The organism is Parapedobacter deserti, assembly GCF_042646065.1.
Classification (GTDB): Bacteria; Bacteroidota; Bacteroidia; order Sphingobacteriales; family Sphingobacteriaceae; genus Parapedobacter; species Parapedobacter deserti.
In genome coordinates this window covers 173,014-230,684 of the sequence record NZ_JBHRTA010000062.1, presented here as the reverse complement: position 1 = coordinate 230,684, position 57,671 = coordinate 173,014, and the positions used below count along the sequence as shown (strand labels likewise).

Here is a 57,671-nt window from a genome sequence, read left to right as displayed (position 1 = left end):
AACTCGTCATGCTGAGTGGATACCACGATGGCATCGATACGTCGTGGCCTGTGATGGTCGTCGTACTCCAGCGTCACCTGTGCTTTTGAGTCCGGACGGAGATAGGTTATTTCATCGTTTTCACGCCTAAGCGCAGCGAGTTCTTGCAACAGCTTGTGTGCCAGATCGAGGGCCAAAGGCATTAGGTTTTCGGTTTCGTTGTTGGCATACCCGAACATGATGCCCTGATCACCAGCGCCTTGCTCTTGCTTATCCTTGCGGTCAACGCCTTGGTTGATATCCGGGGACTGCTCATGTATGGCCGAAAGAATACCACATGAATTGGCTTCAAACATGTACTCGGATTTGGTATACCCGATACGTTCGATGACAGACCGGGTGATTTTCGGTACATCGAGGTATATCTTTGATTTGACCTCACCGGCCAATACCACTTGTCCGGTGGTCACGAGCGTTTCGATGGCAACTCGGGAATCGGCGTCCCAAGCCAGAAAGTTATCGATCAGTGCATCAGAAATCTGATCAGCTATTTTGTCTGGGTGTCCTTCCGAAACGGATTCCGATGTAAATAAATAAGGCATCTAGTACAGTATTTTGCGTTGCAAAGCTACGATACTTTTATCGTTTTCAAAATCATGAGGCGTGTATAATATAGTCAGACCTACACCAAAATATCATATTTTGACAATAACATGCTGTAACGTTTGGTAAGTTTGGGCATCATGACAATAAACTGAAATAACACGTAAACATGATCCGTACGCTCAGGCCGACCTTAGTGCTTTTCTTGATCTGTGCCGCCGTTTTGACCGCGCAGGCGCAGTTCTATCAATTAACCGGGCGGATAACCGACGAACATGGCAACCCGGTCCCCTTCGCCAGCGTCTATAAGAAAGATGCCACCGCAGGCACCGCAGCGAACAATGAAGGGATATTCCGGCTCCGGTTGCCCCAGGGCGAGCATGAGCTGCTCATCCGGGCCGTAGGGTTCAAACAAGCCATCGAACGGGTAATGCTAAACCAAGACAGCCATCTCGACGTCGTCCTACACACCGAATCGTATCTGTTGCAGGAAGTGGTCATCGGCAAAGGTGAAGACCCCGCTTATGCGATTATTCGGCAGGCCATCAAGCACCGCCGGAAACACTTGTATGAAGCCGCGCCATACACTGCAAAGGTGTATATAAAGGGAGTGCAACGGCTGTTGCAGGCGCCTAAGAGATTCTTGGGTGTCGATGTTGATAAAATCGGCCGCGAAATCGGTCTTGATTCCAACCGCACCGGTATCGTTTACTTATCAGAATCTGAATCCCGTATTACCGTAAGGCCACCCGGTGAGTTTCGCGAAGAAATGATCAGCTCCAAGTTCTCAGGCAACAATCGCGCCTTCAGCTTCAACCGCGCCGCAGACCTGAAACTTAACTTCTACGAAAACCACCAACCCATCATTGACGGGTTGAGCCCCCGCCCGTTTGTCTCACCGATAGCAGATAACGCATTTGGATATTATCGGTACCGCCTGTTAGGCACGACACAGGAAGATGGGTTGACGGTAAATAAAATCGAGGTTATGCCACGGCGCAAAGCGGAGCCACTATACCAGGGCGATATCTACATCGTGGAAGACACCTGGCGGATATATGGTGTCAACCTGAGGCTTACCAAGGAATCAAGCCTTAATATCCTCGATACACTGGAGATCCGGCAGGAATTTATTCCGGTAGGTGGCGGTCAATGGCAACCGTCGAATATTCGGTTCGACTTTGTGGGCGGCCTATTGGGCTTTCGCATCGGTGGTTATTTTGCCGCGGTGTACAGCGAGTATGCGTTGAACCCCGAAATTGAAAAAGGACAGTTTAACGAAGTGCTGCGTATTGCCGAGGGTGTCAATAAACGGGATTCTGCCTATTGGACGGAGCACCGACCGCTGCTGCTCACAGAAGAGGAGCGGCTGGATTATATCCGCAAAGACAGCCTGCAGCAACGCCGTGAATCAAAAGCGTACCGCGATTCGCTTGACCAGGTGTCTAACCGGTTTAAGCCGCTGGGATTGCTGTCTACAGGGTACACCTACCGTAATCGAGACAAGCGCTCTTTTCTGTTCTTCGACGGACTGGTCACCTCCCTGCTCTTCAACAGTGTGGAGGGGCTGGCACTCAACTACGACATGCGGTATACCAAGCAGGTGGACACTGTGGCGCACCGCGACATGACGCTTTACGGAAATGCGCGATATGGATTTGCCAACTATCGGTTCAATGGCTATCTGGGTGCGGCTTTCCCTTTGGGGCAAAGCAATGTTCATATATACGGTGGGAGCACCATACAGGATCTCAATAGCCGCGGGTCCCTGCCGCCGCTGTTCAACACGATCAGCACCATCTTTTTCGGGCGCAACTACCAGAAGCTGTACGAACGTGCATTTGGCGGTGTGGAGTGGCGATATACATTGCCGGCGAACGTTAAAGTGGCCGCCACCGCAAATTGGGAAAACCGCTTATGGTTACCTAATGGTACCGCCTATACGTTTTGGAAACGGAATGAGCAATACCTGACCTCCAACAATCCCTTGGTGCCCGCCGAAGATATTCCGCTCTTCGAGGAAAACCGGGCGTTCAAGGTGGGCTTAGCGGTTAGCTACGACTTCGGTACCAAATATGAGACTTATCCCAACCGGAGGATATACCTGCCGTCGAAGTGGCCTACGTTTTCGATCAATTACAATAAGGGTATTTCCGGTGTCTTTGCTGCCGACGCGGATTACGACCTGCTGGTTGCAAGGTTGTATAAGACGGGAGTCCCACTGGGGCTATATGGCCAACTGTCGTTTGATATCAGCGCCGGCACGTTTTTGAGCGGAAAGCAGTTATACTACCCTGATTACCGACATTTCAATGGCACCCAGACGCTAATCAGCGATCAGCAGCTAAGCACATTCCTGCTGCTGGACTATTACCGCCACAGCACATCGGCGAATTTTTTAGAGGCCCACAGCGAATATAACCTCTCGTCCATTTTGACGAGCAAGGTTCCTTTACTCCGTAGACTCAAGCTTCAGGAGATCGTGGGGCTGCATTACCTGAACACCACGGAGGCATCCCATTATGGGGAGATTCACCTCGGGCTGCAATGGCAAAACCTCCGGGTAGTTTATGCAAGGGGATTCGGCACGGAACCGGGCTTACGCGGGAGAGATGCGATACGGATCGGGCTGCGGCTGTTTTGACCCTTTTTTAGTCTAGCGATGCCGTGATCAGCCGCAGAAACTCACTGCGCGTACGTTCGTGAGCAAACTCGCCGGTGAAGGCTGAGGTCGTCGTGACCGAATTTTGCTTTTGCACGCCGCGCATACACATGCAGAGGTGCTTGCATTCGATTACAACGGCTACCCCTGCGGGTTTTAATGTCTCGTGGATGCAGTCGCGAATTTCGTTGGTGAGACGCTCCTGCACTTGGAGGCGTCGGGCGAAAATGTCGACCACACGCGGAATCTTACTCAGGCCAACGATATGGCCGTTGGGAATATACGCTACATGGGCCTTGCCGAAAAAAGGAAGCATATGGTGCTCACACATCGAGTACACTTCAATATCCTTTACCACCACCATTTGGCTGTATTCTTCCTCAAACATGGCGCCGCGCAAGACCTCCGCCGCGTCGAGGTCATAACCGTGCGTAAGGTATTGAAGGGCCTTGGCTACCCGTTCGGGAGTTTTCAGCAGGCCTGCACGGGAAGGATCCTCACCTAATAACTCCAAAATATCGGCATAATGCGCAGCTATGCGGGCTATTTTTTCTGGATTGTAACGGTCGATTTTAACGTACCCCTCAATCTCTTCTTCATGGAGCGAGAAATGATCTTCCATAATTTTGTTCGTTCGTTCGTGTACGAAGTCTGCTACGTACCAAAATATTCTACAGAGTTGTTTTCAGTCTCAACCAACCGTACTGAATGCAACATTACACCCTGCGCTTCGACATGTGGCTTTAGCTGATGGAATATCTCCATGGCCAACACTTCGGTTGACGCCATTTTACCCCGCATGAAATCCACGTCGAGATTGATATTCCGGTGGTCCAGCTTATCGATCACATACTCCATGATAATGTTTTTCAGTTCTTTCAAATCGATTGCAAACCCTGTCTCCGGATTGACTTCGCCCTTTACAGTAACAAAGAGCTCATAATTGTGGCCATGCCAGTTCGGATTAGAACATTTGCCAAATACCGCTTCATTTTGTTCCAATGGCCACTCATCGCGGTATAATTTATGCGCCGCGTTGAACCGTTCGCGCCGTGTGAGAAATATCATAGGCTGCAAAGATACGTTAAATTGATCATTCGTAAATTTACTGTTTCTTTTTTTTACCGATTTACCGGGGCGACAAACTCGAGTCAATTACGTTATGCTGCAACGTTAAGCCCGTTGCCTATTGTTTTAAGCTGAAAGGCAAATGAATTTTATACTTTTGTGACTGTGAAAACCACGCACAGACGCTATTTCATGGAGATTGCTTTTGATGGCGGCGCATACCATGGCTGGCAGACCCAGCCCAATGCGGTGACCGTTCAGGAGCGGCTCGACAAGGTGTTAACTACATTGTTGCGCCAGCCGGTAGACACGGTAGGGTGCGGCCGTACCGATGCCGGCGTGCATGCTAAGCAGTTTTTTGCACATTTTGACGTCGAACATGAGGGTGGCATTGATAATGCTGAAGCTTTCCTTTACCGTGTCAATGCCTTGCTTCCGCGAGATATTGGTGCAAAAAAGCTTATCTTGCTGGAGCCAGGGGTTCATGCGCGGTTCGATGCGGTGATGCGTACCTATGAATATCATGTCCATTTTAGGAAAGATCCGTTTTTGAATGGCCGTTCTTGGCAATTGCGCAGTGTCCCTGACATCGCTGCCATGAACCACGCCGCTGCGATCTTGCTGCAGTATGAAGACTTCTCCTGCTTTAGCAAATCCAACACTCAGGTGCATACCAATATCTGCCGCATCGTAAGGGCCGAATGGCGGTGGACTGACGATGGACAGCAATTGGTGTTCTATATTTCCGCTAACCGTTTTCTCCGCAATATGGTACGCGCAATTGTGGGCACGTTGCTGGATATTGGACGTGGAGAACATGGCCCCGAACACATGCATGCCGTCATTCAGAGTAAAAATCGTTCCGTTGCAGGGACGTCCGTACCAGCGTGTGGCCTCTACCTCACCGAGGTGGTTTATCCCTATCTTTGACCCATGAAGTCTTTTTGCTATTTTTGAAGTAAATTCAGTGGTTATGAATGTGCGGTCACTTCGTCTTCTTCACCTTGTCGTGTTTTCGCTTTTAGCGTGGTCGTGTCAGTCGCCGTCGGGCAGTACTGATGGTAGCAGCCAAGAGGCGGCCCGATATTCGTATACTCCCGTTTTAAAAGATTTTACCATCGTGAGTAAAACGCCCAATTCGGAAATCATAGGAGCCAGACTCTTAAACGACAGGCAACGGGATACGTTGGCGATAACCACGGTGGCCAATGGCATATTCACGCTGGAGGCAAAGCAATTGGCGCTGAAAGAGGTATATTTTTTGGAGATCAAGGGTAAATCGACCCGAAGGGGTACCAGTGGGCTGGATTGGACCGAGTACGTACCTGTCTTCTTCGAGAAGCCCGGGGCAGCGTTGAGCCTCAGCCAACGCTCTTTTGACCATCCGGGTTCCATCAGTAAAACGGAATTTTCAATCGCGGGAGATAGCGATGAGCAACAGCTCCTGAACCGTTGGCAACATGCACTGAACCGCAGGCAGGCCGATATGGAAGAAAAGATGGTACACTACGTCTTGGGCATGTCGGGTTCGGAAAAAGTAGCTGCTGTTGCCGAAAAGGATACCGCTGTTGATGTAACACACCGGTTTATCCAGCAGAGAAAGCCATTGGTGGCCTCCCTGTTTTTAGCGTATGCGTCAAATACGCACCGGAAATACGTTGATGACTATGCGGCATTATATGATACGGTATCGGTGGCAGCTAAACGTACAAAATACGGGATTGATCTTCGCCAACGCCTGGATCGCATCAGTGCTCCTGTCGAGCAGCTCAAACCGACCCAGCTGGCCGCTGTTGATCCCGGATTGCAGCGCCTCGCATGGGACGACTTCGACACGTGCAAATACCTGTTGCTTTCTTTTTGGAACAGCATGGATAAACGTGCTCACACCGTTGTCAAGCAAGTGGAAGACAAGGCCTCCGAGCTCGCCCAGCGGGAGACCGCCGTGATCCACCTCTCGATGGACAGTAAGCTGAGCCAGTGGAAGAAAATGAGCCAGTCCCTGAACTTGCAGCACAATTATAAATTGCGCAACGAGGCACAGCAACCCCTGGTTGATAGGTTATATATGACGGAATTGCCGCGGATGGTATTAATTCAGCCGGGGGGGAAGGTGATTGACGCAGATGTGTCCTTAGATGGGCTTGTGAAACGGCTAGAACGTCTTTGACAAATCGGTGAGTGAAACATATTTGGCAAAGTCGTACTTTTGCAGCTATCCATGAGCGAATCCCAGGTAACAGGAAAGACGTATGACGCGCATCTGCTCCGCAGGATGATGCGCTACGTAAAACCCTATCGGGGTATTTTTATTATTTCGGTATTGCTCACCATTGTGATGGCAGGTGTGGCGCCGGCGTTGCCCATGGTCATTGAGTACACGCTCGACCGGTTTATCCTTCAAAGCGACGTCGCTGGCCTCCGGCTGATGCTGATGCTGATGCTCGGGCTGCTGGTGTTGCAGACCGTGGTCCGTTACTTCCATACCCTGATGACCAGTACGCTGGGTCAATCTGTGATCCGCGATCTGCGCGTAGATGTGTTTAATCATATCACCGGCCTTAGGCTCAAATATTTTGATCGTACGCCTATAGGACGGCTCATCACCCGTACGGTTTCAGATCTCGAAACTATTGCTAACATTTTTTCTGAGGGATTGATTCAAATCATCGGTGATATCCTTCAATTAGTGGTTATCCTCGGCGTGATGTTTTATACTGATTGGAGGTTGACGCTCATTGTGCTGATACCGATGCCGCTGATGCTTGGTGCTACGTATGTCTTCAAAGAGGCGATGAAATCGGCTTTTCAGGATGTGCGCAAATGGGTGGCTAACCTCAATACATTCCTGCAGGAGCATATTTCGGGCATCAGTGTCATTCAGTATTTTGCCCGGGAAGAACAGGAAATGCGCAAGTTCAAGGCGGCCAATGCCGAGCACCGCAACGCGCACATCCGCGCAAATTGGTATTTTTCCATTTTCTTTCCCGTCATCGAAATCATTATGGCCATTGCGCTTGGCCTATTGGTGTGGTACGGATCCAAGCAGGTGCTCGCGGAAGAATTGTCGCCCGGCGTCATCGTCTCCTTTATTATGTATATCAACATGATATTCCGTCCGATACGAGAATTGGTCGATAGGTTCAACACGCTTCAGATGGGTATGGTCAGCGCCGAACGTATTTTCTCCGTGTTGGATACCGAAGAGAAAACCCCGATCATTGGCACCAAGCAACCGGCTCACATCCGCGGCGAAATAGTCTTTGACAAGGTATGGTTTGCCTACGACGATGAAAAATGGGTGCTCAAAGATATCAGCTTCTCCGTCAAACCCGGAGAAACGCTGGCGCTGGTAGGTGCTACAGGGGCGGGCAAGTCATCTACCATCAATATTTTGAGCCGCTTTTATGAAATAAACAAGGGTGCCATACTGCTGGATGGCGTGGACATCCGCGAATACGAACTCAACTACCTGCGCCGCACCATAGCTACGGTATTGCAGGATGTGTTTCTGTTTTCAGATTCCGTGGCTAATAACATCAGCCTCAACGATCCGGCCATCACCCGCGAGCAGATCGTAACGGCGGCCAAGCAGGTCGGCGCACATGAGTTCATCATGCAGTTGCCGGGCGGATACGATTATAAGGTGCAGGAGCGTGGTGCGACATTGTCTTCCGGGCAGGCGCAGTTGATTTCGTTTATCCGTGCTTTCGTGCACGACCCAAGAATTTTGGTGCTGGATGAAGCTACCTCATCCGTTGACACCGAGACTGAAGAGCTTATCCAGCAGGCGATCGACACGCTGATGAAAGGCCGCACGTCCATTGTCATTGCCCATCGGCTTTCGACGATCCAGAAAGCGGACAAGATTATTGTGCTGGACAAAGGCGAACTCAAGGAAATGGGGTCTCACCAGGAGCTGCTGCGGTTCGACGGTTATTACCGGCGGCTATATGACCTCCAATTTCACTCGGCAGGAATATGAAAAAAACCACGGTATGCACCGTGGTTTTTTTCATTTGTAGGCAAATGAATCCGTTGCCTCATATATGCGAGCTCTCAGACTCCGCTGGGAATAAGGCTCGTCTAGTCCAATCCTCTTTTCCGCATCAAATGGATGGGGTCAGGATCTTGGCCTCGGAACCTGCGGTAGAGTTCAGCCGGCTTTTCGGTGCCGCCTTTCTCCAGAACATTCTCACGGAAAGATGCAGCGGTAGCCTGGTCATAAAGCCCCTTTTCCTTGAACGCGGCAAATGCGTCGGCGTCCAGCACTTCAGCCCAGATATAACTATAATATCCTGCGGAATATCCACCGCTAAAGATGTGTTGGAAGTAGGTGCTGCTATGTCGGGGAATAATTTCTTCAATTAGGCCAGCTTTCGCCATGGAAGTTTTCTCGAACTCCTGGGCGGATACCGTAATTGAGTCGGTGATGGTGTGGTAGTCATAATCCAGAATAGATGATGCTAAATACTCCACAGTGGCAAATCCCTGTCCGAACGTACCTGCATTTTCAAGTTTGGCAATCAGTTCATCTGAGATGGGTTCGCCGGTTTCGTAATGCTTAGCATATTCCTTTAGTACGGCTGGGTCTTCGGCCCAGTTCTCCATCACTTGGGAGGGAAGCTCCACAAAATCACGCGATACCGAGGTGCCTGCAAGGCTGCGGTAGTTCACGTTGGACAACAGGCCATGCAGCGCATGGCCGAACTCATGGAATAGCGTGTTGGCCTCATCGAAGGTAAGCAGGGAGGGCTGCTCGCCCACCGGCCGGGTGAAATTACAGACATTCACGATTATAGGAGCCACCCGTTGTCCATTTTCATTATACTGCATACGAAAGGAGCTCATCCACGCGCCTGAGCGTTTGGATTCACGCGGAAAGTAGTCTACATAGAACACACCGATATGGCTGCCATCGGCTTCTAATGCTTCGTATGCTTCAACCTCGGGGTGGTAAATCGGCATATCGTCCAGTTTTCTGAACGATATGCCAAATAGTTTGTTGGCCACGTCAAACGCTCCTTGGCGGACAGCGTCCAAGCTGAAGTAGGGCTGCAATTCCTCCTCGCTGAGGGAAAAACGTTCCTGCCGTATCTTTTCCGCGTAGTACCGCCAGTCATACGGTGCTGCTTTGAAAGATTCGCCCGAAGCTTCGATGGCCTTTTGGACATCGTAAGCCTCTTCCTTTGCTTTTTTAATTGCGGGAGCCCACAGGTCGTCTAGGAGCTTTTTCACATTGGCTGGGTTTTCGGCCATGGCCTCTTCTAGCACATAGTGGGCATGCGTAGGGTACCCCAGCAGGTTGGCTTTCTGCAAGCGAAGGTTCGCGATCTTTATCAAGATCTCACTGTTGTTATATTCGCCGCTACCAGCCCGGTTCTTGTAGGCTTCCCATATTTCCCGGCGGAGATCGCGGTTATCTGCATATTGTAAAAATGGCATCACGCTGGCATTCGATAGTGTAAACACCCATTTGCCATTGTGTCCTTTTGCCTTAGCGGTTTCTGCGGCGGCGGCTTTGACGTTTTCAGGAAGACCGGAAAGGTCCTCTTCCTTGTCAATGACCAGCTCATAGGCATTGACGGCTGCCAGTATATTCTGTCCAAACTGCGTCGTCAATTCAGCCAGTTGGGCATTGATGTCGCGTAGCGTTGCCTTGTCCTCGTCGGACAGGTTGGCGCCGTTGCGCACAAAATTCTTATAGGTACGCTCCAGAAGCATGGTCTGTTCACCATCCAGCCCGAGGCTTTCATGTTGGTCCCAAACAGCTTTAACGCGTTCAAAAAGCTGGGCATTGAGGGTGATGTTGTCCCGGTGTGCGGCCAGTCTGGGCGCTAATTCCTTATCTAGCGCCTGCAGCGTTGGATTGGTAGTTGAAGAGTTGAGGTTGGAAAAAACATAAGATACACGCGTGAGCAGTTCTCCGGCGTTCTCCAGCGCCACGATCGTGTTTTCAAATGTCGGAGCTTCGGCTATGGCCGCGATGGAATCCACTTCAGCCGAATGGCGTTTAAGCGCCTCTTCGTACGCCGGTTTGAAATGCTCATCCTTTATACGGTCAAATGGCGGTACTTCAAACGGTGTGTCATAGGATGCAAAGAACGGGTTATCCGCCGTGGCTTCATGATTCTCGCAGGAAGCAAGTGATCCGATTGAAATCATCAATACAGGTAAAATACGTTTCCGATTCATGGTGTGCTATGTAATGCTAATGGGTAAATAGTGGCAAAGTTAACCAAAAGTTTACGTTTGGACAACTTGCCGTTAGCTGCTTATTCGTTCGGTTTCACCAACGCTAACTGATCCAGTTGGGCCGTGACAAACGCCAGTTCATCCGGCGAAAGTGCTGCGTCGATGGCCTTTGCATTCTGCACGGCTTGTTCGGCATTACGGGCGCCTGCCAGCGCAACGGTGATGCCGGGTTGTGCCAGCGTCCACAGTAATGTTAGTTGGCTGAGAGAGATTTCTTTGCTGTCCGCAATCGGCTTGATCTTCTCTAAGAATATATTGATGCGGCGCAGGTTTTCGGCGCTGAAGAAATAGTTGTTTGCACGGTGATCACCAGCGGCAAACGTGTGTCCGGGCTTCATTTTTCCGGTGAGTAGTCCTCTTTCCATCGGGCTATAGGCCAATATTGACTTATCGTTCTCGATGCAGTACGGCACAAGCTCAGCCTCGATTCCCCGCTTGACCATGCTGTATGGCACCTGGTTGGAAATCACGTCCACATAGTTGGATGCTTCTGCAAGCTGTGCTGCGTTGTAGTTGCATACACCGGCATACCGCACCTTGCCTTGCTGTATGAGCTGAGCCACCGCTTCCATGGACTCCTGAATTGGGGTGGTGCTGTCAGGCCAGTGAATCTGATAGAGGTCGATATAATCGGTACGCAACCGACGCAGGCTATCTTCGCATTCCTTGACGATGCTCTCCCTGCCGGCGTATTTATAGATCTCGATGGCTCTGCCTGAATTGTCATTGCTGCGGAATGCAAAGTCGCCTTTAGCAAGGTCCCAACGCATGCCGTATTTGGTCAGGATGAATACCTTGTCGCGCGGAATACCGTCGACAGCCTCGCCAACGATTTCCTCACTGGTACCCTGCCCATAAATCGGTGCAGTGTCAATTGTGTTTACGCCTAAGTCGTAAGATGCCCTAATGGCATCGATGGCATCCTTCCGCTCTGTGCCGCCCCACATCCAGCCCCCGGCAGCCCATGCACCGAAGGTAATCACCGATAAGTCCAACTCGGTTCCTGCTAATTTTCTGTATTGCATAGTTATTTATTTTGTAAGCATAATGCTAATTTTCTCTTAGTCGTCCGCCGTCCCCTTGGCGGTGTAAATCTAGCCCCAGTGTGGCATCCGTACCTTCCCCCACGCCGAGGGCAGCGAATTTAATCTGATAGTGCCCTCACCCGGCTGACCTCCGCTGCCGAAATCGTATCGGCGCGGTTGCCGAAGCTTTTGCGGATGTAAGACAGGACGCCAGCGATTTCTTCGTCACTCAAAAACGCATTGGCGGGCATGGCATTGCTGTAAACCATGCCATTCACTTCTAATCCGTCATTGGAGCCATTGAGCACGATTCGGATTAGTCGTTCTTTGTCGCCCGTCACATAGTCCGTATGGGCAAGCGGAGGGTTTAAGTTGGGGACACCTAATCCGTTTGATTGGTGGCAGGTGGCGCAATATTGGTCATACACCAGCTTGCCAAGCTCCATGTTAGCCGTCATTGCGGTGGTGTCCGCTTGTCCTGCCGTCGCGGTCGGCTTTTGAGCCGTTGCCTTATCTTGTGATTTCTCATGATCGTCCTGTTGGCGCTGCCCGCAGCTGGCCGCTGACACCAGCCAAAGCCCCATCAACAGGCATCGGTTATTTGCCACCCGCATAGACAATCCGGAATATCGTGCCGTTGACGCTGTCCGAGACATAAAGAGAGCCGTCCGGTCCCTCGGCTAGCCCGCATGGGCGGTGCCTGGCGTCACCGGGACCAGCGACAGTATCCGCCCCCGCAAACCCATCGGCAAACACTTCCCAATCGCCGCTGGGCTGTCCATCTTTAAATGGGACAAATGCAACCATGTACCCTTGTTGTTCAGGAGCCCTGTTCCAAGAGCCATGAAATGCTATGAACGCACCGTTTTTGTACCGCTCGGGAAACTGATCCCCAGTATAGAAGAGTAGGGCATTGGGGGCAATGTGGCCGGGGAAGGCAACCACGGGATCCAGGACATCTTCGCCGCCCTCCTGTTTGCCATCACCCCCGTATTCGGGGTTGACAATGTTCTTCTTTTGGTGATGGTCATAGTACACATAAGGCCATCCGGCATCGGCGCCCCTGTTTAACCGGTACATTGCTTCAGATGGTAAATCGATTCCCACTTCGGGATCATACAGGTCTGGATAGAAGTCGTGAAGGTTGTCCCGACCATGCTGCATCACAAAAAGCGCTCCAGCTTCTTGGTTCCAGTCGAGGCCCACGACGTTGCGCAATCCGGTAGCATAGCGTTCGCCATCGCCGTAGCTTTGCCTCATCCCGTCTGCACGGAATTGCCAGATACCTCCAGCGGAATCGAGGATCGGGCAGGGTTGCATGCCCGGCGAACCAAATGTCCGGTCTTTCTCCTGGCACACGTTGGAGTAAGCTCCGATGTTGACGTAGATATTGCCGGCATCATCCAGCGTTATCGATTTTGAATTGTGCTGACGGCGGTCGATCAGGCCCGTGACAACGGTGTCAGGGGCATTGGGGTTAACCACCCGACCGTTGTCATCCAGTTCATAGCGAAAGACTTCACTGTTGGAAGACGCATACAGGTAACCATCTTTGATAAAAATGCCTGTGCCACCGTAATCTCCAAAACCGGTCTGCTCATCGGCTCTGCCATCCCCATCCGTATCAGAAAGCATAATGATGCCCTCGCCGTTTACCGGCCGCTGCAGTTTGACGAAAACGTCACCTTTTGCATTAACCACGAGATGCCGTGCCGAACCGATACTGTCTGCCACCTTCAAAGCACCGAAGCCATCTGGCAGTGCCAAGCCGGCGTTGTCTGCATCGGTTTCGATTGTATTGCCACCCGAATTGCAGGATACGATAGCCAGTCCCAGCGCACAAGCCAAGAACCAGCTTTTTTTTAGTTGATTTGCCATGTCGTTTATTTCGTTTGTAGTGAGCGAAAGCCCGCTTGTATTGACCTATGCCGCAACAAAAATGAAGGTTTTAACCAGCATTTTCAACGGCTCGGTTGTTAATGCGCTTCGAAAATAATAAACATTGCAGGATTGTTACGCATTGGTAAGGTAAATACAGGGCAATCTCATTTAAACAATGCCTAATGATAAACCGTTTAAGGCTGCATCGGTATGTCTGCACTAATTATATAATAGCGGGTGTGCCACTGTGTTTCGCCCGTTTTCTTGAAAAGAGCGCTGTGATTTGGATGCGTACGATGGCTTTCAGGTTATTGCACAAATTTCGTATTTTTGCAAAGGCTATCATCCGTCTGGAATGATACGCATTTTCGCCGTTTACAAGCCAAAAGCCCGTTAAAGTCCGTTTAACTCCGTTCGGATGCCGTTGTATCTATGGTGGCCCTACGCTGTACCTCCATCGACTCTACATGAGACCTACCCCCGATGCGCACTAACCATGCCATTCGTATGTGTGATGAGGATAGTTAAGGACATTCGGATAATAAATGCTTGTGGCGTGCATAGGGCCTGAATAAGATTAGCCTGGCACCTCCCGGATATCCTTCACAGTTAAGCGTGATGTTTGCCGGCACTCGGTGCTTCGTCCCACATTTTGCGGCTTTCGTCCCAATTTGTAAGGTACTTATCCCATCGCGCCTATTTTTGCGCCATGACGGCATTGACTGTAACAATTTGGTTCTCAATCCGTCCTAACTATGGATATCCGAATGTGATGGAGAAACTGACACGATTCTTTTGGTGGTGCTGCGGCGTACACCAAGCTACTTTGGCAAAATACCCAGCTGAGCATAGCAAATACGTAGGCATTGGTGCGACTATTTTTTTCACTGGGTTATTTGCGGCGCTGTCCGGCGGATATGCGTTGTATTTCGTATTCAGCGGTGGCGAGTTTGCGGCGTTGTTTGCGCTGTTATTCGGGCTATTATGGGGCTTGGCAATCTTTAATATGGATCGCTATATCGTATGCAGTATCAACAAGAATGCTACCGCTTCCCGGCAGTTCCTGCAAGCTACTCCACGTATCTTGCTGGCCGTGCTTATCGGCATCGTCATCGCGCGACCACTGGAACTGAAAGTGTTCGACAAAGAAATCCGTGATCAGCTGCGCGTCACTTATCTCGACCGCCAACGTGCCAGTATCGACACGCTTAACAAAGCGTTTGACAGCAAATATGCAATCGAGCTCGAAAAGCTGACCGAATTTAAAACGGAACGGGACTCCTTGGAAGCTTCCATCAAAGCCGACCGCCACAAATTGAAACTGGAAACATTCGGTGAAAAAACCGTAGAGACTTCCGGTATCGTAGGCTATGGCCCTTATGCCAAGCAACGGCAAGCTGATCTTGAAAAGCAGGAGCGATATCTAGATACACTTAGGGCATCTGTCCGGCAACAGGAAGCCTATATTGCGCAACGCAAACAATTTGAAGGCCTGCTGGATGAACAATTGCTAACCGGTGTCCAGCTTGACAGTGCGGTAAACATTGCCGGATTTGCCGACCGCAATGCCGCACTTGGTGACCTTAAATACCATGCCGATGGAAGCGTAAACAGCGCCAATTATTGGTCCATCACGTTTATCATGCTGCTGTTCATCTTCTTCGAGTGCCTACCGGTATTCGTGAAACTGATGAGTGCGCGGGACGCATACGACATTGCGCTACAGAGCCAGCTAACCATTGATAACCATCGTTCTGGCACAGACCGCGATGCCGAAATAGCCATCATAGACGGCGTGCATGACACACGGGTACAGCAAGCCATTGCAAAACGTAAAGCGCAATTGTGGGAAAATGAACCGGTATAGTTTTAGCCTTTCATCACATATCCCGTTATGTTCATCCCATTTTGTTGCCGCCCCTTCGTACATTGGCGTTCTTTGTTGAAAAACGCTCAGCTATGAAACTCAACCGTATTGAAATTATTTCGGCCACTGGTATTTACCTGTTCATCCTTATCCTTTTCTTTAGTAACCAAAACCAGCATGGTGGGCTTCGGATGGCCGCTTCGTGGATGGGGTATGCCAGTGTGGTTTATTGTGCTTATCTGGTTTTTACTCAATGGATCTCGCCCGTATTTTTCAGGAGAAAACGTATTGAGGCGGGCATCGCTATCACCTTGCTGCTGTTCTTTGGAGTGTGGATAGGACTGTCTACCTGTGCTTGGATGATGGCGCATTATGGTAGGCGTGACAACTTTTGGCAATATTTGCCTCAAGGGCTTTCTTTAGGCGGCGCTTTACTAGTATTACTGCTTCTTTTCGTCTATGAAGGCTTCAAACGATTGATACGTTATTCGCAAAACAAAAGAAAGACCGTCGCCACTCGTATTGCCCAAGAGAGCTTGGTTATCCTAGGTGGGGGAACCTTAATTTTCTTGATGCTTCTGACGCTTAAACAAGATCTTGCAGCCCTGTGGCTATCTGCTGTACCCTACGCGTACTTGCTTTACGCACTAAATATTTACTGGCTGTTGCCTTACTGCGAGCGAAAAGGATTAGTTTACATACCTCTGGCTATTGGGCTATCATTTGTGGTGTTTATTCCTTTCGGCTGCCTTTTCATCGCAATTGCGAACTTAAATAGCAATGTATACTTTGTAGAATGGTTCTGCCTCACATTAATTGTCTTACCCCTATCATATTACCTTTATCATCGGCAAAAAGGTCGCCTTGCCCAATTGTTCACCCTGCAGACGGAACTTGGTCAGGCATCTGCAGGGCTCCACTTTTTGCGCTCGCAGATTAATCCACACTTCCTATTTAATATTCTCAACACCTTGTATGGTACCGCATTGCAAGAAAAGGCCGAGCGCACTTCTTCAGGTATCCAAAAGTTGGGTGATATGATGCGCTTTATGTTGCATGAGAACAATCAAGACCGCATCTTGCTGGCGCGGGAAATAGAATATTTACGCAATTACATTGACCTCCAACAACTGCGTACGGCCAGCTCATCGGTCATCACGGTTGATAGTGACATCAAGGACGTGATAGAGGGCAGCTACATTGCGCCCATGTTGCTTATCCCGTTTGTAGAAAATGCATTTAAACACGGTATCAGCCTGCAAGATAAGTCATGGATAAAAATTAGTCTTTACGAATCCGATGACAAGCTCTATTTCGATGTATATAACAGCATTCACCGCAAAAAGGAAGACGATCCAGAACGTCGGCATACCGGCATCGGGCTGGAAAACGTGAAACAGCGGTTGGCTATGTTGTACGCAGGTACACATGAATTGATCGTTCGGGAGAGTAAGCAAGAATTTTTTGTGCATTTGACCGTTCACTTATCCTAACGCGATGATGGATTTTGTTTTATCTTTGATTCAAACAACGCCAAGCTGTGATTACCGCCATTGCCATAGACGACGAACCCATCGCGCTTGACGTGGTGGCGAACCATGCGGCCAAGGTGCCGTTTTTGGAGCTGCAAGCGTCCTTCACCAATGCCTTTGAAGCGATGGACCACCTTCGGCAATATCCGGTCGATCTATTATTTCTTGATATTAAGATGCCCGACATCTCAGGCATCGAATTTTTCCGGAGCCTCAGCAAGAAGCCGTTGGTCGTTTTCACTACAGCCTACTCTGAACACGCTGTGGCAGGCTTTGAGTTGGATGCGGTAGATTACCTGCTTAAGCCTTTTTCATTGGCCCGCTTCCTCAAGGCGTGCAATAAGGTGCAGGAGTGGCTGAAGTTACGTGGCACCAATGGCAACATTCCCGCCTACTTCTTTGTCAAGACCGGGTATGATCAGGTCAAGATTGCTTTTGAAGATATCGATTATTTGGAGGCTACTGGAAATTACGTCAATTTCGTCCTTAGAGACCGTCATATCCTTAGCCGCATGACGATCACCGAGTGTGAAGAGTTATTGCCCCAAGACCGATTCATACGCATTCACCGCTCGTTCATTGCATCCATTGCCCATGTACAGAAAATCGAACGTCATCAGTTGACGGTAAACGGAAGCATACTGCCGATAGGTGCTTCGTATATGACAGCCACCAAGCGGCTTTCCGAAAAATCATAATCCCGACTGTTCGTTTTCGTACATTCACTGCACGATATCGAACAAGCTCCGTTGGACCACCATTTGCAATCTCTTTGTTATCTTGAAGTTATAAGTTTGGCGTTGATTATGTATGCAACCATGCCAAAACGGCATAACAAAATGGTTGACAACATACGTTACTTACTTTATTGCTTAGGCATGGCGTTTGGACTGGCTGGCCAACCGGCTATTGCACAAGACACACTCACCCTCGAAAACTGTATACGATTGGCTTTGCAGCAGAACCTTGAGGTTCAGCAGAGCCGTATCCGCACGCAAAGTCAAGCCATTGAAATGAGGCAGGCAAGGCATAACTTACTGCCTGACTTGAATGCGAACTTGGGTCATTACTTTGAGGTGGGGCGTGCCATCGACCCGGAAACCAACCAGTACCTGAATAATGTGACCAACCGGTACGGGGGGCAGGGCATCAACAGCTCTTTAGTATTATTTGATGGACTGCGAATGTTTCACAACATCACCCAGCAAGCTTATGCTTATCGTGCCACGCAATATGACGAGCAATATGCCAAAGAGCAGGTGGCACTCAGTGTGACCACTGCCTATATCCAGGCGCTCGCCGCAAGGGATGTCGTCGCTCAGGTGGATAGCTTGGTTGCCGTGACCCGCCGCCAAGTGGAGCGCCGAACGCTACTTTTTGAGCAGGGAGCTGAGGCACCCGCCGACTACTATGACCTAAAAGGACAATATGCCAATGACCTGAACAATTTAAATCAAGCAAGAGTTAGCTTCAACGAACAGCTAACGACGCTTTTCCAACTGATCAATCGCCCTTATAACGGCAATGTCCGACTCGTTTCTCTTCAGGAGCTACCCCTGGCAAGCGGAAGTGTCCATTCGGGCGATGCGCTGTATCAAGCCGCTTCCGAACGTTTGAGCATCATCAAAGCCGCAGAACAATGGGCGGAGCAAGCGCGGTTCGGGCTGAAGGCGGCACGTTCGTCTTACTTTCCGTCGCTCGCCGTGCGCGCGGGGTTATCAAGCAGCTACATACACGGAAACGGGGCTTATATCGATCAGGTGAGAGACCGTATTGGACAAAACCTCGGGTTCACGCTCTCAATACCGATCTTCAACAGGCTCCAGGTGCGCAACAATGTCGCCCAGGCAAAGCTAAACTTGCTTGATGCCGAGAATGTGGCCCAGACGCGCCGAAACGAATTGCAGCAAACCACCAGTCAGGTGCTGTTCAACCTTGATGCGGCTAAGACGGAGTATAAAAACCTGCTGGAACAGGTGGAAAACTATGCCGAATCATTCCGTATCGCTGAAGTGCGCTTTAACGCCGGAGCAATTAATTCCGTGGAATACCTGATTGCCAAAAACAAGCTCGACAACGCTAGCGCAAACCTTGTGATTGCCCGCTACCGGTGGCATCTCCGCCAACGCGTGGTGGATTATTACAATGGCGAAATGGCGCTCGATCACTGAAAGGACCACCGTTCCCTGCCAATGTTGGGATTATAGGGCAGTTCTCCGGCGTTCCAATCCGGAGGTTCCGCCTTCAACAAGTGTCTGACGAAGAAATCACGCTTTTTCATCCGCCCGAAAGGGCCGCCGTCGCTATGGCCCATGCCCGGTATGGATAAGAAATCGAAAGTCTTGCCTGCCTTTATCAGTGCATCGGCAACGCGGTGGGATGATTCCGGCGGCACGTTGGTGTCTGCCTCGCCGACGATCAACAGCAGCTTGCCGTTCAGTTTGCGTGCGTTGGCCACCGTGGCGCACGACTGGGCTTCGTAATGTTTCCCCACGGGATAGCCCATCCACTGTTCATTCCACCACTGCTTATCTACGCGGTTGTCATAGCAACCGTTGGCCGCCACTCCGGCTTTGTAGAAATGCGGCTGGAACAGTAGTGCCGAAACGGTGTTTTGCCCACCTGCTGACGTACCGTATAGGCCAACCCGTGTGGTATCCACAAACGGATATTTTTCGGCCAATGCTTTAATCCACCGGATGCGGTCGGGATAGCCGGCATCAGCGATGTTTTGCCAACATACGTCGTGGAACGATTTGGAACGGTTGGCTGTACCCATACCGTCTATCATGACCACGATAAAGCCCAGTTCGGCGAGACTCTGCATTTCGCTGTACGGCACGAAGGATTTGGGTACAAATGAATCATGCGGCCCGGCATAGATGTTTTCAAGTACCGGGTATTTCTTGGATGGATCATAGTCAGATGGTTTGCTCACGATGCCCCAGATATCGGTGATGCCATCGCGCCCCTTAGCTACGAATACTTCCGGCGGCGTGGCACCGCTTTGTTGGTATGAATCGCTTAGCACGGCTTTTTCCAACACGGCTACTTCCTTCCCGTCTTTGCTACGACGGAGCTTAGTCACCGGAAGTTTGTTTACCGTCGAATATGTGTCGATAAAATACGCGCCGCTCGGCGAAAAAGTCACGCTGTGATGGCCCGGCTCCGGTGTCAACTCAGTGAGTTGATTCCCGTCAAAGCCAATGCGGTAATAATGGACATGATAAGGGTCCTCTCCGGCATTCATTCCACCCGCGGTAAACAAGATCTGTTTTTTTTCCGCGTCTACCTCAATGACATCCCGTACCACCCATTCCCCTCTGGTGATGGGCTTCTCTATGCCGGTGATCAGGTCTACCAAGTAAAGATGCCTCCACCCGTTCTTTTCGGAGGTACGGATCAGCAGGTTGCTCCCTTTGGGATAGTACGTGTACTGCCGGTCATGATAGATGAAGGTACTGCTCCGCTCGTCCACGACGGCACGTGTGTTCCCGGTATGCGCATCCACCTCGATGACCCGGAAACGCTGATGCCCTCGGTCGAACTTTTCATAGGTAAAGTGCCGGGCGTCCCCGTGTCGCCATCGAAGCAACGGCGCGGCGCTGGGAAAGTCTATGGTCTCTGTGGCTACCCTGATCGCGGTACGCTTATCAAGAGGAAATAGAAATAAATCGTAAGTAGTAAAGGGGTCGCCCGGCTGTTTATAGGGACGGGACACCAGTTGGCCCCGCGTCGTTTTCGGAACCGCCGATAAAACAAAATGGACTAATGAATCCTGCACTGGGTAGGTACGGTAACCCGCCAGGTATTTACTATCAGGACTCCACGCGATCGCACCATAGGGATTTTCTCGGGTGCCGTCTGACGTAAACTGGACAATATCACCGTCGCTTAGCCGCTTGGCAAAAAGGTTGCCGTTTGCCAAATAGGCCTCCCACTGCTTGTCGGGCGACACGCGGCCTCCACGGAAATCTGCAGGGCCCCGCTGTTGCGGCTGCCGCCTTTCTTGGCCATCAGCCTTGTTCGCAACGGTCATGGCTGCTATTTCAGCTTTGTTTAGCGGACGCTTCTTCCCTGTCTTCGCAACTACATGAACGTATTCGGTAGTACCGTCCGGTAGGAGGTTTGGGTACCAGAAAGATTGCTCGTCTGAAGACCAATGAGCAGTCACCGTTGACTTAAAAACTGCGTTGCGGGTAAGACTATCCATCATGGCGGCATGTCTGTAACGCGCAACAATTTCGTCATGCGAGGGATAGAAAGGAGTCTGGCCCATGAGTGGGGATATACCAAGCCATAGCGCTATCCAAAACGTGTAGCGTATTTTCTGTGATTGGTGCATGATGGTAATCATTAGAACTAGCAAAAATACGTTAACCGATGCCATGAGTTACACCGCATTTTAACTTAAAATTTACCGGTATTCGCCAGCGCCCACCTGCTGCCCGCCCCTGCCTTGCCGCATTGCCCTTCGTAAAGAAATGAAATCCGGGACAAGGACAATCTTGAGTTCCGCTGTTCGTAAGCCGCTGGAATAGCGGCTATCGGTAGCGATGAAACCGGGTAACTTCCAGTCCCACGCTGCTACCTGCCGGATATTGGCCTGGCTTTAGATTAAAAACATGCAAGCGCAGTGCGCCTCTCTGCACTATAAGCTCTTCATAAAAGCCTTTGAACAGCGCATCCAGCACCTCAAATCCATCATTCGGCTGATCGTTAGATAAGACAAACCATTCGGGGTGGATGGTGATAGCCGTATCAGCCTGTATGCCCAGCTCGTTGGCTTCTTCCGGGGTAAGGGTGTTGCTCCGCGCCAGCAAGCGGGCCACATAGGTATCGGGAGGTTCTTGATACAACGAAGTTGGGGTGCCGCTTGCCAGCAATAGACCTTCTTTCATAATTAATAGCTGCTGAGCCATGGACAGGACTTCCGCAGGGTCGTGTGATACTAACACCACGGTGATGCCAGTTTCGTGTACGATGGCGTTAATATCTTGCTGTAGGGTCTCCCTGAACGAGGCATCCACCTGGTTGAAGGGTTCGTCCATCAGCAGCACTTCGGGTTCATTGACCAAAGCCCGTGCAATGGCGACACGCTGCTTTTCGCCGCCGCTTAAATCGGCTATGCGCTGCGTGGTAAGGTGCGCTAACCGCAAGCGCTGGAGGACCGCTTCGGTTTTACCCACCTTGGCGTCCAAATCAGTGTTGGGCAATTGTGAAGCTACGTTGTCCCAGACATTGGCGTAGGTGTTTAAATCATCGAAACCCTGCGATACCATGCGCATGGCGTCGTGGCCTGGGATAAGTTTTTCCCGTGGATTCGGTATACGCCAGCCACGGTACCGTACTTCACCTTCATCGGGTTCCAGCAAGCCGTAGATCAGCTTCAACAGGGTGCTTTTGCCGCTTCCGCTTTCGCCGACGATAGCGGTAACCTCGCCCTCATTAATGCCGAAATTCAGTCCACGGACGGCCGTAATCTGTTCCTTGCCCTGGAAAAAGCGGCTCAGCTTTTCGCCGTGAATCAATGGCAGGCCTACGCGCTGCACATCATTGGGCACCGAGCAAGACGGAGGAGCTGTGGGGGTTACTGCCATAAAAAAGCCGCCCTGATACCGATCGGGACGGCACAAAATTATAAAAATAATTGGATACGGCTCAGAAGCCAAGCATCAGTCCGAACGTAAAATTTTGCAGCCCTGCATGTTGGGGGCTATTTTCAAAGATATCATTGAAATAGTATTTGGCATAGATACCAAATGCGCCTACACCAAACCGGGCAAACGCACCATAGCGGAATTGATTGAACGCATAGTCTCCCTTTTGTTTAATCTTACCATCGGCCGTGCGGTACCGTTGGGTGCCTTTCAGTAGAAATCCGGCCTCGGGGCCGAAAGCAAACCGCATGCGCCCCATGCCCGTGTAGCTTTTGCTCCTGAACTCAAACGTAAGCGGTAGTCTCAGATAAGTCGAAGTGATCCGGTTTTTCGATATATCCGTCTCGTTGTCCGTTACGGTCAACGGCGTGGTGTTCGGATCAAAAATGGAATTGCCATGTAACCGAATGTAGGTCCAATCGAATCCACCAGATAAAAATATTCGGAACTGATCATTGAAGCGGTAGCCTGCTTGCAGTACGTCGAACCCGAAATTGACGGTTTTCCCTCGCCGGTAATTGAAAATCTCATTGTCGTCAGACAGCGAGAAACTTCCGTCGTCGATTAGCTTGACCAAGCCTAGGTCGATGCGTGACAAGGTGATGCCATAAATCGGGTGAGCTTTTTTGGTACGGTCTATCGTAACCTTTTTATCATGCTCCTTGTTTTTGTCCTTGGATTCGTATTCGTAGTTTTTCTCGGTTTTTTCAAGGGTGATCATACCCTCGTCTTTTCCCGGAATGATGATGCGCACCTTGCGTTTTTCGCCGGTATCAACGTCTTCCATGATGACGGTATCTATCGCGGCAACGCCGGTTCTACTAAGGCTGTCAGGTCTCTTTTTTTCTTGCGCGGCTGCCGTAGCGCATAGAACGGCACAAAATAAAATTGAAAGGCTAATGTAGTTCATATCTGTCGTGTATTAAGGTTTTACTTGTTATTTCACTTTCCTTTTCTTGGTTTTGGCGATGTTAAAGTTAAAGTCCAGCTTGAGCGACCCCTCGTCATCGTTAGAGAACGTGATCAGTTTTTCCTCGCGCTGATCAACGGCCCCTACCACGTAGTTCAGGATAATGCTTACTCCAAAAGGTTGCTTGATTTGCGTCGCCGATGCCAGCATCGTTTCTTCTTCACCTTCCACGGCTACCAATGGCTGTATATCGGGTACATTGACTAGCGTCTCTTCCAATAGGGGCAGTTTCTCAGGTAGGACCTGCTGTTCTGGTAACCTTGCAGCTTCAGCTTCCGCTGTTTTAACGAGCTTAACTGGCGGGGCGGGCTCGTTGTTGGCAGCTAAAAGTCCGGAGGTCTTCACTTCGATGGATTGTTCGGCCGTTTCAGCTGTGGTGGGTCGGAGGGGTGCATTGCCGTCCGTTTTCCGGTCCTTTTTTGCAAATACCCGTTTCAACCGTTCGATATCCAGTGGTTCGGCGGCCGGTGCAGCGTCTTGTATGGGCAGATCTACTGGCGAAGGTGCAGTAGACTCCCCCTCAACGGCTGCGCGGCCATGTAGGTAGGTCACCTTCACGGGCCGGTTATACCAGTAGGTGATGCCGCACACGATCAGTATTGAGGCCGCAACTGTCGTCCACCATGCCGGAAACCGGCGGCCTCCCTTCATCGGCGCCAGGTTGCGCTTGTCGCGAGCATCCAATTGCGTTGCGATTTTATCCCACAGGCCAGCGGATATCTCTGGTTTGAAATCATTAAACTTCTTTTGCAGCTCCCTGTCAAACGCTTCATTTTCCATTGGGTTCATATCTCCCTCCTTCCAATTGTTTTATTTTTTCCTTTAGCCACGTCCTCGCCCTTGATAGCTGCGATTTGGACGCTCCTTCGCTGATCCGTAGCGCTTCGGCAATTTCCTTATGCGAAAAGCCCTCCAACGCGTACATATTAAAGACGATACGATAGCCATCGGGGAGCGCCTGAATTATGCGCAACAGGTCTTCGCATTCCATGGCGTCCATCGAAAACGCTTCTTGCATGCCTTCATGTGCATTCTCCAGCTCAACCGGCTGCATGCTCCGCATGTTTTTCCGATACATCTCTATCGCGGTATTTACGATAATTCGTCTGATCCACCCTTCGAACGACCCTTCACCGCGGTAACTTTCCATGCTACTGAACACTTTGATAAATCCGGTTTGAAGTATATCTTCTGCCTCGAATGTACTCCGCGCATACCGCATGCACACTCCCAGCATCTTGGATGCCATTGCGCGGTACAGTTTCTCCTGCGCTTGGCGGCTGCCGGCCTTACAACCTTCGTACAAACCATCTATTGTAACTGTTGGCTCCAATTTGCGTGTGCTTTCTAATGATGATGATCATTTCCGTAAAAAGGTTGCATAGGCTAGGCAATTTTTTGGTGGATAAGTTTGGGATTGAAATTTAGCATGTTGCGTTATTGACGACACAAGATGCTACCACCGCGGCGGGTCGATACTAATACGCCGGTTGCCATTGGTTAAGACGGTGAGCGCTACTGCTACGGCATCGGGAGGCAACAGGCCGGCTATTTTTTCAGGCCATTCAACAAAGCAGTAGCAGCCAGAATAGAAATAATCCTCATAACCAAGGTCAAGCGCTTCCTGCTCGGATTTGATGCGATAAAAGTCGAAGTGATAGACTGGCCGCTCGGCGCCGCCATATTCGTTTATAATGGCGAACGTAGGGCTCGATGTCGTGTCCGTAACACCCAATTGATCACAGATGGCTTTGATAAGAGTCGTCTTACCTGCTCCCATTTCGCCATGGAAGAGAAACACACGGCTATTACCTCCGGCTGCCACGATCTGTGCCGCGGCGCCGGGTAATTCGGTAAGGCTTGAAACATCGATAACCATACCGGCAAAAATACAGTTTTTTGCTATTTCGTCGTGTAAGTTGCGAATGGAATGATCATTTCTTCCAATGATATTCCTCCATGCTGAAACGTTTCATTGAAATAATTCACAAACTGATTGTAATTATTGGGATATACAAAATAGGTGTCCTCTTTCGCAAAAATGAAGCTTGAGCTCACATGTAATTTCGGGAGCATAGCATCATGCGGGTTCTTGATATGGAATACATCTTTGGCAATATAGTTAAGGTTCTTGCCCTGCTTATACCGTAAGTTTGTGTTGGTATTGCGGTCGCCGATCACCTTGCTTGCGTGCTTTACCCGGATGGTTCCGTGGTCGGTAGTCATTATCACACGCACGGGTTTTTGCGAGAGCCATTTTAGCGCATCAAAGAGTGGCGAATGTTCGAACCAGGAAAGGGTGAGCGAGCGGTAGGCCGCCTCATCGTTCGCCAATTCACGGATCATCGCCATATCTGTGCGCGCATGGGAGAGCATATCTACGAAATTATACACTAGCACGTTGAGGTCGTTGCCCATCAAGTTACTCAAGTTGTCGGCAACGTCGCGCCCCTGCTCGAGCGTGAGTATTTTGGTGTAAGAGTGCCGGCACTCCTTGCGGTAACGCCTCCTGATCTGTTCGGCCAAGAATTTATCTTCATGTAGGTTTTTACCCCCTTCGTCTTCGTCATTCTGCCAAAGGCCAGGATACTGCTTTTCCATTTCGAGCGGCATCAGCCCACTGAATATCGCATTGCGCGCATACTGGGTAGCAGTGGGCAGGATGCTGTAATAGCTGTCTTCTTCCTCCAGTCGGAAGTGATTCGTTATGACATCATTGATGACACGCCACTGGTCATACCGCAGGTTGTCTATCAGGAAAAAGAACGTAGGCCTGTCGTCTTGCAGCGATGGAAAAACTTTTTTATGAAACAACTGGTGTGACATGATGGGGCCTGTTTCCGGCGTTTTCACCCAGCTCAAATAATTTTTCTCCATAAATTTTGAAAACTGCATGTTAGCTTCCGCTTTTTGCAGCGTAAGCACCTCGTGCATGCCAGCGTCTTCCAGTTTTTCGAGTGATAATTCCCAATATATCAGCTTTTTATAAACGTCAGCCCACTGTTCGTGATCGAGGTTGTCATTCAAGATCATACCAAGGTTGCGAAAATCCTGCTGATAGGCCATTGAGGTTTTTTCACTGATCAAGCGCTTGTTTTCGGTGAGCTTTTTTATGGTAAGCAGGATTTGCCGCGGGTTTACGGGTTTGATCAGGTAGTCATCGATCTTAGCACCGATGGCATCTTCCATCAAATGCTCTTCCTCGTTTTTGGTGACCAGCACCATGGGGACGGCCGGGTTGAGGTTTTTCAACGCTGATAGGGTTTCCAGTCCCGTGAGTCCGGGCATGTTTTCATCGAGAAACACTAAATCGTAAAATCCTTTCTTAAATGCATCTACCGCGTCGTTACCATTGGTTACAGTTTTTACTCCATATCCTTTCTCGTTCAGTAGCATGATGTGTGGTTTGAGCAGATCGATTTCATCATCTGCCCACAATATGTTTGTTTCTTGCATTCAAATTTCTATGAGGTGTGATTGTTTTCTATTTAATTAATCGCGAACTTATGGAAAAGTTTGCCTTGGATTACATTTTTAACATAAATTAACAGGCTCGTAATGTATCTTTGCGGCGGAAACTCGCGCTGTTGGATAGGTTCCTTCCGTAGAGGAAACAAACGTTGAATAGAAAGAAGATAATTAACGATCCCGTTTATGGATTCATTTCCATCCCATCCGGTTTCATTTTCGACCTGATACAGCATCCTTATTTCCAGCGGCTGCGTTATATCAAGCAGGTAAGCATGACGCATCTGGTTTATCCAGGGGCGTTGCATACGCGATTTCAGCATGCGTTGGGCGCTATGCACCTGATGGCATTGGCTATCGAAACGCTCAGGGGCAAGGGCATTGGGATCAGCGACGAGGAAGAGGAAGCGGTGTTGGCTGCGATCTTGCTGCATGATGTGGGGCATGGCCCATTTTCCCATTCCTTGGAGCACACCTTAGTTGAAGGGGTTTCACATGAGCTGCTTTCGTCGCTAATGATGGATGAGCTAAACGAGGTATTCAATGGGCGGCTTAGTTTGGCGATCAACATATTCAACAACCGCTATCGGAAGAAGTTTCTTTACCAGTTGGTGTCCGGTCAGCTCGATATCGACCGGATGGACTACCTTAGCCGCGACAGTTTTTTTACCGGCGTGGCAGAAGGTGTGATCAGCTTCGACCGCATCATTAAGATGCTACACGTGGTAGATAATGAACTTGTTGTCGAGCAGAAAGGTATCTATTCTGTTGAGAAATTCCTTATCGCGCGGCGACTTATGTATTGGCAGGTCTATCTGCACAAAACCGTGTTGAGTGCCGAACAGATGTTGCTGAAAATTTTGCAACGAGCGAAAGTATTATATGAAAACGGCGCATCGCTTTTCGCTTCGCCATCCTTGGAACATTTTTTGCGCAATAAGATCACCCGGGAAAATTTCACCGAAAATGTGTCACATTTAGTGCATTTCTCACGTCTTGACGATACGGATATCTTGTCTGCGGTAAAAACTTGGGCGTACCATGAAGATCGCATTTTGCGGATGTTATGTTCGCGTCTAATGGCCCGGTCGTTGTACCATACCGAGCTGCATAAAGCTTTTCCGGCTGAGCCGGTAATAACGGACCTGAAAAACCGAGCTGTGGCATACTTCGGTATCGGCGCGGCGGATGTGGATTATTATGTTTGGACGCAGTCTATAGAGAACAGTGCGTATGAACTTAACAACAGTAATATTAAGATTTTAATGAAGGACGGTAGCATATTAGATATTGCAGAGGCCTCAGATTTATCCAACTTAGAGGCTCTTTCGAGAAAAGTTCAGAAATTTGCCATTTCCTTTCCCAAAGAATTAATAAACGCCTCTTCGTGACTCAATTGGCTGATAACCAGTAAAAATTTTTTAATACGCTTATAACTTATACATTTGCAGATGCAATTTTCGGCACACCAAATAGCAACGCTTCTAAACGGTTCCCTGGAGGGCAGCCCTGACGTGATGGTGGAGCAGTTAGCCAAGATCGAGGAGGCATCGAGCGGTTGCCTGTCTTTTTTATCTAATCCCAAATACGAACAATACATTTATTCTACGAAAGCATCGGTAGTCATCGTCAATGAAGACCTGAAGCTCGATAGGCCGGTAAAGAGCACCCTTATACGAGTAAAGAATGCCTATTCGTCCTTCTCTCAGCTACTGGAACTGTACAATCGGATGCGTTTGGATAAAACCGGCATCGAAGAGCCGGTGTATATCCATCCCAGTGCTACTATAGGAAAGAATGTATATATCGGCGGATTTGCGTATATCGACAAGAATGTGGTCATCGGCGACAACTGCAAGATATACCCCCATGTGTATGTTGGTGACAATGCAAAAATAGGAAAGGATACGACCTTGTTTCCGCGTGTGACCGTTTACTTCGACTGTATAATCGGCGAGCGTGTCATTATCCATTCGGGTGCAGTCATTGGTAGCGATGGTTTTGGTTTTGCGCCGCAGGATGATGGTACCTACAACAAAATCAACCAGATCGGCAATGTGGTCGTCGAGGATGATGTGGAAATCGGTGCGAATACGGTCATTGACCGTGCTACGATGGGTTCTACCATTATCCGCGAAGGCGTGAAGTTGGACAACCTGATCCAAGTGGCGCACAATGTCGAAATCGGAAAGAATACGGTTATCGCTGCCCAATCTGGTATTTCCGGGAGCACAAAAATCGGTGAGCATGTGGTCATCGGCGGACAGGTAGGCGTCGTTGGTCACATCAGCATCGCCAACGGCAGCCAGATACAAGCGCAATCCGGAGTTAACCGCACCATCGCTGAAGGAGAAAAAAAATGGTCGGGCAGTCCAGCGGCCCCGTATAATGCGCAGATGCGCTCGCAGGTAGTTTACTCCCGCCTGCCAGAGTTGGAGCGCCGTATCGAAGAGCTAGAGCAGCTATTATTAACCAAAGAACTATCGAAATAAAACAAGTGCTTTTCAGCCGATAAGCCGATAAGCCAATTGACAACGATGAACGTAAAACAGCGAACAATCAAATCAGAAATCATTATTTCGGGGGTTGGCCTCCACACCGGTAAACCGGTAACCATGACCCTAAAGCCGGCGCCCGAGCATCATTGGTACAGGTTTAGACGTGTTGACCTCGAAAACCAGCCCACCGTACTGGTAGATGCCGACAATGTGTCTGACACCTCGCGTGGTACCACGATCTCTCAAAGCGGGGCCAGTGTCAGCACAATCGAACACCTGATGGCCGCGCTCGTGGGGTTGCAGATTGACAATGTGCTCATCGATATTGATGGCCCTGAAGTGCCGATCATGGACGGCAGTTCGGCACCGTTTGTAAAAGCCATTGAACAAGTGGGGTATATGGATCAGGAAGCGGACCGAGATTATTATGAAATTCCACATAACATCCATCATACTGAGCCGGAAAGAAAGGTCGAGATGGTCGCAATGCCTTTGGATGGGTACCGCTTTACCTGCATGATTGACTTCAACTCTCCGGTGTTAGGCAGCCAACACGCTTCGATCAGCAATATCGATGAGTTTCCCAAGGATATTTCCTCTGCACGCACCTTTTGCTTCCTGCATGAGCTGGAAATGTTACTAAAGAATAATTTGATTAAGGGCGGCGACCTCAACAATGCTATCGTTGTAGTCGACAAGGAGGTTAGTAAAGATGAGTTGCGGCACCTCGCGAAACTGTTCAACCGCGAGGATATTGACGTGGCCAAAGAAGGGATACTGGACAACATCGAACTCCGCCATCAGAATGAGCCCGCGCGTCACAAGTTGCTCGATATGATTGGCGATCTCGCATTGGTGGGACGCCCTATCAAGGGGCACATCATGGCTGCGAGACCGGGGCATGCGGCCAATGTGGCGTTTGCCAAAAAGATAAAAGCGCAGATAAGGAAAGAAAAAGGGCGTAAATATGTCAAGGTATACGACCCTAACACGCTACCGCTGTACGATACCGTGCAGATCATGAAGATATTGCCACATCGGCAGCCGTTCTTGATGGTGGATAAAATATTGGAACTGACTAAAACGCATGTCGTGGGGTTGAAAAACGTCACGATGAACGAAGATCTTTTTATGGGACATTTCCCTGATGCCCCCGTCTTTCCCGGTGTTCTGCAGATCGAAGCGATGGCCCAAACCGGCGGAATACTGGTATTGAGCACCGTGCCTGATCCGGAAAACTACCTGACGCTGTTTCTCAAGATAGAAAATGCACGGTTCAAGGCTCAGGTAAACCCCGGAGATACCATTATTTTTCGCTGTGATTTGCTGGAGCCCATCCGCAGGGGCATCGCGCAGATGAAAGGTATAGGAATGGTCGGTGAGAAGGTGGTTGTGGAAGCAGAACTGATGGCGCAGATTGTAAAAGTTAAAGAGAGCCAAGCATCATGATCCAACCATTAGCATACATACATCCGCAGGCTAAAATCGCAGGCAATGTGGTTATCGAGCCCTTCGTCACCATCCATAAAGACGTCGTGATCGAAGAGGGTACGTGGATCGGTTCCAACGTAACCATCATGGATGGTGCCCGTATCGGCAAAAATTGCCGGATATTTCCAGGGGCGGTTATATCAGCGATTCCGCAAGACCTTAAATTTGATGGGGAGGAAACGACGGCGGAAATAGGCGACAACACCACCATACGGGAGTGTGTGACGGTAAACAGGGCAACAAAGGACAAGTGGAAAACCGTCATCGGCAAAAACTGTCTGATTCAGGCATATAGCCACATTGCGCACGACTGCATCGTAGGAGACAACTGCATTTTTTCCAACAGCACTACGCTGGCGGGCCATATCATTGTAGGCGATTATGTGGTGTTGGCAGGGCTCGTGGCCGTGCACCAGTTTTGCCATATTGGGTCCCATGCCTTCATCGCGGGAGGCTCACTCGTCCGTAAGGACGTGCCGCCGTTTGTGAAAGCTGCGCGCGAGCCCCTGTCTTATGTGGGCATCAATTCCGTCGGTCTGCGGCGAAGAGGATTTTCTTCTAATCAGATTAACGAGATACAGGATATTTACCGTGTGCTGTTTGTTAAGAACAACAACCTCACCAAAGCCTTGGATATCATTGAAGCGGAGTATAAACCCACGGAAATACGCGATGAGATACTCGATTTTGTGCGCAGTTCCAATCGCGGCGTGATGAAAGGGTTTGGCCAGAGCAAGGGCATGCTTTAGCCATGGACATTATCCTGGAAAATATCGGCAGGCGATTCAACCGGGACTGGATTTTCCGACGTTTGGACTATTCCTTTAAGGTGGGGCGAAGCTACGCCATACTAGGGCCCAATGGTTCGGGCAAATCGACCTTGCTTCAGGTGATCGCTTCGAGTCTTACACCCTCCGCAGGTAGTGTTAGCTATACTTCAAGACATGGTAACGTTGAGCCTGATCAGGTCTATCGTCATCTTTCACTGGCGGCACCTTACATGGAACTTGTTGAAGAATTCACGCTTGTGGAGCAGATACGGTTCCACTTTTCGCACAAAGCTTACCTCCAAGGCTTTGACGAACAGGCCCTATTGGAACTGATGGGGCTAGATAGGGCAAAAGACAGACCAATCAAGTATTTCTCCTCCGGCATGAAGCAACGGGTAAAGCTCTCACTGGCCTGTTGTGCCGATGTGCCGCTACTCCTGTTGGATGAGCCTACGACGAACCTGGACCAAAAAGGTGTAGCATGGTACCAGCATCTCGTCCGGGAAACGAGTGGTGGCCGCCTGCTGCTGGTCTGCTCCAATCATGAACGAGAGTACGACTTCTGCGATCATACTATAGACGTAACCCATTATAAAGCCTGACCGCTTTTTGTCTGTTTTTTGTAAATGGACGGCGTGTTTTATATCTTTGTGCCTACATTGACGACACAGTAATATTTTAATCATGGCCAAAGCTTCAGAAGTAAAAACCGGCAATATTTTACGTTTCAACGGTGAGCTGGTGTCTGTAGATGAATTCATTCATCGTACACCCGGCAACCTCAGGGCGTTTTACCAAGCGAAAATGCGCAACGTGAAAACTGGAAAGCTGGTAGAATACCGCTTCCGAACGGACGAGGAGGTTGAAATTGCTCGTGTAGAAACCAGCGATTATCAATACCTATATGAAGACGGAGATACCTTTGTGGTCATGGATAATGCCACCTTCGAGCAATTCAATATTCCTAAGCACCTCTTTGGGAGTTCGGCACGTTTTTTGAAAGAGGGGATGCAGGTGATTGTGGCGATGGAAAGTGAAGAACCGATCATGGCGCAGGCGCCGACAACGGTAGAGTTAGAGGTGACGTACACCGAGCCAGCAGTGAAGGGAGATACCTCCAACAACGCATTGAAAAATGCCACGGTGGAGACAGGAGTAGAGATCAAAGTGCCGCTTTTTGTGAACCAAGGAGACAAAGTGAAAATAGACACGCGCTCAGGTGATTACATCGAGCGGGTAAAATAGATAGGTATCAAATTTTTAGGTTTAGGTTGATTATTCGGTCTTGGGGCTCCCCGCTTCAAGGCCGATTTTTTATAGAGCAAGCGATGTATCCGACCTCCAAACAAGCACTCAGGAAAATATACCGTGAAAAACGAATCAACCTTTCCATAGATCAATATCAGTCGCTGAATCGGGCCTTGGTGGCACGGGTCGAAACACTGGACGTCAGCCAGTTTGCAACGATACATCTTTTTCTGCCCATCGAAGGCAACCGCGAGCCTGATACGCGCACACTGGCGCAAAGCTTAAAACGGAAACATCCCCATATCCGTTTGGTGCTCCCCAGAACCGCCGGTGGGAGCTTCGGGCTGCAGCATGTTGTTTGGAATGAAAATACCACTTTGTCTCTCAATCATTGGGGAATCCCAGAACCGGAAGGTGGTACGGCCGTTGCCCCGCAGGAAGTCGATGCGGTCTTTGTGCCACTGCTAGCTTTTGACACACGTGGCAACCGCGTGGGATATGGAAAAGGGTTCTATGACCGTTTTCTCGCCGAGTGCAGGCCTGAAACGGCCAAAATCGGCCTTTCGCTGTTTGATGCAGAGCCGGCCATTACCGGGATAGACGCCTACGACATACCGCTTGATGCCTGCGTCACACCGTACCGAATCTGGCATTTCAATACAACACCCTGAACTTGATGGTATTATCCGTCTGTCGCAACTGATTGAGCAGTTTTTTATCATATTGCGTGTCCACATCCGTCACAGCATACCCGATGGGCCCTTTGGTCATCAAAAATTGAGCTACGATGTTGATTTTATTTTCTGCAAAAACGTTGTTGATCTGTGCCATCACGCCGGGTACATTGCGGTGGATGTGGAGGAGCCGATGCGCTTTCTCTATTTTAGGCAGTATGAGGTTGGGAAAGTTGCGGCTCATGTAAGTGTCGCCTTTATTAATAAAGGCTGCCATTCGCCGGGGTATAAATTCACTATTGCGCTTTTTCCCCTTTTTGTCGTCAAACAGCACGATCCCCTTTTCGTTGCAAATGTCTCGGTTTAGGCGGTGTTTGCTGTCACCCAAGTAGCCGATGGTTTTGAGTTTGTCGGCTCGTGTCAGCTGCCCGTCGTCCAGTCTGACGTCCTTGCCCAGTAGCAGCATACCCACATCCGGCACGTACTTTTCCTCAAAGGTCTGTTTTACGCGGACGGAAAAGCCATCACGCTTGAGGATATGTGCTGCTATCTCGGGCACATCGCCGACGATGAGGCAAAGAATACGGTTTTTAGGATAGGATATCGCCCGTGGAAGGTCATTCACATAGAGGAATTCGTCAAAGCTGGGGGTTACGTGGTCTGCTTTTTCGGATACGCTTTTCCGTTCTATGTTTTCGGTAAAAGCAAAGAACCGCTCGATGAGCCCCGACTCCTTCAGCTGGAAATCCGAATAACCGTCTCCTATGCCATATATTTTGCCCGGGAGCTGCAATTGGCGCAGTAGCTTGACCTTACCACCTTCTTCGGACAGCGGATTGGTCTCATCATAACCTGTGATATTGCCTTGCTCATCAAACGTAAAGGTGTTGGCGTAGACATTTTCCCGTTTGATGTGGTAGGGGATAACCACCGGAAAGATAAACTCCTTGAAACCGCCCGAGACGATGAGCACACTGTCTGCGTTCTTTCTGAAGAAATCCTTATTCCGCGAAAAAGACAGCGACACCTTTTTCTTCAGCACCCAGATCAATCGCGCCAAGTGCTCGCGGTTAGCCTGCAACAGTTTGATGCGTCCGGCAAGGCTGTCCCGGAAAGACAGCTGCCCATTCATCGACAAGTTGGTAAGCCGTTCAATTTCTTCATAGATTAAGTCTTTCGCCGGATGGTTAGCCAGCGAAATCCTTGCCAGTTCATCCAGCGCCTCCACCTGGGTGAAGGTACTGTCAAAATCAATAATGTAGTAGCTTTTCAATTTGGTATTGTTAATAATTCCCTACAAATTTCATCCAATGTCTCGTCTATCGACTTGAATGTAATGCCCGTCGCATCCACTAATTTTTTGTTGGAAAAACGCGCTTGCCGGTTTGCCGATCTGGCTGTCTCTCGCGTCAGCAGCGGACGTTTCCTTGTAAATAGCGACCAAACCGCCGCAAAGCGCCATGCTATGCCGAGCATCCACGGTGTGGCCCGGTATTTCGGCGCCGGTCTGCCCAGGCGGCGACTGCATCTTTCCAGTAGCTCCTTATGCGGCATATTTACATGTGTCAACAAAAACCGTTGCCCTGATATCGCTGGGTTTTCCATCAACAGCAACATCGCTTTAGCCGCATCTTCCACATCAATGAGCCCTACCGACCCATCGGTGTAGAAATTGAGGCCATTGTGGAGCTGGAGGAAGATGGAGCCGCTGGTGCCATTTCCCTCCCTACGGGACGTGGCGCCGATGATGAGTGAGGGATTTACAATTACCGCATTCAACCCTTCGGCGATGCCCCGCCATACTTCCATCTCCGCCTCGTATTTCGCAATAGCATAACCCGGCTGTTCAGGGCCGTACTCCCAAAGATCCTTTTCAGTGGTTTCTCGCCCGTTTTTCGCCCGGCCAACAGCAGCGATCGAGCTGACATGTAACAATCTGACGCGGTGTTCCAGCGCCAGGGCGACAATATTTGCGGTACCCTCCACATTTATCGACATCAGCTTTTTTTTGTCAGCGGCGTGGAAGGAAATCATCGCCGCGCAGTGGTATACCTTGTCTACCCCGTCAAAGGCGTCGCTCAATGCGAAGAAGTCGGTTACATCGGCATCTACCCACTCCAATCCAGGGAGACCCATCAGTGCATGAGGTATGGCAGATGCTGCCCGCTTCGTAGCGCGGACGGTATTTCCTGCAGCAATGAGTCGCTTGATGAGTGTTGATCCAAGAAATCCGGTACCACCTGTAACTAAAACCACCGTCTTAGAATAGTTGACAATTATGCTTCCAAAAGTAAGGTAATAAATGGATATTTGTGGAATTATTTTGCCAAGCAACGAACAACGATCATGTCCCTGTCAGTTTTTTTTTCCTCAGTTTCCCTCCCACATTTCACGCCGGAGGGCGGGTTGTTCCATTCGCAAATCGGCGCTTCGGTACGCGTCCATGACAAAGGGTTTCCGGATTTGGAAGATGACAGGCCGGATATTGCACTTTTCGGGGTTATGGACGGCCGGATGGCTGTCGGCAACCAAGGGTGTGCTGATGCAGCCGAAGCGGTACGGAAACACCTGTACACACTCTACCAGGGTGAGTACAACTTGAGGTTGGCCGATCTTGGCAACATCATGCCGGGCGAGACCGTCACAGACACTTATGCCGCGGTAAAGACGGTATGCAACGAGCTGATCAGATCGGGTATTGTGCCCGTTATCATCGGAGGTGGGCAAGACCTCACCTACGCACAGTACCTTGCGTACGAAAAGCTTGAGCAAAAAGTCGAAGTCTCTGTCATTGATTCCCGCTTTGACCTGGATCAGGAAAACACGGAAAGCGCACCGCTTAACTCACAAACCTACCTCAATCACATTATTCTGCACGAGCCGGACTACCTATTCAACCTGAGCAGCCTTGCTTATCAAACTTATTTTGCCAGCAAGGAGTCTATAGCCATGTATGACAAGCTTTATTTCAACACCATGCGCCTTGGTCTCATCGCCGGAAAGGTCGACCACGTCGAGCCCATCATCCGCGCGGCAGACATGGTGAGCTTCGATATCAGCGCCATACGGTTTTCGGATGCACCGGGCAGCGCCTACGTTACACCTAATGGGCTGTTTGGACATGAAGCCTGCCAAATCTGCCGGTACGCAGGTATGAGCGATAAGCTCACCTCTATCGGTTTTTATGAATATAACCCGGCCCTGGATAGCCGAGAGCAAACGGCCATTCTCCTTTCTCAGATGATTTGGTATTTCATAGACGGCTTTTACAGCCGTAAACACGACGCTCCGCTGGTTCCCAAATCGGCATACATCACCTACCGCACTACGCTGCATGACGATGCGTACGAACTGGTATTCGTGAAAAGCAAAAAATCCGACCGCTGGTGGATGCAAGTACCTTATCCAGGTGGCAGGTCAGTAAACGAGCGGTATCACCTTGTTCCATGTCGCTATGAGGATTATCAAACGGCAGTGTCGGGAGAGATGCCCGACCTGTGGTGGAAAACGCACCAGAAGCTGACTTAGCTTGCCATGGAATTATACCTTATTGTCATTGCGGGTATCATCCTGATTATTGCGGTTGTCTTGCTTTTCAAACGACCCCAACAGGTGGCTCAAGGATCCGATGTTGAAGCGCTGCGTGCGGAAAGGGATGCATTAGCCCTTAAACTGGCCCGGGCAGAGCAGCAGGTGGAGAGCCTCGCTGCTGAAAAAGAGCGGATCACGGCGATGCTGCGAGCGGATCAGCAACGACTGCACGGCGAATTGCAGCAGGAGCGTGAGCGGTTGGCACAGGCCGAAAGATCGCTGGCAAACGCCAAGGCCCATTATGAATCCCAGCAGGAAAAATTGCACGAACAGAAGGCAGAAATCGAAGCCATCAAGCAGCAGTTCAATACAGAATTTCAAGTCATCGCCAATAAGATCCTTGAAGAGAAAACCCAAAAATTCACCGAAACCAACAGCAAATCCCTTGACCAGATTTTGAATCCCTTAAAAGAAAAGATCAAGGCGTTTGAAGAAAAAGTAGAGAAAAGTTACCAAACTGAGGCGGCTGAGCGCAACACGCTAAAAGGCGTGGTAGAACAGCTTATGGAGCAAAGCCTTCGCATCAAAGACGAGGCTAACAGTCTCACCCGCGCGCTTCGCGGTGATAGTAAGAAGCAGGGCAATTGGGGCGAAGTGATTCTTGAGCGGGTGCTGGAACGGTCTGGCTTGGTTAAGGACCGCGAATACCGGCTGCAGACCGCCATGATGGACGAAGATGGCAGGCGCCTGCTGCCCGACGCCATTATTGACTTGCCAGATGAAAAACACCTTGTGGTCGATGCTAAAGTATCGCTGCTGGCCTATGAGCAGTGGGTTAACGCCGAAACAGACGAAGATCGCGAACGCTACGCCAAGTTGCATATCCAATCTGTGGAGCATCATGTAAAAAGCCTTTCCGCCAAAAACTACCATGATCTCTACCAGATCAACTCGCCCGACTTTGTTTTACTGTTCATGCCGATCGAGTCTGCCTTCAGTTTGTCCATCACCTATAAAGCAGACCTGTTCAGCGATGCATGGGACCGCCGTGTGGTCATCGTCAGCCCCTCCACGTTACTGGCCACATTGCGCACCATCGCCAGCATGTGGAAGCAGGAGCGGCAGACACGCAATGTGATGGAAATCGCCAAAGAAGCCGGCGCCTTGTATGACAAGTTTGTCGGTTTTCTGCAAGACATGAGCAAGATCGGTGAGCAGCTGAGCCGAGCTGCGCGTGCGCATGAAGAAGCTACCAAGAAACTCGGTACCGGGCCGGGCAACCTCATCAATAAAGTGGAAAAACTGAAGAAGCTGGGCGCCAGGGCAAGCAAACAGATCGACAGTGGCTTGTTGGATAGCGAAGAGTGAACAGCATCAACGCTTGGCGGCAATCCAGCAACACAGTACGGAAGCTATCCAGGTTGGCGCTTATCGGGTGATACGGAAGTTGCCGAAGTAAAACTGAGCGCCGTTTCGTGAATTATCGTTGCTAATATAAAAGTGTTTCGGGCTTTCCACTTTCAAGGCCTCTGTATCAAGCACAGCCTGTTGGTTTACAAGCACGCGCATCTGCTGTCCGTTTACCTCCACGACGATGGGAATACGCGCATTCCCCAGGTCATCCAGCGGGAAATTCTCCCGGTTTTTTACGCCGGTATCAAAGCTGGTTGAACTGACCGCATTATAGAAATACTGCAATTTTGTCACAACGATGGTAGGGTCATTCTGCACACCATAGATGTAGCTCTTGGGCGTAGGACTTTTGGTAAAGCCAAAGTGGATGTCGCGCAGGTCTTTAGCATTATCAGACCGTGTGAGCAGTTCGAATTCCAGTGTAAATTTTTCCGGCAGTTCCAACAAGGTGTCCAATTGGTAAGACGTCCGGTCGTTCATTTTCAGCCACTTTCCGGGAACGCCCGCTACCGTTACCGTTGCACCGGTGCCATGTGTCTTCCAATAGCCTGGCATACGCCCCTCGGCGTCGTTCGCATAATTGTCTTCAAAGATTACATGCTGAGCGCTCATCACGGGTTGCGCGTGAACAGCGAGCGACCCCGCCGTCAGACAGCCAAATAACAAAGTGATATATATACGTACTTTCATAATGCCGAGATTAACAAGGGCGCTCAAACTTAGGCAAAGATGTCTTTTTATACAAGGATAATCGTTTTGGATAACAAACAATGTTAAAAAAATTAAGCGAGAGCTCGGGTTATTGCGCTCCCGAAAACAGAAGTCCCGATTCTCCCCATTTTCAGGGATTTTCGACGCATATAAAGCGGGGGATAAGGAATTTCAAATAAATCTGCAACATCCGGCTCCGTTGTTTGTTAGTTTAAGGAATATAAAGCGCGAGGAGATAATGGAACCATTTGAGATTAAACAAAGCGACGACGAATCAACGATATACGTCAAACATACTGAAACCGGAAAAGAGGTGAAATTCCTGCCTACTGAATCCATCCCTGTAGGCATGCAGCAAGTCACCGAATCCATCGTTTACGATGACCTCGGCGGCATGTATCTCGCCGAGATGGCAGACGGATCAGTTTTAGATGCGGAGCTTGTGGACCTCGCCTGGGCGTATTATAACCGTGGCGCCTCAGAAAACGTAAATTCAGCGGACTAGCCTGTTATACGTTACACCTCATTTGCCACCCTTGCAAACTTATTCCTGTACTCAAAAGGAGTAAGCCCCGTAATCTTTTTGAATATATCTCTGAACGCTTTCGTATCTGTATAACCTACATCAAACATGATCTCGGTTACATTCTTTCTTGATGCTTCGAAAAAATTTTTGGCCGCTTCTATCCTTACCCTTTGTATGTACTCTATAGGTGTATTGTTGGTAGCGTCCTTAAATCGCCTTTCAAAAGTTCGGCGGCCCGTATTAATAAGGTTTGCCAACGTATCTATTTTTATTTTATCATGATAGTGATTTTCAATATAATCCTGTACTGTTTTAATATCATCGTCACCGTGGTTCCGTTGACCTTTGAATATAGCGAATTGGGATTGACTATCCCGCCCGATATCTAATGCAAAATATTTTGAAATCATTACGGCTGTTTCCCTATCTGCAAACTTTTCAACCAGGTATAATATCAAATTCCACAGGCTGCTTGCCCCACCGCTGCTGTAAATATTACCATGCTCGGTAATGATAGCCCCGTCCTCCACCGCTACATCAGGGTATCTTTCTTTAAACTCGTTGATATAAGCCCAATGTGTAGAACATTTTTTACCATTAAGTAAACCGGTTTCAGCTAAAAGAAACGCACCGATACACAAGCTGGCAAGACTCGTACCCTTCTCGTGTAGCTTTTTGAAATAGGGTATCGCTTCAGCATTAGCTCTAATCCCGGTGGCGACATCACCAAAAGTAGGTGGGATGATCAGTAAGTCCGTTTCAGCCACATCTTTAAGCAACCGATCGGTTTTTATCATGTATTCGCCATTGTTAGCGGGTACGAATTCTCTCAGGCCGACATATTCCACCTTGAAGATGGGCTTTTTGCCAAATGTGGTTAAAAATTCATTGGCAGTATGGAAGGTTCTGAATGGCGGTGTAACGGCTTCAATTACCCCATATTCCGGTACAAAGACAGAGATCTGCATATCAACAAGATAATATGGCGCAAGATAAAAAATAGTTTGTCATAATACACCCCTACAGTTGTCATTTTCACAACAGCTGCAATCGGTCGCCCTATTGTACTTTTGAACTGTAAAATTTAACAAACAACATCAAAAACAATGGCACAGGTAACAAGAATTACGGTAGAAGCAACGGTAAATGCTCCCGTAGCAGAAGTTTGGAAAGCTTGGAATACGCCAAGCGACATTATGCAATGGAACAGTCCAGACCGAAGTTGGCATTGCCCGCGCAGCGAAAACGACCTGAGGGTAGGCGGCAAGTTCAAAAACAGGATGGAAGCCAAGGATGGCAGCTTCGGTTTTGACTTCGAGGGCATTTATGGCCAAGTAGAATTGTATCGAGAAATCACTTACACCATGACTGATGGGAGAAGGGCCACCACATCGTTTGCCGCACAAAATAGTGAAACGAAAATAAAAACCACTTTTGATGCGGAAACAGAAAATGACCCGGAGTTTCAGAAACAAGGGTGGCAGGCGATCTTAGACAACTTTGTGAAATATGTCGAATCAACGAATTGATAATCATTAATAACGAATAACGTGAAAAAGAATAAAATCATCTTTTGGGTCGCAACGATCATCATTGTCCTTTGGGAAGGGGTAATGCCACTTGGTACCCTGCTATTTGCGCCACAGTATGTGAACGCAGGTACGAAACCTTTGGGCTATCCAGACTACTTTGCCTATACGCTTATCATCGGCAAAGTACTTGGGGCATTAGCGATTACATTGCCTAAAACACCAGGTAAGCTAAAGGAATGGGCATACGCAGGACTCACATTTAACCTAATTTTTGCGTTCATCAGTCATGCAGCCGTGGACAAAAACATTGGATTTATGCTGATGCCGTTGGTGGTGCTCGGCATCCTTGCCGTTTCTTACATATATAACAATAAAATTCAGCCCAACGGCTAAGAGAAATATCAAACAAAACAATTAATCACCATTAAATTTCGATAAGATGACAACTAATTCTGTTTCCTTACACAGGGTAATCAAGGCAAGTCCGGAAAAGGTATTTCGCGCGTTCTCGGATTCCACTGCCTATTCTAGTTGGCTGCCACCTTATGGCTTTATATGCACAGTACAGCATATGGAGTTTAAAGAAGGAGGGAAGTACCACATGACGTTTATTAATTTCAGTACGGGGAATGGCCATTCTTTTGGCGGTACGTTTCTTGAAATAAAACGAAATGAATTTATTAAATACACCGATACGTTTGACGACCCCGGCTTGCCCGGAAAAATAACAACAACGATCTGGTTGAATGAAGTTTCGTGCGGCACCGAACTAAAAGTGGTACAGGAAGGGATTCCTGCAGCAATACCACCTGAAATGTGTTATTTAGGCTGGCAGGAATCGCTGGAGAAACTGATAAAGCTTGTAGAACCGGAAATTCCTGATGCCTGATTAGCCTGACATGATTGACGATAACAGTGGTAAAATAGTGAGTGCGATCTTTGTCACCTTTTCTGGTAACTGTAGGAAAGCGCTCACCTACTACCAAGCCTGCTTTGGCGGCACTTTGCAATTTGAAACGTTCGAAGGGGATTTGCAAGGTTACACAGAAATGCCCGTTGTTAGTGGGACGCTAGTTTCTGACCGCATAGTCATTCACGGTTCGGATCTGGTACACAACGAAGGAAGAACACTCGGGAATTACATGTCCATTTATCTTCACTGCCCGGATCCTGATGATAGAAGGCAGCTTATTGAAATGCTGGTAATAAAGCAAAAGGACTTCCTTTTTACAAATAGTGATGACCAAAAACTCGTTGAGATAATTGACGCTTTTGAAGTGAGGTGGGTATTGGGCGTTTAGCGGTTGCCAACTATGCAGGTGTTTCAGACTTTCGTTTAAGAAAAGATATTCTTTTATCTTTCTGGATTGACGCTGAGTGAATACATCAAAGGCAGAAAACTATCGGAAGCTAACAACGATAAAATAATTGCGCCGTCAATCTTAAGCGTTTTGCTCGGTGATTTGTACCTTTGGGTTGATGAAATACCGCAAATTCGCCCCTCCACCGCCACTGCTTCCCTATGTTCAGTACTTCTGGACATTGGATAGCGGCGGTGTGGATGCGAAAGCGTATCATACGTTTACCACCATTGCTGACGGCTTACCGGGGTTAATTTTTCAGGAGATATCGGCAGGCGTGGCGCAACAATGGAACCATGCATTGCCCACATGTTATCTGTACGGCCAATCGATCCGCCCTAGCAAAATTACCATCCCTTCCGGTTTCAGGTCCGTTGGTGTCTACTTTTATCCGAATGCCTTGCAGTCTATCTTCGGATTGCCCGCCCATGAATTAACAGACCGTTGTGTGGCAATAGATGCTCTTGATGAGAAGACGGGCGTGTCACTGATCGAGCGCCTTCTGAATACTCCGGCAGCGGACAGGCAGATCCAAATTCTGGCCGATTACCTTCGCTGGCGTGTTGAGCGGAATTCGGCCAAGCTGGATGCTGAAGCCGTATACGCGTCTAAGCTGCTAGCGGTCAGTGGTGGCCGCTTGCAATTGCGTGAATTGCAGCAGGAGCTACGGATTTCGGAACGGACCTTCCAGCGCCAATTTCGACAAGCTATCGGGGTGTCCCCGAAATTATTTTCCCGGATTTGCCAGTTCCAGGCGGCGATGCAGCAGCTCCGTGAAGGCCAACCGGTCAACTTCACGGAGCTGGCGTTTATGCACGGCTACGCAGACCAACCACATTTCATCCGCACATTCAGGACATTTGTTGGCTGCTCGCCCCGGCAGTATGCGCGTGCCTTTAACGAACAGTTGCCAAATTTCCCCCATCTGATCCTCTGATTTCAGCATTGGCGGCTTTGTTCAATTTTTTGACAGACGCGCTTCATAGTTTTGTTGAAAATAATAGAAACTATGATTGCAATAACAGGAGCGAGCGGGCACCTGGGGCAGTTGACCCTTTCCCGCCTCATTGAAAAATTACCAGCGGGCAATTTGGTAGCTATCGTGCGGAACCCCGAAAAACTGGAGGGATACAAAGGTTCTGATATGGCCATCAAGACAGCAGACTACGAAGACACGGCCGCTTTGGTCAAAGCGCTGGACGGTGTGGAGACACTGCTTCAGATTTCATCGTCTACCTCTGGAGCCGTGGCAACGCAGCAGGAATCCAATGTGGTGCGGGCCGCCGCGGCTGCAGGTGTGCGGCACATTGTATATACCAGCACGCTCTCTCCCGGACCGGACGCAATTTTCCTGGCAGGCCAGACCTGTATGGCAACCGAGCAGGCCATCAAAAATCACGGGTTTACGTTTACCTTTTTCCGGAACAGTATGTACTTCGAAACCATCCCATTGTTCATCGGGAGCGCAGTGAAAGACGGACAAATCTATTATCCGGGAGGCAATGGGAAGATCAGTTTTGTGAGTCGTGAAGACATTGCCGAAGCGCTCGCGGTTGTATTGACCGAACCGGACCGGCATCACGACGTCGAATACCGAGTTACAGGCGAGGAGGCGTTTTCGTTCGAGGATTTAGCGACCTTGCTCAAATCTGAAAAGGGGTTAAACGCGGCGTATCATGACCTTCCCGAAGACGCTTTTGTGGCCGAGCTTGGCAAAGCAGGCATGCCGCAGGATGAAATCGATTTCACGGTAAGCATGGCGGCAAGTATTCGGGCCGGGGAATTCGCCGCCGTGGATGACCAGTTGGAAAAATTACTTGAGCGCAGGCGCAGGGGGCTCAGCATGTATATTGAAGAATTGTGAGATAGTGCAGGAATACAATCTCCGCTTTGCGGCTTTAACCATATCAAAAGGGATATATCGCCCGATTGGATGATATTTTCACACTAATAGCTAAGGGAATGCGGCCTGGGAGTGCATCGGGAAATGACGAACCGGTTTTCTGACACGGCACATTGGTGAGCGATTCGGCTACTTAGACTGGCAAGGCGAAGTGCTTTTGCAAGGCAAAGGGTGCGAATTGAACGGGTGTTTCCACGTACCACGGGTTTTGAGGCAGGTTCACACCACGCTCTACTGGTAAGTGAAATCCGTCAACGTATAATAGCCGCCTCTATAGTAGCGTCTACACGCAACGATATCGACTTTCTGGCCTTTTAGCATCACCGGGCATCCCTTTGGACAGTCTCTTGATGACGCAAACCCGTGTGTTTCGCGCGTGACCTGCTCCGTCTTAGCGCTGAACGGCGACAAGGATTTGCAAGTTGCTGCTCAAGAAATTCTTGCTGGAATCGCTGCAGCGCTGCAAGTGGCGGGGAATAACAACGTAACCATCAAAGAACTCCCCGGCCTAAACCACCTTTTTCAGGAGAGCAAGACCGGGCTTCCGGCTGAATACAGTGTAATCAGCCAGACGATTTCTCCGGCGGCACTACAAGCGATCGCGCAATGGCTTGATCAATCTGTGCATAAAAGGGAAGCATTTTAATGGGGTGGGCATTAGTGCTTAATGTAGTATCAATATTCGATGGTTTCAAAAGGACGTAACTGTTTCCTGGCTTTTCTGGAAACAACGTTGGCTATTGTTTGTTGACTGACACAACAACCGTGTAAAAGCAGCACTTTTTTCTTGAGTCACCTGTGCTCGTCTGGACTTAAAATTTCACTAAAACATGGAAGAGTTACAATTTTTATCAAATACTCCCGATTGGTTGTGGAACCTGGTTTTGTTCGGTCTGGCTGTTGCTGTCGGACTGCTATTCAAACTGATAATGGTCCCCATCATCCGATGGAAAGCTATGGATGAGGGACAGTATTCGCTTTTCCGATCATCTATACGGCATTTGAATAAGGTAATCAATGTGTTGTTGCCTGTTTTATTCCTTAATGCTGTAAGACCATTTATGCGGCTGTCTCCAAGATGGGAAGAGAATCTAGACCAAGTGATTGAAATCTTGTTGGTAGCTTGCTCCGCCGTCATCGTTATCCGCATCATTCGCATCGCCGAAGATAATATTAACCATCGTTTCGACTACGAAGCTGCGGACAACCTCAAAGCTCGCAAAATTCGCACACAGACTCAATTTATCCGTAAGTTTTTGGTCACTTTGGTGGTGGTAGTTACGCTAGCTGCGGTGCTGTTAACTTTTGAGAGCATGCAGAAAATCGGCGCGGGGTTGCTTACCGGAGTAGGGCTTGGTGGTATCATTATTGGCTTTGCGGCTCAAAAATCATTGGGAAATTTGCTGGCTGGATTTCAGATAGCCTTCACACAACCAATCCGTATAGACGACGTATTGGTGGTAGAGGGCGAATGGGGAAAAGTCGAGGAGATTACACTGACCTATGTGGTGCTTAATATTTGGGATAAACGACGCCTTATTCTGCCCATCCAGTACTTTATCGAGCGGCCGTTCCAAAATTGGACCCGCACATCGGCCGAGATTTTGGGTACCGTATTTATCCATACGGATTTTACGGTATCCGTGGACGCGGTGCGTGCCGAGCTCACACGCTTACTGACCGGACATGAGTTGTGGGATGGTCAGGTGAATGTAGTGCACGTAACTGACATCAAAGAACAGACTATGGAAATCCGTGCATTGATGAGTTGCCGGAATTCCGGCGACGCGTGGGATCTGCGTTGCTACGTACGCGAAAACCTGATCGCTTTCTTGCAAGCGCATTATCCCCAAAGTCTATCGCGCACACGTATCGAGCTGGTCGAACAATAAGGCAGATAATTCATGCTGCGGTCATAACTACGCTGCTGGCAATTATCCTTCCGGCAATTATCACTCCGTCCTGATCGCCCTGATCGGATTCTCTTGTGCAGCGCGTAGCGATTTGCCACAGACCGTGAGGGCTGCAATGACAAACGCGGCGAATCCCGCCACGGCAAACATCCACCATTCGATATCGGTGCGGTATACGTAATTATCCAGCCATTTGTTCATCATCCACCAGCCAAGCGGGAAAGCGATTAAAAACGAAATACCGACCAGCTTAAGAAAGTCTTTGGATATTAAGAGTACAATGTTGGCTACGCTGGCCCCCAACGTTTTTCGGATACCGATTTCCTTCACTTTTGTTTCGGCGGTGTAAGTGACAAGGCCGAACAGGCCGAGACAGGAGATCAAAATAGCGATACCAGCGAAGACATTGAACAGCCTGCCTGCCTGAATGTCACTTTTGTACAGTTTGTCGAATGATTCGTCCATGAACTGATAGTCGAACCCGAATTCTCCGTTGTATTGCTGCCAGAGCTTGTTGACGGCGGCAATCGCTTGATCGGCCCCGTCGCCAGAGGTTCGTACATACATGCCAGCCAATGGGATGTTGCGGTCTACAGAGAACACGCATGGGCCGATGGGTAGCTTCAGGTTGTTGAAATGAAAATCTTTGATTACGCCAGCGACGGTTCGCGCGTTATTGCGGAAGGAGATAGACTTGCCAACCACCGGTTCTTCGAGCTCCATTTGTTTCACCGCGGTTTCGTTGAGCAGGATGTAATTGGAGTCGGCAGGAGTTCCGGTGAAGGCTCGTCCGGCAGCAAGCTGCAAACCCATTACGTCCAAGAATTTGTGATCTACCGACATGAAGTTGATCATGAAATTAGCCATGTTTGCCGGCTTCCCTTCCCACTCGATGTCGCCGGTTCCGTTGCCGATGTTGCTGATGTTTCCGCTCGCCGCTGATACGCCCAAGATGCCCGGTTGTTGCTCCAGTTCGGTGCGGACGGCATCAAACCGTTCCAGGAAGTTGCGTTGGTTAAAGAAGAACACGTTTTCTTTGTCGTACCCCAGTTCCTTGTTGCGGACGTAGTCGAGTTGCCGGCTGATGATGATGGTAGCGATAATGAGGACAATCGAACAGCTAAACTGCACCACGACCAGCGCTCGGCGGAAGCCATTGTTTTTGCCAATGCCGGGCAGGATGCCTTTTAAGGCCTGAGCGGGCTGGAAGGTAGAAAGCATCAAGGCCGGATAGATACCAGCCAGTAATACGATCACGAGCAGCGTGCCTCCAAACAGCAGCCAAACACGGGAATCTACGAGGCTAAAGATCATCTCCTTTCCCGACAGGATATTGTAAAGCGGCATAGCTGCGTAGGTAATGCCGATCGCCAACACCGTGGCAATGAGAAACACGACTAGGGATTCGCTTATGAATTGCCAAAATAGATGCTGGCGCCCCGCACCGACGACTTTCCGTACACTGACTTCCTTGCTTCGACGCGTCGATCGTGCGGTGACCAGGTTGACGTAGTTGATGCAAGCAATAAGCAGGATAATGCCAGCTATGAGCGCAAAAATCCGTACCTGCTGCATACCCGCATCTTCTCCTTTTGCGTTGTAAAGGTGGACATCTTTGAGCGGTTGAAGCAGGTACACCAGTGTTTTGAAAATGTCCGCCTCGTTATTGGCTCGGTGGATATCGGCAAGCTGTTTTTCTACCGTATTCGGATTGGCATGCGCTTCAAGCAAAAAATAAGTAGGATAGCCGAAGTTGCCCCACTGTTCGCTCAGACCGCCAGCAACCTGGTCTTCGAGCAAAGCGAAAGGCAAGAGGAAATCCGCATCGAAAGACGAATTGAGGGGAATGTCTCCCATAACACCCACTACGCGGCAACTTTGCCTAACAGCGGCATTGGGTCCATCAAGGTTGACTTGAACGGTCTGGCCCATGGGGTCTTGGCTCCCGAAATATTTTTCCGCCAATGTCCGGGACAAAATGATGGAGTTCTTGTCCGGGAAGGGCTGCTGCGGATTGCCTTGCAATAGTGGGAAATCAAACAACTGAAAGAAGGAGCTGTCTACATTCAGCCCCGCCTCATTGAATTTGCGATTGTCACCGGATTTAAGGATGGTCGCATTGCTGTTGCTGAACCGGCAGGCAGCTTCGATTCCCGGTATTTCTGTGCTACCGAAAACGGCCAATGGCGGCGGGCCCACGCGCCAGACATTAGCAGAGGTGATGTCAAACGTAGTCGACAACTGGTAAATCCGGTCGCTCTTGCTGTGCATGCTGTCGAAGCTGAGCTCATCCCATACCCATAACAGGATAAGGATCGCAGTGGAAAGGCTTACGGCCAGGCCGACGATGTTGATTGCCGAATACGACTTGTTATTAACAAGCGTACGAAAAGCTGTTTTGATGTAGTTGCGGATCATTGCGTTTTAGGTGTCATTCTAATTCCGTATATTCAGTTCCTGCACCCGGTCGTAGGTTTCATAACTCGACGTTACGACTTTATCGCCCGGCTCCAATCCGCTGATCACTTCATAGTAGTCAGGATTCTGCCGCCCAAGCTGTACGTCCACCCGGTACGCCGATTTGCCGTCTTCGGTAAGCTTGAACACCCAGTTGCCGCCGGTTTGCTGGTAAAAGCCGCCCTTAGCCAATAGGATGGCTTTGGTTTCATCGCTGAGGGCGAGGCGAATCTGCAGCGTCTGACCCCGCCGGATGCCTTCTGGAACCTCATTTATAAATTCCATGTCTACTTGGAAACGCCCATTGGTCACTTGTGTATACACTTTTCTGATAACTAATTTGTAGCTCCTGCCGGCAAAGTTGAAGTCACCTTCGAGATCGGGATAGATGCGCGAAATATAGTGCTCATCGATATCTGCGCGGACTTTGAAACCCGTTAGTACATCGATTTGGCCAAGGCGTTCGCCGGCAGCTTTGCTTTGGCCGATTTCGGCATCGAACGAGGTGAGCTGGCCATCTACCGGAGCGCGGATAATGAGATCTTCCACCTTTCGGCGCATCAGGGCAAGCGCGGACATCCCGCTTTCATACAACCGTTTATTCTGCTCAAGTGATTGCGCGCTGCGGATAGAGTCTTGGTGGATATTTTCCCGTGTGAGCTTAACCCGTTGAACCTGGTAATCGTAGTTGTTTTTCGCCTGTTCAAACTCTTGCGAGCCGATGGCTTTTTGTTCGTATAACCTTTTGTTCAGGTCGTATATCCGTTTCGCCTCTTTCAGCCCATTTTCGACGTCGGCCATCTGGTTTCGGTTGGCAATAGACGTTTGAATGGCATTGTTTTCGGCAATCTGAACCTGCGTAAGGTTGTTATACACCTGTGTTTCTTGACCAACCAGGCTCAGCTCGAGGTTGGTATTTGAAAGCCGCATGATGGGATCACCTTTTTTAAGATGTGCACCGTCTTCAACAAATTTTTCTTCCACGCGCCCTCCTTCGGAAGCATCCAGGAAAATGCTGGTGATAGGCAGCACATTGCCGTTTACCGGTATGAATTCGCGGAAGGAATCTTCTTTCACCTCGGATACGGTAATACGTTCGGCGTCGACGTTGAGGCGGGAGTTTCCGGAAGTAAAATAATAGCTGGCAAAAATCAACGCTAATATAGCCGCCCCGCCAGCAACCATCGTAATACGTTTACTGTTCCATCTTTTTTTTGGTAATGCTCTGTCCATGTTGTTACTGCTAACTGCTTTCCGTGGTCGGCTCTCAGCCGTCCCGATTCCGTTGTTCATGTCTTATACGATATGATGGGCCGTTAACGGTCACGTTGCTGCCGCCGTCGATCAACCACGATTCATACAATGTCGTGCCAAAAATGCAATGTCTTTTAGTACAGCTTGTTGCGGCTTGTTTGTGAAGAAAACTGTCCGATATCGGACACCTGATGTGCGGTAGCGAACAGCAGCTACAGGCTGTCTATGAGCTTTTCGAAAGTCATACCCCGCGACGCCTTCAGTAAGATCAATGCATCAGTGATGGGCTGGCGTACCAACGCTGCTATCGCATCGTCTGTTGCCTGATAAAACTCAGCGCCTTCGCACCGGTGCTGGAAAAACGCTTCGCCAACAAAAATGACACGGTGCACAGCCATCTCCAGCGCTTGTCTTACCACGCGGCCATGTTCGGTATACGATTCATCACCCAACTCGAACATATCGCCCAGAATCACCACTTTTTTAACTGCATCAAGTGCCTGCATGTTCGACAATGCTGCCGCCATACTGCTAGCGTTGGCGTTGTAATAGTCGCAGATCACCGTGTTATTGGCGGTTTTGGTAAGCTGTGATCGGTTATTTGTAGGAATATATGCGGATACCCCACGGTTGATGTCGGCCGGCGACATATCGAAGTAAAGCCCGATGCAGATGGCAGCAAGGATATTTTCGGTATTGTAAGCGCCTGTCAGGTGAGTGGCCACCCTGTGGCGTGCAGCATCCGATTTGGTTGACCACTCGACTTCGAGCAGCGCGCCGGCGCTGATGAGTTCACCATATACGTCGTTTTCTGACGAAAAGCCATAGTTAACCACATGCTGGATATTTCGGCTGGCTGCCATTTCGCGGAGGAAAGGATTGTCGTGTTGAAGAAACAGCGTACCGTTGCGCTCAGCCAGGTGGTCATACAGCTCCCCTTTGGTGCGCTTGACCCCTTCAAAGCTGCCGAACCCCTCCAAATGGGCTTTGCCCACATTGGTAATCAACCCGTGAGTCGGCTGTGCAATGGAGCAAAGAAATGCGATTTCACCGAGATGGTTTGCACCCATCTCCACAACAGCAATCTCGGTTTCCGGTGTGATGGAGAGGATGGTAACAGGTACGCCGATGTGGTTGTTGAGGTTGCCTTTGGTTGCGTACGTATTGAAGTTTTGCGACAACACAGCATGTATCAGTTCTTTTGTGGTAGTTTTTCCGTTAGTGCCTGTGATGCCGATGATTGGAATCTGGAGTTGTGCGCGGTGATGGCGGGCGAGGTGCTGGAGCGCGGTCAGTACATTGGCGACAAGCAGGAAGCGCTCGTCTTGCTGGTACTGCGGCTCGTCGATGACGGCATAAGCTGCACCCCTTTCAAGCGCGTCCGCGGCAAATGCATTGCCGTTGAAATTTCCACCTTTAAGCGCGAAGAATATGCTACCGGGCTGTATATTCCGGCTGTCGGTGCTTATCGCAGGGTGCTTGAGAAAGTAAGGATATATCGCTGAAGGCTCCATGGTGCAAGTATAGGCAAAATACAAAAAAATCGAAGGTTGGCCGACCTCCGATTTTTCATATGAGTACCGATTGCCCGGTTATTCGTTGTTTCCTTCGGGCCAGGTTTTTTCACCTTTTTTCATCTTATCCAACGTCGCCTGATAGTTGGCCTTTTCCTCTCCTTCTACCGCATCGATAGCTTTTTGCTGCCACGCGATAGCCTGCTCGGTATCGCCGGTCTTGTACAAAAGGTTCGCATAGGTATCCATAAAGGCAGGCGTTTTCCCCTCGGTGTCGTCGACGCTGCGTTTGCTCCATGCCAGCGCTTCTTTAACGCAGTCGATATCTTCGCAGTTTTCAAAAACGGCCCATGCAAAGGCATTCAGTTGGCCGGCATTGACGTTGCTGCCGTATTTATTCATGTACTCGACCACTGCAGGCTGGAAACTGGCCCAGTCCTTTTTTGCTTGATATAGCTGAACGGTCATCAGGGAGAAGGGTTCGTCCAGGTCAACGGATGGGTATTTGGCCGTCACGGCTCCTTTCAGCGAATCCAAGTTGACGTTGTAATCGCGGGGGATGTTTGGATAGACGTCTTCGCGCATTACGATACTCACGACCTTCTTAGCTGCGGTACCCTCACCGAGCACAGCATCTACTTTGTCACGCTCATTCAACATGATTTCAAATCCTTTGCTTTTGCTGTCTTGGGTAAATTGCGCTAAAAACTCGAGGTTTTCCTTGGTATACAGGTCAGCCTGCGTGCTGAGGTATTCGTTGGCAAGCTCCGATGCCTTTTGCTGTTCATAGGCGTCCATAGCAGCGGTGGCCAGGTTCTTAAGAAACTCGGGTGTTTTTTTTCCGGCCTCATAAGCCCGTAATTGCGTGTAGAATTGCGTTTCAGGATTTAATGCTTTTTCTGCTCGCGCAATGAACTGGTCGGCCTCACCCCCACCTACGATGCGGTGCACCAACTCACCTTCGGGAGAAAATATGAGGAACGTGGGATATGCCCGTACATTATAAGTTTTCGCGATGCCATCGGCATCATCATACCAACTTTTGACCTCGTCAGAATCGGCGTCTGTCTTATCCATTTGGACTTTCGCATTGACGAAGTTCTTATTGAAAAACTCGCCGACTTTGGGCTGCGGGAAAATGTTATTCGTCATGTATTTGCATGGGCCGCACCAAGTGGTATAGCAATCGAGGAACAGGTATTTGTTCTCCTGTTTAGCTTTTTCTTTTATCTGCGCCCACGTCAAGCCGTGTTCGAAGTGTGTTCCACTTTCTTGCTGCGCCAGCGCTATACAGGGCAGGAGGAGCATGATCAATGCCAGTCTTTTCATAATGCTTGCAATTTAATTATATACGTAAAGTTACCTATTTTTCGTAAATAAATATTTTTTAATGTAAAAAATTTATACTCCCTGGTCGCGCTAGCCCCCCCGCGAAGGCACGAGTTTGCTGATAGACCCGCTGAATGCTGCATGTTATCCAAGATTTTATTCTGCAATATTTTTATAAATCGTGCACAAACATGCATTCGGTTTTATTTTTTGCGTATACTTGCACCTTAACCAATTAAGCCCTGCAATAAAGCCGGGAAGGAAAATGAAGATACGATGTGTATGGTCCTAAGCATATGCCGCTATTGTTCGATAATGTTAGCAATGCTGACGGCTCCGCATTTTGTTATTGGACAGCATTCCATGCTAAAGATAAGCTCTCCGGATAAGGATAGCAGTACCGTTTTCGAGCCGCTTGTTTACTTCAAGGGTTTGACAGACCCAGCCTCGGTTCTTTTTGTTAATGGCGATGCATTAAGGGTATACAGCACAGGCGCTTTCGCAGCCTCCGTACCCCTTCAGGAAGGTCTCAACGAGCTGCATGTTATGCATATTGCCGGCCGCGACACGTTGCGCAAGCGCATGGTAGTTGTTTATGAAAAGCCGCGCCCGCCGCAGCCGACGCAAGGTTTCGCCATTGATCAGGTGCGCGTGTTTCCGGGCGGTGCGCTTTGGCTGATGCCGGGCGACCTGCTACAGGTGGAGATGAAGGCCACGCCGGGAAATGAAGCCTTTTTCTACAAGGATATTCCGCTGTTCGAGGCGGATACGGCTGGCACTGGGGTTGCGGGTATCTATCGCGGTGAGTATACCGTACGGTCCTCCGATACGTTTAACAACGAGCCGATCTTGTTCCGGCTGCGTGACCGGACCACCGGAACGGTGGTGGTGGCTGAAAGCAACGAGCAGATTACCGTGCTAAGCCAGCCCCACTCATTGACGGCGCTTACCGTAGGCCATCAAACGCCCTTGTACTATGGGTTGGGAACCGGCCGCTTGGGTGGAGCCAAAATGGGATACCTCGATAGGTCGGTTAAATTGGAGGTGACCGGTAAAATGAGCAATATGTACCGGGTCAGGTTGGCAGAACAGGTACAAGCTTATGTACCGGAAAACCAGCTAAGCTTGCAGAAGGGTGTGCATTTTCGGCCATATTCGCTGACGGAAAGCTGGTCTGTGTATTCGGACAGCGCGGATGATTTTGTCAGGATCGGCCTAAATGAGCGGCTACCGTATACGGCCACGGTGCAGCATGATCCCACGCGCATCGTCATAGACATCTACGGTGCCGTGTCAAACAGCAACTGGATTACGCAGAAAGAGGGCCTTATGGCTATCCGAAACGTCTGGTACGAACAGGCCAGCAAAGATATATTCCGAGTATACATCGAATTGAAGGACAAGCAGCTGTGGGGATATGATGTGGGCTACCACGGCCGACAACTCGTTATTCGGGTAAAACCGTCGCCCGCTTCGCACTCCCTCCGCCGGCTGCGGGTAGCCGTGGATGCAGGGCATGGTGGCAGTAACCTGGGAGCAAAGGGCATGACCGGGGTGTTGGAGAAAGCGCTCAACCTGTCGATGGCCCTCAAACTGCGGGCTGCGCTGGAGGAGGCTGGCGCCACGGTGATCATGACACGCAGGGACGACCGCTTGGTCGGCAACACTAACCGCCTGGCGATGCTCCGGGAAGCGGACCCGGATATCTTGGTGAGCATCCATTGCAACGCTTCACGGAACCCACTCGTGCAGGGCACCTCTACATACTACCGCCATCAAGCTTATCGACCGTTGTCACAATACATTCATTCAGAGATGCTGAAGCTGGATATGGAAGACTTCGGCAATGTAGGCGGATTCAATTTCATTCTTAATGCGCCAACTGAATTTCCGTCGGCGTTGGTGGAGGTGGCTTTCCTTTCCAATCCGGCAGACGAGGAGCGGCTGCTGGATACCGGCTTTCAGGAAGCGGTCGCCAAAAGCATTGTGGCGGGGCTAAGAAGGTTCGTAAGGGAAGCGGCGGAGTAGGTGTAGCGTGTGGACGGTGTAGTTTCAAAAATAAGTATCCATGAATAAAAGTAAACATTTGATTTGCGGGCTCGCCTTATTGATGGGTGTAGCTTGCGCGTCCCGAAGGCACTTGCCGGAGGAGGAAAGAGCGGGAGAGCCGCCCATCCCCTCGGCGATGCGGGAATTCCGGGCGGCGTGGGTGGCCACTGTTGACAACATCAACTGGCCAAGCAAGCCCGGGCTAAGCACGGCGCAACAGCAAGCGGAGGCACTTGCCTTGCTTGATTTTCTCCGCGACCACCACTTCAATGCCGTCATATTCCAGGTGCGCCCTCAAGCAGATGCACTGTTTCCAAGCGAATGGGAACCTTGGTCGTACTACCTTACGGGCAAACAGGGTACCGCTCCGGATCCGTTTTATGATCCCCTGGCTTTCTGGATAGAAGAAGCACACCGGCGGGGCCTCGAATTGCACGTGTGGCTGAATCCCTACCGGGCCCATCACATTGCAGCCGGTGAGGTGGAACCGCCCTCACTGGTAAATAAGATGCCGGAGTCGGTCGTAAAGCTGAAGGAAGGCTATTGGTGGTTTGACCCAGCCAAGCAGTCCACACAAGATCATTCAGCGGCGGTGGTTATGGATATCGTGAGCCGCTACGACATTGACGGTGTGCATTTCGACGACTATTTTTACCCGTACGAATCCTACAACGGTGGGGCTGACTTCCCCGATGACGATACCTGGGCAGCTTACGTCGCTGGCGGCGGAACGCTATCGCGGGGCGATTGGCGCAGGAGCCACGTCAACCAGTTTATTGAGCGCATTTACAACGATATTAAACGGGTAAAGAAACACGTAAAATTCGGGCTGAGCCCATTCGGCATTTGGCGGCCAGGTCATCCTGAAAGTATTGCCGGGATGGACCAATACGACAAGCTATACGCCGACGCCAAGCTTTGGTTGAATAAGGGATGGGTTGACTACTTTACTCCCCAGCTGTATTGGCCGATTGCCCAAATCCCGCAGAGCTTCCCTGTGCTACTGGGATGGTGGCAGGAGGAGAATACACAGGCACGCCACCTGTGGCCGGGCATGAACGTAGGCCGGGGCGGCGACGAGGCCAACCTGCGGGAGGTGGTCAACCAGATCATGATTACCCGGGGCATGGTGCCTGCCAGTAAAGGGGCGGTGCACTGGAGCATCTCGTCGTTGACTCGGAACCCGCTTTTGGCTCAAGGCCTGCTGGAGGGTCCTTACAAGCAGCCGGCGCTGGTGCCTGCCTCGCCGTGGTTAGGCAGCGATGCGCCCGATTCACCTATGGTGAGGTTCAGTCGCCGCGGAGGGGAAGTGGACGTCAGCTGGCAGCATCCCAACACCGGCAACATTGCTAAGTGGGTGCTATATAGTCGTTTTGGAAATAAGTGGGATTACCGCATTCTGGAAAGCCATGTATCGTCATTGACGTTGCCCAGCTATGCTGATGATGGTGCGGTGCTTGAACAAGTGGTAGTGACCGCCGTTGACCGGTTGGGGAACGAAAGTGAAAGGATCATGGCGATAGACGGATCAAAGATATGATAGCACGAATGAACCATTGGTTTCTTTGTTTTGCCTGCATTTTCCTTTGCAGTGCGCAGTCGGCGGCGCAAAAGCCGGACCTCCCATCCGGGTTGGATGACTATGTAGAACGGGTGCTCCGCGAATTCCAGGTGCCAGGTATAGCCTTGGCCATCGTCAAGGATGGCAAGGTCATTCTGGCCAAGGGATACGGTGTGAAGCGCATGGACAGACCGGATCCAGTTGACGAAAACACGCTTTTTAACATTGCGTCCAACAGTAAAGCCTTCACAGCCACGGCACTGGCCATGCTGGTGGAGGAAGGCAAGCTGAAATGGGAAGACCCGGTAACCAAGTACCTGCCGTACCTCAAGTTTTCGGACGACTACGTAACAGCCCACCTTACCGTCCGCGACCTGCTCGTGCACCATAGCGGACTGCCTGCGTATGCTAATGACTTTCTGTTGTTCCCCCCGTCGACTTTCAGCCGGAAGGAGTTGCTTGGAAAATTAAAGGACGTACGCCTGCGCCATGATTTTCGCTCAGTATACGCATACAACAATATTCTCTACGTCGCTGCGGGCGAAGTGGTAGAAGCGGTATCGGGGATGACGTGGGAAGAATTTGTGAAGGCGCGTATCTTCGACCGTGTCGGTATGCGGCAGTCTATAGCGCGGTACAGCATATTGAGAGAACAGCCCAACGTGGCGCATGCCCACCGGATCCGCGACGGCCAACTGCAGGTCGTAGAACGTTATTTCGAAACCAATATCGGCGACAATGGAAACCCAGCGGGCGGCATTGCGTCATCGGCCGCGGACATGTCCCGCTGGCTGATCACCCAGTTGGATTCCGGCCGGACGCCCGATGGATTCCGCCTATTCACACCCCAGGCGACCAATCAGCTGTGGAAGATTATTAAGCCTATGCCCGTAAGCAAGGAACCCGAGTGGCTGAAACCCAATCAGAAAAATTTCTGGGGCTATGCATTGGGTTTCCGTTCGTATG

The 57,671-nt window shown here is 49.8% G+C and carries 51 protein-coding genes (2 of these 51 only partly in view); 29 read left to right on the top strand and 22 right to left on the bottom strand.

The features are described 5' to 3' along the window. A protein-coding gene (metK, locus tag ACFOET_RS21170) for a methionine adenosyltransferase (RefSeq protein ID WP_379026481.1) crosses the window boundary here: on the bottom strand, window positions 1-581 show its 5' end (the start). The gene continues 673 nt to the left of window position 1, outside the view; 581 of the gene's 1,254 nt are visible here — the first part of the coding sequence; the start codon lies at window positions 579-581; its stop codon lies beyond the left edge, outside the window. A gap of 170 nt (window positions 582-751) precedes the next feature. Here metK and ACFOET_RS21165 point away from each other — a divergent pair, with 170 nt between their 5' ends. Next, window positions 752-3,226, top strand: a complete 2,475-nt coding sequence (locus ACFOET_RS21165; RefSeq protein ID WP_379026479.1) for a DUF5686 and carboxypeptidase regulatory-like domain-containing protein — start codon at window positions 752-754, stop codon at window positions 3,224-3,226. A gap of 7 nt (window positions 3,227-3,233) precedes the next feature. On the opposite strand, the gene folE is transcribed toward ACFOET_RS21165, so the two are convergent. Together folE and ACFOET_RS21155 are read right to left on the bottom strand one after the other, a co-directional pair. Further along, window positions 3,234-3,866, bottom strand: a complete 633-nt coding sequence (folE, locus tag ACFOET_RS21160) for a GTP cyclohydrolase I FolE (RefSeq protein ID WP_379026477.1) — start codon at window positions 3,864-3,866, stop codon at window positions 3,234-3,236. Between the two features lie 32 nt (window positions 3,867-3,898). Further along, a complete protein-coding gene (locus tag ACFOET_RS21155; RefSeq protein WP_379026475.1) occupies window positions 3,899-4,312 on the bottom strand; it encodes a 6-pyruvoyl trahydropterin synthase family protein in 414 nt (137 codons plus the stop codon). 165 nt (window positions 4,313-4,477) lie between these two features. On the opposite strand from ACFOET_RS21155, the gene truA reads away from it, so the two are divergent. From truA to ACFOET_RS21140, 3 genes are read left to right on the top strand one after another with little or no spacing between them, the layout of a single operon-like run. Further along, the gene (gene truA / locus ACFOET_RS21150) at window positions 4,478-5,242 is read left to right on the top strand and encodes a tRNA pseudouridine(38-40) synthase TruA (RefSeq protein ID WP_379026473.1); all 765 of its coding nucleotides are present in this window, start codon (window positions 4,478-4,480) and stop codon (window positions 5,240-5,242) included. Window positions 5,243-5,285: 43 nt separating this feature from the next. After that, on the top strand, window positions 5,286-6,482 hold the full coding sequence (locus tag ACFOET_RS21145; RefSeq protein ID WP_379026471.1) for a thioredoxin family protein: 1,197 nt from the start codon (window positions 5,286-5,288) through the stop codon (window positions 6,480-6,482). Window positions 6,483-6,533: 51 nt separating this feature from the next. Continuing rightward, on the top strand, window positions 6,534-8,297 hold the full coding sequence (locus ACFOET_RS21140) for an ABC transporter ATP-binding protein (RefSeq protein ID WP_379026469.1): 1,764 nt from the start codon (window positions 6,534-6,536) through the stop codon (window positions 8,295-8,297). Between the two features lie 101 nt (window positions 8,298-8,398). Here the strand turns inward: ACFOET_RS21140 and ACFOET_RS21135 are convergent, their stop codons facing one another. From ACFOET_RS21135 to ACFOET_RS21120, 4 genes are all read right to left on the bottom strand, one after another. Continuing rightward, entirely contained in the window at window positions 8,399-10,507 is a 2,109-nt protein-coding gene (locus ACFOET_RS21135) for a M3 family metallopeptidase (protein ID WP_379026467.1), read from the bottom strand. Window positions 10,508-10,587: 80 nt separating this feature from the next. Further along, the gene (locus ACFOET_RS21130) at window positions 10,588-11,592 is read right to left on the bottom strand and encodes an aldo/keto reductase (protein ID WP_379026465.1); all 1,005 of its coding nucleotides are present in this window, start codon (window positions 11,590-11,592) and stop codon (window positions 10,588-10,590) included. A gap of 119 nt (window positions 11,593-11,711) precedes the next feature. Then, window positions 11,712-12,200, bottom strand: coding sequence for a c-type cytochrome (locus tag ACFOET_RS21125; protein WP_379026463.1), 489 nt, complete (start codon window positions 12,198-12,200; stop codon window positions 11,712-11,714). Further along, complete coding sequence (locus ACFOET_RS21120; protein ID WP_379026461.1) at window positions 12,190-13,470, bottom strand: PQQ-dependent sugar dehydrogenase; 1,281 nt, start codon at window positions 13,468-13,470, stop codon at window positions 12,190-12,192. Before ACFOET_RS21120 ends, ACFOET_RS21125 begins: the two co-directional genes overlap by 11 nt. A gap of 775 nt (window positions 13,471-14,245) precedes the next feature. On the opposite strand from ACFOET_RS21120, the gene ACFOET_RS21115 reads away from it, so the two are divergent. The 4 genes from ACFOET_RS21115 to ACFOET_RS21100 all read left to right on the top strand — a co-directional run bounded on the left by ACFOET_RS21115 (window position 14,246) and on the right by ACFOET_RS21100 (window position 19,043). Next, the gene (locus ACFOET_RS21115) at window positions 14,246-15,340 is read left to right on the top strand and encodes a DUF4407 domain-containing protein (RefSeq protein WP_379026459.1); all 1,095 of its coding nucleotides are present in this window, start codon (window positions 14,246-14,248) and stop codon (window positions 15,338-15,340) included. A gap of 92 nt (window positions 15,341-15,432) precedes the next feature. Next, the gene (locus tag ACFOET_RS21110) at window positions 15,433-16,833 is read left to right on the top strand and encodes a sensor histidine kinase (protein WP_379026457.1); all 1,401 of its coding nucleotides are present in this window, start codon (window positions 15,433-15,435) and stop codon (window positions 16,831-16,833) included. A gap of 47 nt (window positions 16,834-16,880) precedes the next feature. Further along, a complete protein-coding gene (locus ACFOET_RS21105) occupies window positions 16,881-17,570 on the top strand; it encodes a LytR/AlgR family response regulator transcription factor (protein ID WP_379026455.1) in 690 nt (229 codons plus the stop codon). 141 nt (window positions 17,571-17,711) lie between these two features. Further along, window positions 17,712-19,043: a TolC family protein gene (locus tag ACFOET_RS21100; protein WP_379026453.1), complete on the top strand. Its 1,332-nt coding sequence runs from the start codon at window positions 17,712-17,714 to the stop codon at window positions 19,041-19,043. Here the strand turns inward: ACFOET_RS21100 and ACFOET_RS21095 are convergent. From ACFOET_RS21095 to porX, 7 genes are all read right to left on the bottom strand, one after another. After that, complete coding sequence (locus ACFOET_RS21095) at window positions 19,037-21,229, bottom strand: S9 family peptidase (protein ID WP_379026451.1); 2,193 nt, start codon at window positions 21,227-21,229, stop codon at window positions 19,037-19,039. The two genes, ACFOET_RS21100 and ACFOET_RS21095, sit on opposite strands and share 7 nt — an antisense overlap. A gap of 187 nt (window positions 21,230-21,416) precedes the next feature. Continuing rightward, entirely contained in the window at window positions 21,417-22,472 is a 1,056-nt protein-coding gene (locus ACFOET_RS21090; RefSeq protein ID WP_379026449.1) for an ABC transporter ATP-binding protein, read from the bottom strand. Between the two features lie 61 nt (window positions 22,473-22,533). Continuing rightward, the gene (locus ACFOET_RS21085) at window positions 22,534-23,442 is read right to left on the bottom strand and encodes an outer membrane beta-barrel protein (RefSeq protein WP_379026447.1); all 909 of its coding nucleotides are present in this window, start codon (window positions 23,440-23,442) and stop codon (window positions 22,534-22,536) included. A 27-nt stretch (window positions 23,443-23,469) separates the two neighbouring features. Further along, entirely contained in the window at window positions 23,470-24,291 is an 822-nt protein-coding gene (locus ACFOET_RS21080) for a hypothetical protein (RefSeq protein WP_379026445.1), read from the bottom strand. Next, a complete protein-coding gene (locus ACFOET_RS21075; protein ID WP_379026443.1) occupies window positions 24,272-24,835 on the bottom strand; it encodes an RNA polymerase sigma factor in 564 nt (187 codons plus the stop codon). Before ACFOET_RS21075 ends, ACFOET_RS21080 begins: the two co-directional genes overlap by 20 nt. Before the next feature lie 123 nt (window positions 24,836-24,958). Next, window positions 24,959-25,381: a tRNA (adenosine(37)-N6)-threonylcarbamoyltransferase complex ATPase subunit type 1 TsaE gene (tsaE, locus tag ACFOET_RS21070; RefSeq protein WP_379026440.1), complete on the bottom strand. Its 423-nt coding sequence runs from the start codon at window positions 25,379-25,381 to the stop codon at window positions 24,959-24,961. Window positions 25,382-25,404: 23 nt separating this feature from the next. Next, the gene (gene porX / locus ACFOET_RS21065; protein WP_379026438.1) at window positions 25,405-26,958 is read right to left on the bottom strand and encodes a T9SS response regulator signal transducer PorX; all 1,554 of its coding nucleotides are present in this window, start codon (window positions 26,956-26,958) and stop codon (window positions 25,405-25,407) included. A gap of 164 nt (window positions 26,959-27,122) precedes the next feature. On the opposite strand from porX, the gene ACFOET_RS21060 reads away from it, so the two are divergent. From ACFOET_RS21060 to ACFOET_RS21030, 7 genes are all read left to right on the top strand, one after another. Continuing rightward, window positions 27,123-28,361, top strand: coding sequence for an HD domain-containing protein (locus ACFOET_RS21060; protein WP_379026436.1), 1,239 nt, complete (start codon window positions 27,123-27,125; stop codon window positions 28,359-28,361). A gap of 60 nt (window positions 28,362-28,421) precedes the next feature. After that, window positions 28,422-29,462, top strand: coding sequence for a UDP-3-O-(3-hydroxymyristoyl)glucosamine N-acyltransferase (lpxD, locus tag ACFOET_RS21055; protein WP_379026434.1), 1,041 nt, complete (start codon window positions 28,422-28,424; stop codon window positions 29,460-29,462). A 45-nt stretch (window positions 29,463-29,507) separates the two neighbouring features. Next, a complete protein-coding gene (locus ACFOET_RS21050; RefSeq protein WP_379026432.1) occupies window positions 29,508-30,917 on the top strand; it encodes a bifunctional UDP-3-O-[3-hydroxymyristoyl] N-acetylglucosamine deacetylase/3-hydroxyacyl-ACP dehydratase in 1,410 nt (469 codons plus the stop codon). Beyond that, entirely contained in the window at window positions 30,914-31,708 is a 795-nt protein-coding gene (gene lpxA, locus ACFOET_RS21045; RefSeq protein ID WP_379026430.1) for an acyl-ACP--UDP-N-acetylglucosamine O-acyltransferase, read from the top strand. Before ACFOET_RS21050 ends, lpxA begins: the two co-directional genes overlap by 4 nt. Window positions 31,709-31,710: 2 nt before the next feature. Beyond that, complete coding sequence (locus tag ACFOET_RS21040; protein WP_379026428.1) at window positions 31,711-32,331, top strand: ABC transporter ATP-binding protein; 621 nt, start codon at window positions 31,711-31,713, stop codon at window positions 32,329-32,331. 82 nt (window positions 32,332-32,413) lie between these two features. Beyond that, window positions 32,414-32,974, top strand: a complete 561-nt coding sequence (efp, locus tag ACFOET_RS21035) for an elongation factor P (protein WP_379026426.1) — start codon at window positions 32,414-32,416, stop codon at window positions 32,972-32,974. 83 nt (window positions 32,975-33,057) lie between these two features. After that, on the top strand, window positions 33,058-33,648 hold the full coding sequence (locus ACFOET_RS21030) for a 5-formyltetrahydrofolate cyclo-ligase (RefSeq protein WP_379026424.1): 591 nt from the start codon (window positions 33,058-33,060) through the stop codon (window positions 33,646-33,648). Here ACFOET_RS21030 and ACFOET_RS21025 read toward each other — a convergent pair. Further along, window positions 33,632-34,924, bottom strand: coding sequence for an HAD-IB family phosphatase (locus tag ACFOET_RS21025; protein ID WP_379026422.1), 1,293 nt, complete (start codon window positions 34,922-34,924; stop codon window positions 33,632-33,634). The two genes, ACFOET_RS21030 and ACFOET_RS21025, sit on opposite strands and share 17 nt — an antisense overlap. Further along, window positions 34,921-35,907, bottom strand: coding sequence for an NAD-dependent epimerase/dehydratase family protein (locus ACFOET_RS21020; RefSeq protein WP_379026420.1), 987 nt, complete (start codon window positions 35,905-35,907; stop codon window positions 34,921-34,923). The genes ACFOET_RS21025 and ACFOET_RS21020 overlap by 4 nt, the downstream gene beginning before the upstream one ends. 90 nt (window positions 35,908-35,997) lie before the next feature. On the opposite strand from ACFOET_RS21020, the gene ACFOET_RS21015 reads away from it, so the two are divergent. Next, window positions 35,998-37,179 carry a formimidoylglutamase gene (locus ACFOET_RS21015; protein ID WP_379026418.1) on the top strand — a complete coding sequence of 394 codons (1,182 nt, stop codon included), beginning with the start codon at window positions 35,998-36,000 and terminating at the stop codon, window positions 37,177-37,179. 6 nt (window positions 37,180-37,185) lie between these two features. Next, the gene (gene rmuC / locus ACFOET_RS21010) at window positions 37,186-38,550 is read left to right on the top strand and encodes a DNA recombination protein RmuC (RefSeq protein WP_379026416.1); all 1,365 of its coding nucleotides are present in this window, start codon (window positions 37,186-37,188) and stop codon (window positions 38,548-38,550) included. A 60-nt stretch (window positions 38,551-38,610) separates the two neighbouring features. Here the strand turns inward: rmuC and ACFOET_RS21005 are convergent, their stop codons facing one another. Next, window positions 38,611-39,285, bottom strand: coding sequence for a hypothetical protein (locus ACFOET_RS21005; RefSeq protein WP_379026414.1), 675 nt, complete (start codon window positions 39,283-39,285; stop codon window positions 38,611-38,613). 259 nt (window positions 39,286-39,544) lie between these two features. Between ACFOET_RS21005 and ACFOET_RS21000 the strand changes: the two genes are divergently transcribed. Continuing rightward, window positions 39,545-39,811 carry a hypothetical protein gene (locus tag ACFOET_RS21000; protein WP_379026412.1) on the top strand — a complete coding sequence of 89 codons (267 nt, stop codon included), beginning with the start codon at window positions 39,545-39,547 and terminating at the stop codon, window positions 39,809-39,811. Window positions 39,812-39,822: 11 nt separating this feature from the next. Here ACFOET_RS21000 and ACFOET_RS20995 read toward each other — a convergent pair whose 3' ends face one another. After that, window positions 39,823-40,800 (bottom strand): GlxA family transcriptional regulator, encoded by a 978-nt coding sequence (locus ACFOET_RS20995; protein ID WP_379026410.1) that lies wholly within the window; start codon window positions 40,798-40,800, stop codon window positions 39,823-39,825. 138 nt (window positions 40,801-40,938) lie between these two features. Between ACFOET_RS20995 and ACFOET_RS20990 the strand changes: the two genes are divergently transcribed. From ACFOET_RS20990 to ACFOET_RS20955, 8 genes are all read left to right on the top strand, one after another. Continuing rightward, window positions 40,939-41,361: an SRPBCC family protein gene (locus tag ACFOET_RS20990; protein ID WP_379026408.1), complete on the top strand. Its 423-nt coding sequence runs from the start codon at window positions 40,939-40,941 to the stop codon at window positions 41,359-41,361. Between the two features lie 21 nt (window positions 41,362-41,382). Further along, window positions 41,383-41,757 (top strand): DoxX family protein, encoded by a 375-nt coding sequence (locus tag ACFOET_RS20985; RefSeq protein WP_379026406.1) that lies wholly within the window; start codon window positions 41,383-41,385, stop codon window positions 41,755-41,757. A gap of 46 nt (window positions 41,758-41,803) precedes the next feature. Next, window positions 41,804-42,253 carry an SRPBCC family protein gene (locus ACFOET_RS20980; RefSeq protein ID WP_379026404.1) on the top strand — a complete coding sequence of 150 codons (450 nt, stop codon included), beginning with the start codon at window positions 41,804-41,806 and terminating at the stop codon, window positions 42,251-42,253. Between the two features lie 10 nt (window positions 42,254-42,263). Further along, window positions 42,264-42,665 (top strand): VOC family protein, encoded by a 402-nt coding sequence (locus ACFOET_RS20975; protein WP_379026402.1) that lies wholly within the window; start codon window positions 42,264-42,266, stop codon window positions 42,663-42,665. Window positions 42,666-42,843: 178 nt separating this feature from the next. Then, window positions 42,844-43,662, top strand: coding sequence for a DUF6597 domain-containing transcriptional factor (locus ACFOET_RS20970; RefSeq protein ID WP_379026400.1), 819 nt, complete (start codon window positions 42,844-42,846; stop codon window positions 43,660-43,662). 72 nt (window positions 43,663-43,734) lie between these two features. After that, window positions 43,735-44,589: an NmrA family NAD(P)-binding protein gene (locus ACFOET_RS20965; protein WP_379026398.1), complete on the top strand. Its 855-nt coding sequence runs from the start codon at window positions 43,735-43,737 to the stop codon at window positions 44,587-44,589. 415 nt (window positions 44,590-45,004) lie between these two features. After that, a complete protein-coding gene (locus tag ACFOET_RS20960) occupies window positions 45,005-45,274 on the top strand; it encodes an alpha/beta fold hydrolase (protein ID WP_379026396.1) in 270 nt (89 codons plus the stop codon). Window positions 45,275-45,458: 184 nt separating this feature from the next. After that, entirely contained in the window at window positions 45,459-46,520 is a 1,062-nt protein-coding gene (locus ACFOET_RS20955; RefSeq protein ID WP_379026394.1) for a mechanosensitive ion channel family protein, read from the top strand. A 60-nt stretch (window positions 46,521-46,580) separates the two neighbouring features. On the opposite strand, the gene ACFOET_RS20950 is transcribed toward ACFOET_RS20955, so the two are convergent. The 4 genes from ACFOET_RS20950 to ACFOET_RS20935 all read right to left on the bottom strand — a co-directional run bounded on the left by ACFOET_RS20950 (window position 46,581) and on the right by ACFOET_RS20935 (window position 53,095). Next, on the bottom strand, window positions 46,581-48,959 hold the full coding sequence (locus ACFOET_RS20950; protein WP_379026392.1) for an ABC transporter permease: 2,379 nt from the start codon (window positions 48,957-48,959) through the stop codon (window positions 46,581-46,583). 18 nt (window positions 48,960-48,977) lie between these two features. Further along, window positions 48,978-50,231 carry an efflux RND transporter periplasmic adaptor subunit gene (locus ACFOET_RS20945; RefSeq protein WP_379026390.1) on the bottom strand — a complete coding sequence of 418 codons (1,254 nt, stop codon included), beginning with the start codon at window positions 50,229-50,231 and terminating at the stop codon, window positions 48,978-48,980. Window positions 50,232-50,464: 233 nt separating this feature from the next. Continuing rightward, window positions 50,465-51,766 (bottom strand): UDP-N-acetylmuramoyl-tripeptide--D-alanyl-D-alanine ligase, encoded by a 1,302-nt coding sequence (locus ACFOET_RS20940; protein WP_379026388.1) that lies wholly within the window; start codon window positions 51,764-51,766, stop codon window positions 50,465-50,467. 78 nt (window positions 51,767-51,844) lie between these two features. Then, complete coding sequence (locus ACFOET_RS20935) at window positions 51,845-53,095, bottom strand: thioredoxin family protein (protein ID WP_379026386.1); 1,251 nt, start codon at window positions 53,093-53,095, stop codon at window positions 51,845-51,847. Between the two features lie 363 nt (window positions 53,096-53,458). Between ACFOET_RS20935 and ACFOET_RS20930 the strand changes: the two genes are divergently transcribed. The 3 genes in view from ACFOET_RS20930 to ACFOET_RS20920 are tightly spaced (at most 40 nt apart) and all read left to right on the top strand, a layout consistent with a single transcriptional unit that may run on beyond the window. Next, a complete protein-coding gene (locus ACFOET_RS20930) occupies window positions 53,459-55,123 on the top strand; it encodes an N-acetylmuramoyl-L-alanine amidase (RefSeq protein WP_379026384.1) in 1,665 nt (554 codons plus the stop codon). Window positions 55,124-55,163: 40 nt separating this feature from the next. Then, window positions 55,164-56,684: a glycoside hydrolase family 10 protein gene (locus ACFOET_RS20925; RefSeq protein WP_379026382.1), complete on the top strand. Its 1,521-nt coding sequence runs from the start codon at window positions 55,164-55,166 to the stop codon at window positions 56,682-56,684. Window positions 56,685-56,692: 8 nt separating this feature from the next. Beyond that, window positions 56,693-57,671, top strand: the start of a protein-coding gene (locus ACFOET_RS20920; RefSeq protein WP_379026380.1) for a serine hydrolase. The gene runs 1,430 nt beyond the window's last position; only the first 979 of its 2,409 coding nucleotides appear in the window; it begins with the start codon at window positions 56,693-56,695; its stop codon lies beyond the right edge, outside the window.

What these genes read in the sequence shown, in the direction of transcription:
- ACFOET_RS21165 (WP_379026479.1), top strand. Translation starts at nt 752, where the DNA reads ATGATCCGTACGCTCAGGCCGACCTTAGTGCTTTTCTTGATCTGTGCC.
- folE (WP_379026477.1), bottom strand. Translation starts at nt 3,866, where the DNA reads ATGGAAGATCATTTCTCGCTCCATGAAGAAGAGATTGAGGGGTACGTT.
- ACFOET_RS21155 (WP_379026475.1), bottom strand. Translation starts at nt 4,312, where the DNA reads ATGATATTTCTCACACGGCGCGAACGGTTCAACGCGGCGCATAAATTA.
- ACFOET_RS21145 (WP_379026471.1), top strand. Translation starts at nt 5,286, where the DNA reads ATGAATGTGCGGTCACTTCGTCTTCTTCACCTTGTCGTGTTTTCGCTT.
- ACFOET_RS21140 (WP_379026469.1), top strand. Translation starts at nt 6,534, where the DNA reads ATGAGCGAATCCCAGGTAACAGGAAAGACGTATGACGCGCATCTGCTC.
- ACFOET_RS21135 (WP_379026467.1), bottom strand. Translation starts at nt 10,507, where the DNA reads ATGAATCGGAAACGTATTTTACCTGTATTGATGATTTCAATCGGATCA.
- ACFOET_RS21130 (WP_379026465.1), bottom strand. Translation starts at nt 11,592, where the DNA reads ATGCAATACAGAAAATTAGCAGGAACCGAGTTGGACTTATCGGTGATT.
- ACFOET_RS21120 (WP_379026461.1), bottom strand. Translation starts at nt 13,470, where the DNA reads ATGGCAAATCAACTAAAAAAAAGCTGGTTCTTGGCTTGTGCGCTGGGA.
- ACFOET_RS21115 (WP_379026459.1), top strand. Translation starts at nt 14,246, where the DNA reads ATGGAGAAACTGACACGATTCTTTTGGTGGTGCTGCGGCGTACACCAA.
- ACFOET_RS21110 (WP_379026457.1), top strand. Translation starts at nt 15,433, where the DNA reads ATGAAACTCAACCGTATTGAAATTATTTCGGCCACTGGTATTTACCTG.
- ACFOET_RS21100 (WP_379026453.1), top strand. Translation starts at nt 17,712, where the DNA reads ATGGTTGACAACATACGTTACTTACTTTATTGCTTAGGCATGGCGTTT.
- ACFOET_RS21095 (WP_379026451.1), bottom strand. Translation starts at nt 21,229, where the DNA reads ATGATTACCATCATGCACCAATCACAGAAAATACGCTACACGTTTTGG.
- ACFOET_RS21090 (WP_379026449.1), bottom strand. Translation starts at nt 22,472, where the DNA reads ATGGCAGTAACCCCCACAGCTCCTCCGTCTTGCTCGGTGCCCAATGAT.
- ACFOET_RS21085 (WP_379026447.1), bottom strand. Translation starts at nt 23,442, where the DNA reads ATGAACTACATTAGCCTTTCAATTTTATTTTGTGCCGTTCTATGCGCT.
- ACFOET_RS21080 (WP_379026445.1), bottom strand. Translation starts at nt 24,291, where the DNA reads ATGAACCCAATGGAAAATGAAGCGTTTGACAGGGAGCTGCAAAAGAAG.
- tsaE (WP_379026440.1), bottom strand. Translation starts at nt 25,381, where the DNA reads ATGGTTATCGATGTTTCAAGCCTTACCGAATTACCCGGCGCCGCGGCA.
- porX (WP_379026438.1), bottom strand. Translation starts at nt 26,958, where the DNA reads ATGCAAGAAACAAACATATTGTGGGCAGATGATGAAATCGATCTGCTC.
- lpxD (WP_379026434.1), top strand. Translation starts at nt 28,422, where the DNA reads ATGCAATTTTCGGCACACCAAATAGCAACGCTTCTAAACGGTTCCCTG.
- ACFOET_RS21050 (WP_379026432.1), top strand. Translation starts at nt 29,508, where the DNA reads ATGAACGTAAAACAGCGAACAATCAAATCAGAAATCATTATTTCGGGG.
- lpxA (WP_379026430.1), top strand. Translation starts at nt 30,914, where the DNA reads ATGATCCAACCATTAGCATACATACATCCGCAGGCTAAAATCGCAGGC.
- ACFOET_RS21040 (WP_379026428.1), top strand. Translation starts at nt 31,711, where the DNA reads ATGGACATTATCCTGGAAAATATCGGCAGGCGATTCAACCGGGACTGG.
- efp (WP_379026426.1), top strand. Translation starts at nt 32,414, where the DNA reads ATGGCCAAAGCTTCAGAAGTAAAAACCGGCAATATTTTACGTTTCAAC.
- ACFOET_RS21030 (WP_379026424.1), top strand. Translation starts at nt 33,058, where the DNA reads ATGTATCCGACCTCCAAACAAGCACTCAGGAAAATATACCGTGAAAAA.
- ACFOET_RS21015 (WP_379026418.1), top strand. Translation starts at nt 35,998, where the DNA reads ATGTCCCTGTCAGTTTTTTTTTCCTCAGTTTCCCTCCCACATTTCACG.
- rmuC (WP_379026416.1), top strand. Translation starts at nt 37,186, where the DNA reads ATGGAATTATACCTTATTGTCATTGCGGGTATCATCCTGATTATTGCG.
- ACFOET_RS21005 (WP_379026414.1), bottom strand. Translation starts at nt 39,285, where the DNA reads ATGAAAGTACGTATATATATCACTTTGTTATTTGGCTGTCTGACGGCG.
- ACFOET_RS21000 (WP_379026412.1), top strand. Translation starts at nt 39,545, where the DNA reads ATGGAACCATTTGAGATTAAACAAAGCGACGACGAATCAACGATATAC.
- ACFOET_RS20995 (WP_379026410.1), bottom strand. Translation starts at nt 40,800, where the DNA reads ATGCAGATCTCTGTCTTTGTACCGGAATATGGGGTAATTGAAGCCGTT.
- ACFOET_RS20990 (WP_379026408.1), top strand. Translation starts at nt 40,939, where the DNA reads ATGGCACAGGTAACAAGAATTACGGTAGAAGCAACGGTAAATGCTCCC.
- ACFOET_RS20980 (WP_379026404.1), top strand. Translation starts at nt 41,804, where the DNA reads ATGACAACTAATTCTGTTTCCTTACACAGGGTAATCAAGGCAAGTCCG.
- ACFOET_RS20975 (WP_379026402.1), top strand. Translation starts at nt 42,264, where the DNA reads ATGATTGACGATAACAGTGGTAAAATAGTGAGTGCGATCTTTGTCACC.
- ACFOET_RS20970 (WP_379026400.1), top strand. Translation starts at nt 42,844, where the DNA reads ATGAAATACCGCAAATTCGCCCCTCCACCGCCACTGCTTCCCTATGTT.
- ACFOET_RS20965 (WP_379026398.1), top strand. Translation starts at nt 43,735, where the DNA reads ATGATTGCAATAACAGGAGCGAGCGGGCACCTGGGGCAGTTGACCCTT.
- ACFOET_RS20955 (WP_379026394.1), top strand. Translation starts at nt 45,459, where the DNA reads ATGGAAGAGTTACAATTTTTATCAAATACTCCCGATTGGTTGTGGAAC.
- ACFOET_RS20950 (WP_379026392.1), bottom strand. Translation starts at nt 48,959, where the DNA reads ATGATCCGCAACTACATCAAAACAGCTTTTCGTACGCTTGTTAATAAC.
- ACFOET_RS20945 (WP_379026390.1), bottom strand. Translation starts at nt 50,231, where the DNA reads ATGGACAGAGCATTACCAAAAAAAAGATGGAACAGTAAACGTATTACG.
- ACFOET_RS20940 (WP_379026388.1), bottom strand. Translation starts at nt 51,766, where the DNA reads ATGGAGCCTTCAGCGATATATCCTTACTTTCTCAAGCACCCTGCGATA.
- ACFOET_RS20935 (WP_379026386.1), bottom strand. Translation starts at nt 53,095, where the DNA reads ATGAAAAGACTGGCATTGATCATGCTCCTCCTGCCCTGTATAGCGCTG.
- ACFOET_RS20930 (WP_379026384.1), top strand. Translation starts at nt 53,459, where the DNA reads ATGCTAAAGATAAGCTCTCCGGATAAGGATAGCAGTACCGTTTTCGAG.
- ACFOET_RS20925 (WP_379026382.1), top strand. Translation starts at nt 55,164, where the DNA reads ATGAATAAAAGTAAACATTTGATTTGCGGGCTCGCCTTATTGATGGGT.